This is a genomic window from Vibrio sp. MM46 (genome assembly GCF_027587135.1).
GTDB lineage: Bacteria > Pseudomonadota > Gammaproteobacteria > Enterobacterales > Vibrionaceae > Vibrio > Vibrio harveyi.
The window spans coordinates 173,015-230,685 of record NZ_JAPPTO010000006.1 but is presented as its reverse complement, the minus strand read 5'-3'; the positions used below and the strand labels follow the sequence as shown (position 1 = coordinate 230,685).

Genomic DNA, 57,671 nt, shown 5'->3' with positions numbered 1-57,671 from the left:
TTTGGACTTTCTGGTGGCCAGCAGCAGCGTTTGGTGATTGCACGCGCCGTTGCGATTGAGCCAGAAGTACTATTATTGGATGAACCGACATCGGCGTTGGATCCAATCTCAACTTTAACTATTGAAGAGCTTATCAACGAGCTCAAGACTCAATATACTGTGGTTATCGTTACCCATAACATGCAGCAAGCGGCGCGCGTCAGTGACCACACTGCGTTCATTCATATGGGTAAGTTGATTGAATACTCGGATGCGGATTCGATCTTCACCTCTCCAATGAAGAAACAAACCGAAGATTACATTACCGGTCGTTACGGTTAAGCCGCGACCTTTCAAGGATTAAAAGGAAAGCCATGCACTTTGGACGTCACATCTCAGGACAATTTAACGTAGAGCTAGAATCGATTCGTACCCATGTACTCACCATGGGAGGCTTGGTAGAACAGCAGTTGTCGTATGCTATTCAAGCCTTGCACAAGGAAGACATCGAACTGGCGCGTAAAGTTGTGCGTGATGATCACAAAGTTAATGCGATGGAAGTGTCGATTGATGACGCTTGTACTCGCATCATTGCTAAGCGTCAGCCTACAGCAAAAGACTTACGCTTGATCATGGCTATCATTAAGACCATCACAGATCTTGAGCGCATTGGTGATGTTGCAACACGTATTGCCTATGTGGCGATTGAAAGCCCATCATCGAAAGAGCGCCAATTCCAAGTCTCGTTAGAGCCTTTATGTCGTCAAGCAATCCAAATGTTACACCAAGTGCTTGATGCGTTTGCTCGTATGGATGTAGAAGCCGCAGCAGAAGTACACAAGCTTGATGATAAGTTGGATGCGGAATACGAAGCGGTGATTCGTCAGTTGATGACTTACATGATGGAAGACCCGAAAAACATTCCACATATTCTGCAAGTGATGTGGTCGGCGCGAGCCATTGAACGCGTGGGTGACCGTTGCCAAAATATCTGTGAATACATTATCTACTTCGTGAAAGGAAAAGATGTACGCCATCTAGGTGATCAAAGCATCGATGACGTACTGAAGTAAGTCTTAAAGGCGCAAACCAAAGCCTAGAGAAAAGTTAATGGCAGTGTCTGTGTAGGTGTGTGTTTTATCGTTCATGAAAACGTCTAAATCCGCACCTGCTCGAACTGATAATATTGGGTTAACTTGATATACGTAAGCGCCACCAATACTCAATCCGTTCGCATCTCTTCGTTCATTGCGATACGTTCCATCGTACTGCGCTAATCCTAAGCTCGCTTGAAATCCCATCTGTGGTTGATGACCAAATAAGTGTTGAAAGCCAATACGGTAGGCGTCAATGGTTTCATCATAATTACCGCTCTTATAAGTAATCTGAGAGTAATCAAAATACAGCGCATCAAAGCCCGCAATATCGGTCGCCCCCAATTGGATACCTGCCCCTCGAAATGAGCCAATCTTAACTTCTGGAGAGACATAAATACCTGAAGCTTGGACACTAATAGGAGCGAGAATAAGGGCAGCGAGAAAGAATTTGCGTTTCATAGAGTTACCTAAATAAAAGCCTTCCTTGGCTATGAACTTATTGAGTGCAGTTTTTACTTAAAGCTAATTTGAACACCAACGCCGCCAGCAACGTCAGATGAAGAATATTTGCCTGATGATTCATAGTGGAATGTGCCCGACAGGCTTACTTGATCACTTAGACCGTACGCACCACCAATCGCTACTGCTTCTTTACTACCAGAAAAACCCACACCGGCACCGATTGCCAGTTCACCATTGGTTGCATAAGGGCGAGCGTTGGTGACTGCGTGTAGACTTGCGCGAATACCGTCCATTTGTTCTGCTTGTTGGTTTAAGCGGTAGTCGTATTCTGCGGCTAAGCCTTCTAAGTGGTTCAGACGGTCATCCGTCGGATTATTTTCAATAGGGTTTGATGGCAGTTGCGGTGTTGGACGCTCAGGGACTTCAGGAATACCGTTGTCTGGTTCAGGAAGCGTTGGGTGCTCTGGTGCTGCTTCGATTGGTGGTGTTGGTGATTGATCTGGATGTGGACGATCTGGCACTCCAGGAACACCGTTATCAACTTCTGGTAGAACAGGTTGCTCTGGCACACCTTGAATTGGGTTGGTTGGAATGCCTGGGTGTGGACGATCCGGGATAACAGCTGCAATTGAGCTGAAAGAAGCAAGAAGGGTGCAAGCAGCGGTAAGCTTTACAATTTTTTTAGTCATGTCTGAACTCTCAATAAGTAAACGAGGGACAGCATCCTTACTGTAAGCAATCGCTTTTTGTCATTTCCCTTAAAAGCAGGGCTATCTTATTGAGAAGTATGATTTATGACTAAATGGCTATCGTTATCTCAGTGATAATCAAATCTTATCACCCTGTGATTTTAGACCTTGTTGAATAAGCTCTGTTAACCATTTTACTAGTGGGTTATTCCGGTTTCTCACATGCATATGAGCGTGAATAGACTTCATTTGTGGTTGACCATCAATCGTGACATCAACGGCTCTTAATCCCGGAAATTGCTCTACCGGAAGTAAATTGGAGTGAGGTAAATACATGTCGGTGTGTTTGACGACATCAAGTATTGCAGAGACCATTTCTGAGCGAAAGCCAATGCTGTGTTCAATGCCCATTTCGGTAAGAAGCTCAGATGCGTAACTGAACTTGTCGTTCCAACCTGGGGAAATCAAAGAAGCAATTGGGTATCCGCCAAGATCATGTGGCTCAACATGAGTCTTGGTGATTGGGTGATCTTCACGGACAAAAATACGCCCTTTCAAATCCAGTAGCTTCGGCGTGTAGATCTCTTTATTGGTCAGAAGTAACTCGTAATTTACTCCCATCAGTGTTTCACCTTTCAAGATCTCATCAACCGTGCTGTTCGACCAACTAACTAATTCAAGTTGAGCATTAGGTGCTAACGCTCTCATTTGTTCGAAGAGGAAACCGGGCAAGCAAGTCATTGTGATTGGTGCCAGTGCAATTCGAATTTTGTTGTCCACTTCGGCAGGATCAAACTGATGAGAGCGATTAACTGCGGCAGCTAAACCATCGAGATGGGGGGTAATATCATTGGCAAGAGATTCGGCGAACGGTGTCGGTTCAAGACCAGTTTTGACCTTCACAAACAGCTCATCATCAAAGTGATTACGTAGCTTTTGTAATGCCTGACTGATCGCTGGCTGAGAGACAAACAAGCGCTGTGATGCTTTACGCATGTTTCGCTCTTGCATCAAAACCATAAAGGTCTTGAGCAGATTCAGGTCAAGGGTGTGAAACAGGTCTTTCGCCATGGTACATCTCTAATATTTATCAGGAACGAAGGTTTGATCGTCGATAGGCGCACGGACATAACCTTCTTTATTCAACTCTGGCAGTTCAATCACCGGATGTTCGAGCTCTTCGTATTCTACTTGGCTGAGCAAGTGGCTGATACAATTCAAACGTGCTTTCTTTTTATCATCAGAAGGGACTACCCACCAAGGACAGTTTTTCGTATCTGTGTAGGCAAACATCTTATCTTTTGCCTCTGAATATTCTGCCCAGCGATTGCGTGATTCCAAATCCATTGGGCTGAACTTCCAGCGTTTAATCGGGGTGTTGATGCGTTCTAGAAAGCGCTTTTCTTGCTCTTCATCGGAGACCGAAAACCAGTACTTAATTAAGATGATGCCAGAGCGCTGAAGCATGCGTTCAAACTCCGGGCAAGAACGGAGAAACTCTTCATATTGATCTGGGGTACAAAAGCCCATGACTTTCTCTACGCCGGCACGGTTGTACCAACTGCGGTCAAACAGTACGATTTCTCCAGCAGCAGGCAGGTGTGCCACATAACGCTGGAAGTACCATTGTGTTTTTTCTTTCTCTGTTGGGGCGGGAAGGGCTGCGATACGGCAGACACGGGGGTTGAGTTTTTCAGTGATGCGTTTGATGGTGCCACCTTTGCCAGCGGCGTCACGTCCTTCAAAAAGTACCACGACTTTAAGCCCTTTGTGTTTGACCCACTCTTGGAGCTTAACCAACTCAATTTGCAGTTGTTCTAGTGCTTCTTCGTATTCCTTTTTCTTCAGTTTCGCCATGTTTCCTCCCGTCCTTAGTTATCAATATGTTAGCACTCAATAACCAAAGACGGGATTTGAAAGCTCTTAATTGAGAGCTGTTACCATGTTCGCGATAGCATCGGTGTTGGTGACTAGAATCGAAAAATCATCTATATCGGCAGCGCCCATTTTGCTTTGCTCGGCAATAAAGGTCATGTGACTTGGGCGAGTTGTCTTGCCAGATAAATGCACTTCAGTGACTTTGGCTTGTTCAACGATCTGACCAACATTGTCCGCATTCACACCGGCGCCCGCCATGATCGCAATGCGTCCTTGTGCTTGTTCAACTAAGGTTTTAAGCACATCGATACCTTGCGGTGCCGAAGGCGCAAGACCGGAGGTTAAAATACGTTCACAACCTAAGCTGATCACTTCTTCTAACGCTTTTTCAGCGTCGCGACACTGGTCAAAGGCACGATGGAAGGTCACGCCTAAGCCAAGCGCTTGAGCAAATTCACACAGCGCAGTTGCGTACGGCATATGAATGTTGCCGTCTTGAGTGAGCACGCCGAGTACGACACCATTCAAGCCTGCTTGTTTAGCGGCTTCAATATCCCAACGCATCATTTCGATTTCTTCCTCACTGTAGAAGAAGTCGCCTTGGCGAGGGCGAATCATCGCGTAAACCGGAATAGTAGAGCGTTTAGCGGCTTGCTGCATAAAGCCATAGCTTGGGGTTAAGCCACCCAAAGCAAGTGAAGAGCAGAGTTCGATGCGGGTTGCACCACCGGCAATCGCGTTGTGGAGAGATTCAATGTTATCAATACAGACTTCAAGTTGAGTGTTCACTAGGTTGTCCTGAATTATTGTAATTACAGCAAATACTAGCAGGACGAAAGGGGAGAATCTGTACTGAGACGGAGGGAAATAGAGGTAAACTTTTTGCGTAATGCTTGCCTCTTTTGCTTTTCAAAAATGCAGATAAAAAGAAAGCCCAGAGTGAATTCTGGGCTTTTTTATGACTTTACTTAGACTGATTGGCGTTTGCGGTTTTTCCGCTATAGCTTTTTGCTTTATATATACATCCAACCAACACGCCCGTTGAGCTTGGGCTATGTAGTCTATTACTTGCTTAGGTCGTCTGCGTGCTCAGATAGGAACGCTGCAACACCTTTTGGAGATGCGTCCATACCTGCTTTACCTTCTTCCCATTGTGCAGGACATACTTCGCCGTGCTTCTGGTGGAAGTTTAGTGCATCAACCATGCGTAGCATTTCGTCGATGTTACGACCTAGTGGTAGATCGTTAACTACTTGGTGACGTACAAGACCTTCTTCGTCGATTAGGAAAGAACCACGGAAAGCAACGCCTGCTTCTGGGTGCTCTACATCGTACGCTTTACAGATTTCGTGTTTAACGTCAGCAACTAGAGGGTATTTAACTTGACCGATACCGCCATCTTCGATAGCAGTGTTACGCCATGCGTTGTGAGAGAACTGAGAATCGATAGAAACACCGATTACTTCAACACCTTTAGCTTGGAAATCAGCTAGACGGTTGTCGAATGCGATTAGCTCAGATGGGCAAACGAAAGTGAAATCTAGTGGGTAGAAGAATACTACTGCTTTCTTACCTTTAGTGAATTCTGCAAAGTTGAAGTTTTCAACGATTTCGCCGTTACCTAGAACAGCTGCTGCAGTAAAGTCAGGGGCTTGACGACCTACTAGTACCATTTTTTTGCTCCTAAAAAATTTGGTTTGATCCAAACCTACATTCAGTTATTTAGGTTTGGTCCTTGTTTGTGCGAGACAAACTATAGTACAGATTGTAGTATTGAAAAAAGCGAAATAAATAGATTGAGTTCATCGAAAAAAGCGATAATAACGAAACTATTATCTCGATCACTGGAACAGCAATAGATACAAATAGAATTATGAATAAATGGCCTAGCTTGAAGCAGTTACACTATTTGGTCACTCTGCATGAAACTCGACATTTTAGTGATGCTGCTGAGCGTTGTTTTGTCAGTCAATCTACCTTAAGTAAAGGCATCCAAAACCTTGAAGAGTTGATTGGTTGCCCGCTTTATGAAAAGAAAGATAAAAAAAGCCCATTAGTTTTCACCCAAGCTGGTGAGATGGTGGTGCAACATGGTCGAGAACTGCTCGCTAAAGGGCAAGATCTTGTTGAACTGGGGCGTCTATGCCAAGGCGATGATATGGAAGGGCAGCTTAAAGTAGGCTGTATTCCGACCATTGCTCCGTTCTTATTGTGCGACCTTGTTCAGGAGGTGAACTACCGCTTCCCTCAATTAAACCTTCTATTAAGAGAAGACACGACGACTAACTTGCTGCAAGCACTTCGCCACGGTGAGTTGGACGTGTTGATTCTGGCTCTGCCTGTAGAGATAGAAGGAATGGAAAGCCGAGTAGTGGGACAAGACCCGTTCCGCATGGTGATCAGTGCCAATCAAGCGGATTCCGTTCCTGTGCCGATCCGTTATGCAGACTTGCCAGATGAATCCGTCTTCTTATTAGAGAAAGAGCACTGTCTTACAGAGCACGCGGTTTCAGCATGTAAGTTGACGGACAAAGAGAAGATCAACCCATTCACCGCAACCAGTCTTCATACATTGGTGCAAATGGTAGCGAATGGTCTGGGCACCACGTTTATTCCGCAAATGGCGATTGATCATGGTTTGCTACATAACCAGAACTTAGTGGTGATCGACCCTCCTGGTCAGCAAGCGTATCGCGATATTGGTTTGGTTTGGCGTCCGAGTTCGTCACGATCAAACACTTTCAATCAATTGGCAGAAGTCGTCTCTGAACTGCTTTAGCTATTAGTATTAGCCTGCTACTCCCGATCTAATATCAAAAAGCGCACTAGAAATAGTGCGCTTTTTAGCATTTTATTCTGTGCGTGAACTTTGACTTGTAAAATTTTACAGATGAACTTTCATGAAGCTTTCATAAAATAGTGAAATTTCACAATGTTAATTTTACACAACTGCCTGTGTAACGCGTTTAAGTCGCGTTTAATTTCCTCTTCCTAGCCCTTGTGAATACAAGGATTTTTCTCCTGCCTCACTATTCATACGCTTGTTTTAATTCAAAAATAACCTGTAAATTTAATGTAATTTAATTACGTAATAACTTACAAATTAAACTAAAAAATCAAACACTTGTTTGATACCGAATAAAACTTTGAATTTAACGTTTTGTTTACTTGAGGGGTTTCGCTTAAATCTTTGTTGGGTTAGCTTAATTAAAGGATTGTAAGACTTATGTCTAGATTGAAAAAGCAATTCAGGTTGCGCAATGTATAGACACAATGAAGCGAAGTGAACACCAAATCGAAGGATGTAATTTGTTGTTCATAACTTACAAATGTAGCTTTAGGCTGACTGCCCAAGATGGATAAAGCACGTTAAGGATGAATGATTATGCTTGCTCAGACAGAACAAAAAACACAACAACTAAAGCAAACCCAAGGCATGCTTGAGGTGAATGGAGTCGTTGCTCCTGAACATCAAGCAATTTTCCCTGTTGAAGCCCAAACCTTTTTATCTCTACTGTGTGAAAAATTTGCCGGACGTGTTGAACAGTTGCTGGAAGCACGAGAAGAGAAGCAAGCACGCATCGACGCTGGTGAACTGCCAGACTTTCTACCAGAGACACAAGACATTCGTGAAGGAAGTTGGAAGATCCTTGGAATCCCGCAAGATCTGCAAGATCGCCGAGTGGAGATTACAGGACCGACTGATCGCAAGATGGTGATTAACGCACTGAATGCGAATGTAAAAGTGTTCATGGCAGACTTCGAAGATTCGATGTCCCCTGCGTGGAGTAAAGTTCTGGATGGTCAAATCAACCTGCGCGACGCTGTTAATGGCACTATCAGCTACACCAACCCTGGCAATGGCAAACACTATCAGCTGGCAGAAGACCCAGCGGTGTTGATCTGCCGTGTTCGCGGACTGCATTTAAAAGAAAAACACGTAACGTGGCACGGTCAGATCATTCCAGGTGCGCTATTCGATTTCGCTCTGTACTTCTACAACAACTATAAAGCGCTACTGAAAAAGGGAAGCGGTCCTTACTTCTACATCCCGAAACTGCAATCGCATCATGAAGCGAAGTGGTGGAGCGAAGTGTTCCATTTCACCGAAGAGTATTTCGGTTTGGATACAGGTACCATCAAAGCGACAGTGCTGATTGAAACCTTACCAGCCGTATTCGAAATGGATGAGATTCTGTTCTCTCTGAAAGAGCACATCGTTGGGTTGAACTGCGGTCGCTGGGATTACATCTTTAGCTACATCAAAACACTGAAAAACCACCCAGATCGCGTACTTCCGGATCGCCAAGTAGTGACGATGGACAAGCCATTCCTCAACGCTTACTCAAGATTGTTGGTGCGTACCTGTCATAAACGTGGCGCATTTGCGATGGGCGGCATGGCAGCCTTTATTCCGGCTAAAGACCCACAAGAAAACCAAAAAGTGCTGGATAAGATCCACAACGATAAATCGCTAGAAGCTAACAACGGTCATGACGGTACTTGGGTTGCTCACCCGGGGTTGGCAGACACCGCAATGGAAGTGTTCAGTGCCACACTGGGGCAGCGCACCAACCAATTGGACGTGAGCCGCTCAGAAGACGCACCAATCACCGCCTCAGAGCTGCTTGAACCGTGTGAGGGTGAGCGCTCAGAAGAAGGTATGCGCCACAACATCCGCGTTGCGTTGCAATACATCGAAGCTTGGATCTCTGGCAACGGTTGTGTGCCGATTTACGGACTGATGGAAGACGCAGCAACGGCAGAAATCTCACGCGCCTCTATCTGGCAATGGATTCAACACGGCAAGTCGCTCGATAACGGATTGAAGGTCACTAAAGAGCTGTTCGAACTCTACCTGAAAGAAGAGATTGAAGTCGTGAAGCAAGAAATTGGCGAGCAGCGTTACCAAGCAGGTCGATTTGAAGAAGCGGCAGACTTGATGGCAAGGCTCACCACAAGCGATGAACTGACCAACTTTTTAACCATTCCAGGTTATGACTACTTGGATTAACCCAAAGATTTAGAACACTCAATTTATTTAACTGATACATGTTTATTTAACCAATATGTGAAGGATTCGAGGCAGATAAGGATGTACTGCCTGAGAACGGAAAACTCAACGCACATGCACAAGTGCACATTATAAGAGGGATAGACCAATGACTAACTTAACTCGCCGCCAACAAATTGAAGCTCTGGAAAAAGATTGGGCAACCAACCCACGCTGGAAAAACGTAAAGCGTACTTACACAGCAGAAGAAGTGGTAGAACTGCGTGGCTCTATGGTGCCTGCGAACACAATCGCACAACGTGGTGCTGACAAACTTTGGTCACTGGTCAACGGTAGTTCAAAGAAAGGTTACGTAAACTGTCTTGGTGCACTGACGGGTGGTCAAGCTGTACAGCAAGCAAAAGCGGGTATTGAAGCGATTTACCTGTCGGGTTGGCAGGTAGCGGCAGATAACAACACCGCTTCGACGATGTACCCAGACCAATCTCTGTACCCAGTAGACTCTGTGCCGTCGGTAGTAAAACGCATCAATAACTCATTCCGTCGCGCAGACCAAATTCAGTGGTCAGCAGGTAAGTCACCAGAAGACGAAGGCGGTATTGATTACTTCCTACCAATCGTAGCGGATGCAGAAGCAGGCTTTGGTGGTGTATTGAACGCTTACGAGCTAATGAAATCGATGATCGACGCAGGGGCGGCAGGTGTTCACTTTGAAGACCAACTGGCATCCGTGAAGAAGTGTGGTCACATGGGCGGTAAAGTACTGGTTCCAACTCAAGAAGCAGTGCAAAAACTGGTAGCAGCTCGTCTTGCTGCGGACGTTGCTGGCACGACAACACTAGTAATCGCACGTACCGATGCAAACGCAGCAGACCTACTAACGTCTGATTGTGACCCATACGATAAAGACTTCATCGAAGGCGAGCGTACTCAAGAAGGTTTCTACCGTGTGCGTGCAGGTATCGACCAAGCTATCTCGCGTGGTCTGGCTTATGCGCCATATGCGGATCTTATTTGGTGTGAGACAGCAACGCCATGTCTAGAAGAAGCACGCAAGTTTGCAGAAGCGATTCATGCAGAGTACCCAGACCAATTGCTGGCATACAACTGTTCGCCTTCATTCAACTGGGAGAAGAACCTAGACGCAGAAACCATTGCTAAGTTCCAACAAGAGCTGGCTAACATGGGCTACAAATACCAGTTCATTACGCTAGCAGGTATCCACAACATGTGGTTCAACATGTTCGAACTGGCACACGCTTACGCTCAAGGCGAAGGTATGCGTCATTATGTTGAGAAGGTTCAACGTCCTGAGTTTGAAGCGGCAGAAAAAGGTTACACGTTTGTAGCGCACCAACAAGAAGTTGGTACGGGCTACTTCGATAGAATGACCAATACAATCCAAGGTGGTAACTCATCAGTGACAGCACTGACAGGTTCTACTGAAGAAGACCAATTTTAATCATCATAGAGTCCACTATTACTACGTTAGTAATGACATCTTTGAGCGGCGATTGAGCCGCTCTTTTTTTGTCTACGATTCGAGAAACACGTAGTGGCGTATTAATCCGCTTCGATTTCTTCTGGCTCGGTTTCTTCTTGCAGCTCTAACAAGTTAATTGCAATAGTCACAAAATCTGTATCGGTTATGATGCCGACCAAGTGACCTTTATTGACCACTGGCAAACAGCCGACTTTATGCTTTTGCATATAGATTGCGCTTTCCTTTAAACCTGCCCTTGGTTCGGCAGTCATGATGTTGGTGTGCATCATTTGGTAAAGCGGAGTATCGAGGGTAAAAGATTGTTCTGCCTCATCTGGGTGCAAGCAGGATTCTTGTGCGGCAAGAATATCGCGTTGAGTCACCAAGCCTTTTAAGTGTTTATTGGCATCAACAACCGGAATATGTCGAATATCAAGCGCGTCCATCATACTTTTTGCATCACGTAATGTGTGCTCACGCAGCAAGGTATGAGGGTTGCGAGTCATCATGTCTTCAACCTTGATCATAGAGACCTCCAGCGGCATTGTCCTTCTCTTAAATATAGAGAATATTTTGCTGTATATCTGGGAGCTAACTCGTTTTTCACTAATAAAATAATACGATTAGATGGAGATCAATCAGAGGTGAAAATGGACTGGTGTTTTCCATAAATCCAGCTACTCATTTAGGGCGATGTTAGGATGTAAGCGCTATCATAAATAACCAAAGCTAAGGCGTTGAAACCTTAGCTTTGGTTACTCTTAACGTTGCTTGAAATGCACACAGATAAGACCATACGCTTTCGCATCGACACAGCGACCAATGTAGTGTTTACCAGGTACGTTCACAGCGCAGTGGCGAGGGACTTGTTTTAAGGCACAAGCTTGTTGCTGAGCTCGAAACAAATTTGTTCTCTCATCGCCAAAACTGCTGGCAGAAAACAACAATATTGAAGCACTCAAAGTGGCTAGAAAGGTCTTCATACTTACCTCAATTTATCATCAAAGAGCGTATCGCTCACTCTCAATATAGTCGCCCTTATCTCTATTGATAAGTTTGTTTTTAATTGGTAGTTGCAGGGTGGAAACTCAATGCGAGTCAGTTTGCACTTTTGACTGATAAGGTGTGTAGACCGCAGTTAATCCAATGAATTGAATCGCACATTTTTACTTGCTTGATTTTCCAAGATAAGCCTGTGGAAGAAGATACGCTCAGGCTTACCAGATTGAAGATAACAACCTAAATGAAACGAACAACGTGTAACAAACTCATTGCGCTGACAGTAGCGGCATTCAGCATGCAATCTGCTCAGGCAATAGTGCTAGGAGATGAGCAAACCGACCCGGTAGATCGCGTGACTTTACGAGCAAGTAACATGGCAGAGTTCCCGTTGTGTGGCGGCACTATGCTGACTGAACGATGGGTGTTGACTGCGGCACACTGTGTGGTGATGGGGCAGGGAACCAACGAAGCGAGCTACTATGTGACTCCGCCGGGGGAACTGTCGGTGAATGCCAACGTTTATGAACTTAACTCTGCGGGGCTGGATAACTTCTATCCTGTGTCTCACGTTGTGGTTCACCCCGACTACACGCGGATTTCAAAGGCTGAGATTGACAGCAATGGCAATGTGAAACCTATCCAAACGGGTTTAGATTCAGACATCGCGTTATTGTATCTCACACGCCCAGTAGCAAATGCACGCTTTGCTGACTTAGCGAATAAAACTGATATGGAGAATATCGAAGCGCGTCTGGCAGCGGATTGGAACGATAACGACCTGACCAATCAACGTGTCGAAAACGTGCAAGTATTTGGGTGGGGAACCACTCAGCCGGATGCATCTGAACCTTCCAATACGCTCAAAACTACCATCAGTACATTTTTACCTATCAATAAATGTTATGAGCGTTTAGAAATTGGCAGCAGTTTTCCGGGGATCATTGATTCCAGAGAGAACCAAACCAAAATCTGTACACTACCAACGAAAAACCGAGTGTTAGAACCGGATAGCCACACTCAGTATGGCAACTCCGCGTGTAAAGGTGATAGTGGTGGTCCGCTGGTGGATGTGGCGACGGGCAAACAGATTGGAATTGTTAGTGGTGCGCCTCTTATTCTGCCTACGTGTGGCTCTTTGACGATCCCAAGCTTCTACACCAAAGTGAGCCAATATTACGATTGGGTGCAGTCTTACATCACCGCCGGTGGCCCACCGAGCAGTTACATCATTGAGCCGAATTTCATCAAAGAAGCGAATAGTGGAAGTGGTGGTGGGGAAGAGGAGTGCCACGATGGCATTGCGACCAACAATTGTGATTTCAGAGGTTCTGAGGACGACGGTGGTAGCCTAGGCGCTTGGCTATTCGGCTTATTGGTTCCACTGGTGTGGGCGCGCCGACGCAAAAGTTAAACGATCAACGACTGATAAACATTTTAAAAAGCAGCGAACTTCGCTGCTTTTTTTATGCGCGTCTGTTTTGCGTCTTTCACGTTTTATTACACTCTTGGTGAAAGCTTTTACAGTCAATCTAGGGGGATTTGCTTGCTATTGCAGCATGTAAACATATACTAGTCTGCTGCGAAAAACTCGTCGCAATTTTATCGTCGTCTTTGACGTGATTTGACCAATAGATAAGACAAGTAACATGCAAGTATCAGATTTCCATTTCGACCTTCCAGATGAACTCATCGCTCGCTACCCTCAACCAGAGCGTACCGCTAGCCGACTGCTGCAAATGGACGGCAATACTGGTGAACTTATTGATGGCACGTTTACCGATGTGCTGGAGCAGGTTCAAGCCGGTGACCTAGTGGTTTTCAACAATACTCGCGTTATTCCTGCGCGTTTGTTTGGTCGTAAAGAATCAGGCGGTAAGCTAGAAGTGTTAGTGGAGCGCATGCTCGACGAGAAAAGCATTCTGGCACACGTTCGTTGTTCGAAATCGCCAAAACCAGATACAACGATCTTTGTTGGTGAAAACGATGAATACTCAGCACAAATGGTTGCTCGTCATGATGCACTGTTTGAACTGAAATTTAATTCTGATAACACGGTACTAGAGATTCTGGAAGAAATTGGTCACATGCCACTTCCTCCATACATCGACCGTCCAGATGAAGACGCGGATAAAGAGCGTTACCAAACGGTTTACAACCAAAAGCCTGGTGCGGTTGCTGCACCAACGGCGGGTCTTCATTTTGATGATGTTCTGCTTGAAAAAATCAAAGCGAAAGGCGCTGAGTTTGCATACGTTACTTTGCATGTGGGAGCGGGTACGTTCCAGCCAGTTAAAGTGGATGACATTAATGATCACCACATGCACGCAGAATACGTTGAAGTACCACAAGACGTAGTGGATGCGATTAACGCAACTAAGGCGCGCGGTGGTCGCATCATCGCTGTAGGTACAACGTCTGTTCGCTCACTAGAAAGTGCAGCGCAAGACGCGCTCAAGAAAGGCACAGAACTGGTTCCATTCTTTGGCGATACTGAAATCTTTATCTACCCTGGTTACGAGTACCAGTTGGTGGATTGCTTGATCACCAATTTCCACCTACCTGAATCAACCCTGATCATGTTGGTAAGTGCGTTTGCAGGTTACGAGAACACCATGAATGCTTACAAGCACGCGGTGGAAAACAAATACCGTTTCTTCTCGTACGGTGATTCAATGTTTATTAAAAAGAAGACTGCATAATGTTTTGACCCTTTTCTAGCCCTCCTCTCAAAAAAGGGGGAGGCTAGGAGGGGGAGAAAGTTAACGATTTACGAGTGCTAGCAGTAAGCTAGGAAATAAAGTGGAATCTCTGCTTTGTCTCTCGCACGGATAAGCGACCGCTCCTTAAAATAGGGTTTACCACCCTGGATACATAGTCAGACTGTTTCTCTGACACCCGGAGGCATCGTGAAATTAAAATTCGATCTTAAGAAGAAAAACGGCAATGCACGTCGTGGTCAATTGACCTTCGAACGTGGCACTGTTCAAACTCCTGCGTTCATGCCAGTAGGTACTTACGGTACCGTTAAAGGCATGACACCAGAAGAAGTGAAAGGTACTGGTGCAGAAATCCTGCTAGGTAACACTTTCCACCTATGGCTACGTCCTGGTCAAGAAGTGATGAAAATGCACGGTGACCTGCACGATTTCATGAACTGGCACGGTCCTATTCTTACCGATTCAGGCGGTTTCCAAGTATTCAGTCTAGGAAAAATGCGTAAGATCACTGAGAAAGGTGTTCACTTCCGTAGCCCTGTAAACGGTGACAAGATTTTCATGGACGCGGAAAAGTCGATGGAAATCCAAAAAGACCTAGGTTCTGACATCGTAATGATCTTCGACGAGTGTACGCCATACCCGGCGACACACAACGAAGCGAAAAAATCGATGGAAATGTCACTACGCTGGGCACAGCGCTCACGTGATCACTTCAACAAACTAGAAAACCCGAACAACCTATTTGGTATCGTTCAAGGTGGTGTTTACGAAGATCTACGTGATGTGTCTATCAAAGGTCTGACAGAAATCGGCTTTGATGGTTACGCAGTTGGTGGTCTTGCAGTAGGCGAACCGAAAGAAGACATGCACCGTATTCTTGAACACACATGTCCACAACTTCCAGAAGATAAGCCTCGTTACCTAATGGGTGTAGGTAAACCGGAAGATTTGGTTGAAGGTGTTCGTCGTGGTATCGACATGTTTGACTGTGTAATGCCAACGCGTAACGCGCGTAACGGTCACCTATTTGTGACTGGTGGTGTGATCAAGATCCGTAATGCGAAACATAAAACGGATACAACTCCGCTAGATCCGCATTGTGACTGTTACACTTGTCAGCACTACAGCAAATCGTACCTTCACCACCTAGAGCGTTGTAACGAAATCCTAGGTGCTCGTCTGAACACTATCCACAACCTACGCTACTACCAGCGTCTGATGGAAAGCATTCGTAAGGCGATTGATGAAGATCGTTTCGATGAGTTTGTTACTGAGTTCTATGAGCGTCGTGGTCGTGAAGTGCCACCGCTTGCAAAAGAGCAGTAATTGACAGATTAAAAGAATTAAAGCCTTTGGCATGTTGCCAGAGGCTTTTGCTAATAAAGTAGGCTAACGTACGTTATTTTTGAGAAGGTGATCTCTATTACTTAATCTCAAACTTGAATCTAAATTACGAAAGCCCAACTTGTTGGATTATCAATAAAATATAATGAGGATGTTTTAATGTTTATTTCTCAAGCTCACGCAGCAGCAGAAGGCGCACCAGCAGGCGGCGGTTTTGAAATGCTAATCATGCTAGGCATGTTCGCGGTGATCTTCTACTTCATGATCTACCGTCCGCAATCTAAGCGTGTTAAAGAACACAAGAACCTAATGTCTTCTATGGGCAAAGGTGATGAAGTTCTAACAAGCGGCGGTCTAGTGGGTAAAATCACTAAGATTGCTGAAGACAACGATTTCATTTCAATTGAGCTAAATGCAAACAATGAAGTTGTAATCAAGAAAGACTTCGTAACTGCAGTGCTACCAAAAGGTACGCTGAAGTCTCTATAAAACAGCTAAAGGATCCTCGCTGTGCTAAACCGTTATCCATTATGGAAGTACTTGATGGTATTTTTTGCCATCATCACCGCTGCGTTGTACGCACTTCCAAATATCTACGGTGAAGATCCGGCTATTCAAGTTACAGGGGCGCGTGGCGCCTCTGTAGATATGTCAACGCTGGATGCTGTCACCAAAGCTCTTGATAAAGAGCATCTCTCTCATAAATCCATTGCTCTCGAGAATGGATCAATCCTTGTTCGTTTCAATGACACTGACACTCAAATCAGTGCCCGCGATATCATCAGCGAAGCGCTTGGCAAAGATAAAATTGTTGCACTAAACCTTGCTCCATCTACGCCAGATTGGCTAGAAGCAATCGGTGCGTCGCCACTTAAGCTAGGTCTTGACCTGCGCGGTGGTGTTCACTTCCTAATGGAAGTTGACATGGACGCGGCGATGGAGAAGTTGGTTGGTCAACAAGAAGAAGCTTTCCGTAGCGAACTTCGTGAAGCTAAGATCCGTTACCGTGCAATCCGTCCTTCTGGTACAGAAGGTGTGGAAGTACTGCTACGTAATGAGGAGCAGCTAGCGGAAGCGAAAGCAACGCTAGAAAAGAATCACCCAGACATGAACTTTGTCGACTCTGATTCTAATGGTCGTTACGCGTTGATTGCCACCTTTACCGAGCAACGTTTACAAGAGATACGTAACTACGCAGTTGAACAAAACATCACGATTCTTCGTAACCGTGTTAACGAACTGGGTGTTGCTGAACCATTGGTTCAACGTCAAGGTGCTAGCCGCATCGTAGTTGAGCTACCAGGTGTTCAAGACACAGCTCGTGCGAAGGAAATTCTAGGTGCTACAGCAACACTAGAGTTCCGCGAAGTTGACGATAAAGCTGACCTATCAGCGGCGGCAAATGGTCGCGCGCCAGCAGGTAGCGAAATCAAGATGGACCGTGATGGTCGCCCAGTTGTGCTTAAGAAGCGCGTTATTCTTGGTGGTCAAAGCATCACGGATGCAAGTTCAAGTGTTGATGAATACGGTCGCCCACAAGTTAACATCTCGCTAGACAGCGAAGGTGGCAACAAAATGTCCGCGTTCTCTAAGAAGAACATCGGTAAGCTAATGGCTACCGTGTTTGCAGAATACAAAGACAGTGGTCGTCGTACGCCTGAAGGCAAAGTTATCCTTGATAAGCATGAAGAAGTTATCAACCAAGCAACGATTCAATCGGCTCTTGGTCGTAACTTCCGTATCACGGGTATCGACTCTGCAGCAGAAGCGCACAACCTAGCACTTCTACTTCGTGCTGGTGCACTAATCGCACCGATCTCTATCGTTGAAGAACGTACCATTGGTCCATCAATGGGTCAGCAAAACATCGATATGGGTATCCAAGCATGTATCTGGGGTATGGTTGCGGTAATGCTGTTTACGCTGCTTTACTACCGTGGCTTCGGTCTGATTGCTAACATTGCGTTGATGGCAAACTTGGTTCTTATCATTGGTGTCATGTCGATGATTCCAGGCGCTACCATGACGTTGCCAGGTATTGCCGGTATCGTCTTAACCGTCGGTATGGCGGTCGATGCGAACGTGCTGATATTCGAGCGTATCCGTGAAGAGCTTCGAGATGGACGCAGTCCTCAGCAAGCGATCCACCAAGGTTACGCAAACGCATTCAGTACCATTGCCGATGCGAACATCACAACGCTTATCACTGCAATCATTCTATTTGCAGTGGGTACAGGCGCAGTGAAGGGCTTCGCGGTAACACTATCTATCGGTATCTTAACTTCAATGTTCACCGCTATTGTGGGTACACGTTGTATCGTGAACCTGATTTACGGTGGCAAACGCGTTGATAAATTGTCGATCTAAGGCTGGGAATTAATATGTTTCAAATTCTAAAAGCAGAAAACACGATCGGCTTTATGCGTTGGTCGAAAGTCGCGTTCGTATTCTCCATCTTTATGATCGCTGCTTCTATCTTCACGCTATCAACCAAATGGTTGAACTGGGGTCTAGACTTTACTGGTGGTACGCTAATCGAGGTAGGTTTTGAACAACCTGCAAACCTTGAAGAAATTCGCGCAGCACTAGATTCAAAAGGCTTCGGCGATGCGACAGTTCAAAACTTCGGTAGTGCTCGTGAAGTGATGGTTCGTCTTCGTCCACGTGACGACGTTTCAGGTGAAACGCTAGGCAACCAAATCATTGGTGCGATCAAAGAAGGTACTGGCGAAAGCGTAGAAATGCGTCGTATTGAATTCGTAGGTCCAAACGTTGGTGATGAGCTAACAGAAGCGGGCGGTCTGGCGATCCTTGTATCGCTAATCTGTATCCTGATCTACGTATCGATGCGATTTGAATGGCGTCTAGCGGCTGGTGCGGTAATGGCACTGGCACACGATATCATCATCACGCTGGGTGTATTCTCATTCCTACAAATCGAAGTTGACCTTACCATCGTAGCGGCGCTACTAACGGTAGTCGGTTACTCGCTCAATGATACCATTGTTGTATTCGACCGGATTCGTGAAAACTTCCGTAAGATGCGTAAGGGTGAACCTTCGGACATCATGGACGCTTCAATTACTCAAACATTGAGCCGTACTTTGATTACGTCTGGTACGACGTTGTTCGTGGTAATTGCACTGTTCATGCAAGGTGGTGCGATGATTCACGGCTTTGCAACAGCGCTATTACTAGGTATCACTGTTGGTACTTACTCTTCTATCTACGTAGCATCAGCGCTAGCGCTAAAACTGGGCATTCAGAAAGAGCACTTGATGCCACCTCAAGTAGAAAAAGAAGGTGCAGAGTTCGACGAGATGCCATAAGGCAGATTGAGAACCGAAAACAAAAACCGCTGAGCAGTCAGCGGTTTTTTTATGCTTGATAGATTTGATTGTTTCACTTTTCTTTGAAGTATTTCCAGCTTGAATTGTAGTTTTTTGATTGAGTTGAATATCGGAAGTATGTTCAACAATTTCGGGGGGAAATAATGTCAAGGCAAGCTGAAATAAAAGTACAGTTACTGAAGTTTGTAGAGATTTCTTACAAACACTATAAAGGCGTTACCACCAAGCTAGTTACTGGGCAGGTAAATGTCCGAGAGCTTTTAGAGCAGTGCGAGTGGGGGCTTTGTAAGTACAGATTTAAGCCGAGTAAAATTGATCAAGCGCTCCGTGAAGCTGGGGTTTAGTTGATTATGCTAAATAGAATTCTACCTATTCCGGTTTTACTCAGTGTTTCAGGGCCCTGCATAGCAAGCCCACTCCACGATACTTACCTTGATATACGCAATAATTTATACAAGATGCAGTATATCGAGGTGGTAGAAGCTATGGCAGGACCAAACCTATCGATTGAAGAGCTAAATAGTATTAAATCTCACCCAATAAAATTTGGTCATCAATTTCCATTTTTATCATCCATCCCATCAAGTTTGGTTACGGAGCTGTCTTACTTTGAAGCATACAGTGAGGATGGAGGCGTTGGGTGTCTTTCCGTTAACGGATTTGGAGATGTATACCAGCCAGTCACGGTTTCGTTGCAGTTTCTAATGAAGGAACAAGTATGGAAGGTTAAGCACGTAAAAATAGACCACTTACCTGACTACGACCGTTTCTATAAACAGGCAGATTGTTCGATATAAAAAAGCCCCGCTCAATGAGCGGGGCTATTCAAAAGTCATCAGCGTGACGGGCTTAGTATGACTTCAGAATCTTACTTAAGGATCGCGCTGTTGCCGTTTTCGCGAACGTGCTTAAGGATAGATTTCACGCCACGAGCACTAGAAGCAACAATGTTACCAGACTTCATGTAGTCAGTACCGCCAGCGAAGTCAGTTAGGATTGCGCCAGCTTCACGAGCGATAAGCTCACCTGCAGCCATCTGCCAAGGTTTTAGACCTAGCTCAAAGTAACCATCTACACGACCAGCTGCCACATAACATAGGTCAAGAGCAGAACAACCGCTACGACGGAAGTCAGCACACTCAGTGAATAGAGAACCTACGATCTTGATGTAAGACTCAGAGTGTTGCTTCTGTTTGAATGGGAAACCAGTCGCAAGAACAGTACCGTGTAGGTCTTTAAGTTGAGTAACACGGATACGAGCGTTGTTTAGCTGAGCGCCAGCACCGCGTTGTGCAGTGAATAGCTCGTTTTGCATTGGATCGTATACACAAGCCACTTCAGTTTTACCTTTGAAGCGAACCGCGATAGATACTGCGAAAGTTGGGTAACCTTTTACAAAGTTATTAGTGCCATCCATTGGGTCGATGATCCATTGTACGTCTTTATCTTTACCTTCGATAAGACCAGCTTCTTCAGCAACGATGCAGTGCTCTGGGTAAGAGTGCTTGATAGTATCGATGATGATAGCTTCTGCTTCTTTGTCTACATTAGTAACAAAGTCATTAGTGCCTTTTAGCGTAGATTCAATTTTATCTGTGTTTTCTAATGATTTAGCAATGTGATTGCCTGCCTTTCGCGCAGCGCGAATAGCAATGTTTAGCATTGGATGCATACGAATTTCCCAACGGATGTTAAAGAACAATTTAAAGCGGCGGCGAGTATACCAGAGTCAAACGAAAAGGGAAGTGGTTATTTTTTGTGCGCAAAGCAAAACGAGTTGTGATAGCTATGTCGATAGAGAAGAAAACAATTGATGAGAATGCGAATAGAAGCCCGCTTCACTCTAGGGTGTATTAGAAAATTATGATAATATCCCTCGGTTTTAATTCAGGTAGCAAACACAGATGTTGGATCAAGTAAAAATCGTACTCGTCGGAACTTCTCATTCAGGCAACATTGGCTCGGCAGCTCGAGCAATGAAAGTCATGGGTTTAAGCCAACTAGTATTGGTTGATCCGCAATGTGAAGTCGATGATCAAACCCTTGCGCTTGCTGCTGGTGCTGGTGATATTGCTCAAAATGCCACTGTAGTAAGTACGCTTGAAGAAGCCATTGAAGATTGTGGTCTTGTTGTGGGTTCAAGTGCTCGCTCACGTACACTTGAATGGCCAATGCTTGAGCCACGTGAGTGTGGAGAAAAGTTTGCAGTTGAAGGGCAAAAGCACCCAGTCGCATTGGTCTTTGGTCGAGAAAGAACCGGTCTAACGAATGATGAACTGCAAAAGTGTCACTATCATGTTTGCATTCCTGCTAACCCTGAATACAGTTCGCTTAACTTAGCGATGGCCGTCCAAACGTTGAGCTATGAAGTTCGCGTTGCACACCTCAACCTAGAGCAAAGCCAATACGCCCCAAGTGGGCCTGAAGAGTATCCACGTCATAAAGAGCTAGAAATGTTCTTTGAGCACCTTGAAAAGGTGATGGTTGATACCCAATTTATCAACAAAGAACAGCCGGGTCAGGTGATGAACAAGCTGCGTCGTTTGTACTCACGTGCACGACCAGAGGCGCAAGAGTTGAATATTCTGCGCGGTGTTTTGACGGCGATCGAAAAGAAACTCTGAACAAATAATAACCACTTTAGGTGTAAGGATGAATACCTGACTAAAATAGTCAAATAAATACTTGACCGTTTTAGTCGGGTATGGAAAAATCCTAATCATTACAAACCATGTGGATACGGTGTGGTATGAAACTTACATCTAAAGGAAGATATGCGGTGACAGCCATGCTGGATGTGGCACTGCATTCGCAACAAAACCCAGTACCTCTTGCAGATATCTCAGAGCGTCAAGGGATCTCGCTCTCATACTTAGAGCAGCTTTTTTCAAAATTGCGTAAAGCAGGCCTTGTAGCCAGCGTTCGTGGTCCTGGTGGTGGTTACCGACTTGGAGCAGACGCGCACAGCATTGCCATTGGCACTGTGATTGCCGCGGTTGATGAGTCAGTAGACGCAACCAAATGCCAAGGCAAAGGCGATTGCCAGGGTGGCACTCGTTGCTTAACTCACACCCTATGGCGTGACCTGAGCTCTCGTATTAGTGACTTCTTGAATAACATTACGCTCGGTGAGCTAATGACAGACAATGAAGTTTTAGAAATTTCTGATCGTCAGGACATTGATCTGGCGGTAACTCATGGGCTTTCAAACAAAAATACAACCGCCGCGCCCATCGGTGTAAACGTCCGCTCTTAGCGGTCAGCATTTTACATTGGAGTAGAGAATGAAACTGCCGATTTATCTTGATTATTCCGCTACATGTCCAGTAGATCCTCGTGTTGCTGAAAAAATGGTTCAGTACATGACAATGGATGGCACATTTGGCAACCCAGCTTCGCGTTCGCACCGTTACGGCTGGCAGGCAGAAGAAGCTGTAGATACTGCTCGTGAGCAAATTGCTGACCTTCTAAATGCAGATCCTCGCGAAATCGTATTCACATCTGGTGCGACAGAGTCTGACAACCTTGCTATCAAAGGTGCAGCACATTTTTACTCTAAGAAGGGTAAACACGTAATCACTTGTAAAACAGAGCATAAAGCGGTTCTTGACCCATGTCGTCAACTAGAACGCGAAGGCTTTGAAGTGACTTACCTAGAGCCAGAATCAAACGGTCTGATCGATCTAAACAAACTTCAAGCAGCAATGCGAGAAGACACTGTTTTGGTATCAATCATGCACGTTAACAACGAGATTGGTGTAATCCAAGACATCGCTGCAATCGGCGAACTATGTCGTGAACGTAAGATTGTGTTCCACGTGGATGCGGCACAGTCTGCGGGCAAACTGCCAATCGATGTTCAAGAATTGAAAGTTGACCTAATTTCACTGTCTGCGCACAAAGTATACGGTCCTAAAGGCATTGGCGCACTTTACGTACGTCGTAAGCCTCGTATCCGTCTGGAAGCGCAAATGCACGGTGGTGGTCATGAGCGTGGTTTCCGTTCGGGTACACTTCCAACTCACCAAATCGTGGGTATGGGTGAAGCGTTCCGTGTAGCGAAGGAAGACATGCAAAAAGATTACGATCACGCGCTAGCACTCCGTAACCGTCTTCTAGATGGCGTTAAAGATCTAGAAGCAGTAACGGTGAACGGTGATCTTGAACAGCGTGTTCCACACAACCTAAACGTGAGCTTTGCATTCGTAGAAGGTGAATCTCTACTGATGTCACTGAAAGACCTAGCAGTATCTTCTGGTAGTGCTTGTACATCAGCGAGCCTAGAGCCATCTTACGTTCTTCGTGCACTTGGTCTAGACGACGAATTGGCGCACAGCTCAGTACGTTTCTCATTTGGTCGTTTCACGACTGAAGCAGAAATTGATTACGCAATTGAACAAATCCGCGTTGCAGTGACTAAGCTACGCGACATGTCTCCTCTATGGGATATGTACAAGGAAGGGGTTGATCTGAGCACTGTTGAATGGGCTCACCATTAATCTCACGGACTGAATAGAGGATTCGAGGTAATTTATCATGGCATACAGCGAAAAAGTAATTGATCACTACGAGAACCCACGTAACGTTGGTTCGTTCGATAAAGAAGACCCATCAGTAGGCAGCGGCATGGTTGGCGCACCAGCTTGTGGTGACGTAATGAAGCTTCAAATCAAAGTGACGCCAGAAGGCATCATTGAAGACGCGAAATTCAAAACATACGGTTGTGGTAGTGCAATCGCTTCAAGCTCACTAGTAACTGAGTGGGTAAAAGGCAAGTCTATCGACGAAGCGGCATCTATCAAAAACTCTGAGATTGCAGAAGAGCTAGAGCTTCCACCAGTGAAAGTTCACTGCTCAATCCTTGCGGAAGACGCAATCAAAGCAGCGGTTGCTGACTACAAGAAAAAACACCAGGAATAATTATTCCGTATATAATGGGAGCCCTTGAAATGCTCCCATTCCAAAACGTAATTTAGACAGACTAAGGTGCAGTATGGCCATCACAATGACAGAATCAGCGGCAAGTCGCGTAAAAGCATTCCTAGATAACCGAGGTAAAGGTATCGGTTTGCGTCTTGGAGTGAAGACGACAGGCTGTTCCGGCATGGCTTACGTTCTTGAGTTTGTTGATGATCTAAACGAAGAAGATGAAGTTTTTGAACTGTCGGATGTAAGGATCATCATTGATAAGAAAAGCCTAGTATACCTAGACGGTACTGAGCTGGATTACGTTAAGGAAGGGTTGAATGAAGGTTTTGAATTCAACAACCCTAACGCGAAAAGTGAATGTGGTTGTGGTGAAAGCTTCAACGTCTAATTGACTGTCCTTCTGGGCAAGCGAGTCCAGAAGGCTTTACTAGGACCCGATCTTAATGAATCACTTTGAATTATTTGGGCTACCAAGTCAGTTTCAGCTGGATGGTAGCCTTCTTTCTTCTCAGTTCCGAGAACTACAAAAACGCTTCCACCCAGACAACTTTGCGACTGCCTCAGAGCGTGATCGCTTGATGGCTGTTCAAAAAGCAGCGCAAATCAACGATGCGTATCAAATACTTAAGCATCCAATCTCTCGCGCTGAATACATATTGGCAGAAAACGGCACAGAAATTCGTGGTGAGCAACAAACCATGCAAGACCCGATGTTCCTAATGGAACAAATGGAACTGCGTGAAGAACTGGAAGACATTGCTGACAGCTCTGATCCTGAATCAGCGCTTTTTGACTTCGATTCTAAGGTCAGCAAAATGTACAAACAGCATTTGGCGAGTGTAGAACAAGAACTTGACCAAGGTCTTTGGGCGGAAGCTGCAGACCGAGTTCGTAAACTCAAATTCATTGCCAAGCTAAAGAACGAAATTGAACTGGTTGAAGACAAGCTCCTCGGCTAGTTAGCGCGACAAGGACCCATCATGGCATTACTTCAAATCGCAGAACCGGGCCAAAGCTCGGCACCTCATGAGCACAAGTTAGCAGCGGGTATCGACTTAGGTACTACCAACTCTTTGGTTGCGTCTGTTCGCAGCGGTGACGCAAACACACTGACAGACGATCAAGGTCGTAGCATTTTGCCTTCTGTGGTGAACTACGCACAGGACTCGGCTTTAGTTGGTTACGAGGCAAAAGCAAAAGCAGAGCAAGAACCAGAAAACACCATTATTTCGGTAAAACGTCTGATTGGTCGTTCACTAAAAGACATTCAAGCTCGCTACCCATCTTTGCCTTACCAATTTAAAGAAAGCGACAACGGTCTGCCTATTTTGCAAACTGCACAAGGTGACAAGAACCCGATTGAAGTGTCTGCCGATATTCTTAAAGCACTAGGAAAACGTGCAGAAGATACACTCGGCGGCGAGTTAGCTGGCGTGGTTATTACTGTTCCTGCTTACTTTGATGATGCTCAACGTGCTGGTACAAAAGATGCGGCGAAATTGGCGGGGCTTCATGTGCTACGTCTGCTTAACGAGCCGACAGCTGCAGCGATCGCTTACGGCCTAGACTCTGGTCAAGAGGGCGTGATTGCGGTTTACGATCTAGGTGGCGGTACGTTCGATATCTCCATCCTACGTTTGTCAAAAGGCGTATTTGAAGTATTAGCAACAGGTGGTGATTCTGCGCTAGGCGGTGATGATTTTGACCACCTATTAGCGGATTACCTAATGGAGCAAGCTGGTCTAGAAGCGCCGCTTTCTGCTGAGAAAAACCGTGCACTACTGAACATTGCAACAGCAACTAAGATTGCTTTCTCTGAGCAAGACAGTGTTGATGTTGATGTATTTGGTTGGAAAGGTTCTGTGACTCGCGAGCAGTTCGAAGATCTGATTCGTCCGCTAGTGAAGAAAACCCTGATGTCTTGCCGTCGTGCATTGAAAGATGCGGATGTGGATGCGGAAGACGTACTTGAAGCGGTTATGGTTGGCGGTTCAACTCGCACATTGCTTGTTCGTGAAATGGTAGGCGAATTCTTCGGTCGTACACCACTGACAAGCATTAACCCAGATGAAGTTGTTGCAATCGGCGCGGGTATTCAAGCAGATATCCTAGCGGGTAACAAACCTGACTCTGAGATGCTGCTTCTGGACGTTATTCCTTTATCTCTTGGTATTGAAACCATGGGCGGCTTGGTTGAGAAAATCATTCCACGTAACACCACTATTCCTGTGGCTCGTGCGCAAGAGTTTACGACGTTCAAAGATGGTCAAACGGCAATGAGCGTGCACACCGTACAAGGTGAACGAGAAATGGTGGATGACTGTCGTTCACTGGCTCGTTTCTCATTAAAAGGCATTCCACCGATGGCGGCTGGTGCTGCACACATTCGCGTGACGTACCAAGTGGACGCTGATGGTCTGTTGTCTGTCACTGCGATGGAAAAGAGCACGGGTGTTCAGGCTGAAATCCAAGTGAAACCTTCTTACGGTTTAAGCGATGACGAAGTCGCAAACATGCTGCGTGACTCGATGACTTACGCGAAAGAAGACATGCAAGCTCGTGCACTGGCTGAGCAGCGCGTAGAAGCGGATCGTGTGATTGAAGGTTTGATTGCTGCGATGCAAGCTGATGGTGATGAACTACTATCAGACCAAGAGAAACAAGACCTATTAAAAGTGATTGAAGCGCTGATTGAACTGCGCAACGGCGAAGATGCGGACGCTATCGAGCAAGGCATCAAAGACACCGACAAAGCAAGCCAAGATTTTGCGTCGCGCCGTATGGATAAATCGATTCGAGCTGCACTGTCAGGTCAGTCAGTTAATGATATATAAGAGATAAGTAGTTATGCCTAAGATTATTGTATTACCACACGAAGATTTGTGCCCAGAGGGTGCAGTGTTGGAAGCAAACACTGGTGACACCGTTCTAGACGTAGCGCTAAAAAATGGCATTGGTATCGAACACGCATGTGAAAAGTCATGTGCATGTACTACCTGCCACGTGATCATTCGTGAAGGTTTTGATTCGCTAGAAGAGAGTGAAGAGCTAGAAGATGACATGCTAGATAAAGCATGGGGCCTTGAGCCTGAATCTCGCCTTGGTTGCCAAGCAAAAGTAGCGGATGAAGATTTGGTTGTTGAAATTCCAAAATACACGCTAAACCACGCGTCGGAAGATCACTAATACTATCTCCCCAACATAGGGGCGAAGCAAAAGGAAGATGAGCAATGAAATGGACAGATTCTCGCGATATCGCGATTGAGCTTTGTGACAAGTTTCCCGACTTAGATCCTAAAACCGTACGTTTTACCGATCTTCACCAATGGATCATGGAGTTGGATGAGTTTGACGATGAGCCAAACCATTGTAATGAAAAGATTCTAGAAGCGGTTATCTTGTGCTGGATGGACGAAGCAGATTAATGCTCAATTCGGCGGTAAAACGCAGCAGAGTTAACAATTCTCACTAAAAAAAGCGGACCTTTAGGTCCGTTTTTTTATCAAGTTGACATTTTTACCCTACATAATGCTAACATCCGTTAGTTATTAAAAAAGAAGAGGCGTAGGCAACGCCGTTATAAGACAAGGAGAAACCATGTCTACACAGATGTCTGTATTTCTTAGCCAAGAACCAGCGGCACCACATTGGGGCGACAAAGCACTGCTTTCTTTCGCTGAGAATGGAGCAACCATTCACCTAGGTGAAGGTCACGATCTTGGTGCGATTCAACGTGCAGCGCGTCAACTCGATGGCCAAGGAATTCGTTCAGTTTTACTTGCTGGTGATAACTGGGATTTGGAGAGCGTTTGGGCATTCCACCAAGGTTACCGCAACCCGAAAAAACACGGCACACTAGAATGGGGTGAGCTTTCTGAGCAAGATCAAGCAGAGCTTCACGCTCGCATCACTTCTACGGATTTTACTCGCGATATCATCAACAAAACTGCAGAAGAAGTGGCGCCACGTCAATTGGCAACCATGGCAGCTGAATTCATCAAATCTATCGCGCCGCAAGGTACAGTAACGGCTCGTATCGTTAAAGATAAAGATCTGCTTTCAGAAGGTTGGGAAGGTATTTATGCCGTAGGTCGTGGCTCTGAGCGCACATCGGCAATGCTGCAACTTGATTACAACCCAACAGGCGATGAAAACGCACCAGTCTTTGCATGTCTAGTAGGTAAAGGCATCACCTTTGATTCAGGTGGTTACAGCTTGAAGCCATCAAACTTCATGACAGCTATGAAAGCGGATATGGGCGGTTCAGGTACGATAACTGGCGGTCTTGGTCTTGCTATTCTTCGTGGTCTTAATAAGCGTGTAAAGCTTATCCTTTGTTGTGCGGAGAACATGGTCTCTGGTCGCGCACTTAAACTTGGCGACATCATCACTTACAAAAATGGTAAGACCGTTGAGATCATGAATACCGACGCAGAAGGTCGTTTGGTTCTTGCTGATGGTCTTATTTACGCAAGTGAGCAAAACCCTGAACTGATCATTGACTGTGCGACCCTAACGGGCGCAGCGAAGAATGCACTAGGGAACGATTACCATGCATTAATGAGCTTTGATGATGAGCTTTCTCATCAAGCGCTAACGGCGGCAAACCAAGAGAAAGAAGGTCTGTGGCCACTGCCTCTTGCTGATTTTCACCGTGGCATGCTGCCGTCAAACTTTGCTGACCTATCTAACATCAGTTCTGGCGATTACTCACCTGGCGCAAGTACAGCGGCAGCATTCTTGTCTTACTTCGTTGAGGATTACAAGAAAGGTTGGTTGCACTTTGACTGTGCAGGCACGTACCGTAAGTCAGCGTCTGATAAGTGGGCTGCAGGCGCAACAGGCATGGGTGTTCGCACACTCGCTCGTTTCTTGAACGAACAAGCGGCAAAATAAGACTTTTACCAGTGCAGACACCCCGTCTGTACTGGTATAACTAAGAGAGACGCAAGTCACTCATATAAAACTATTATTACAAGTACAAAAAGGAAACTTTATGGCTCTAGAAAGAACGTTTTCAATTGTTAAGCCCGACGCTGTAGAACGCAACCTGATTGGTGAAATCTACCACCGTATCGAAAAGGCGGGTCTACGTATCGTTGCTGCAAAAATGGTTCATCTGACAGAAGAACAGGCGAGCGGTTTTTACGCAGAACATGAAGGCAAACCTTTTTTCCCTGCACTGAAAGAGTTCATGACATCTGGTCCTATCATGGTTCAGGTTCTTGAAGGTGAAGATGCAATCGCACGCTACCGTGAGCTAATGGGCAAAACAAACCCAGAAGAAGCAGCATGTGGCACTATCCGTGCCGATTACGCACTAAGCATGCGCCATAACTCTGTTCATGGTTCGGATAGCCCTGAGTCAGCAGCTCGTGAAATCGAGTACTTCTTCCCAGAGTCAGAGATTTGCCCTCGCTAATCTTGTTCTAATTTGCTTCCTAAGCCTCGGATCTTTCCGGGGCTTTTTCTTATCTGTTACTTAGAAAGAATGAATGATAATAATTGTCTAAAATTTAATCATTAATATTTTAATGCCTTAGCGAAGTCGGGGTCTTACAGCCCTTGTTGTAGCTGCATAAAGGCTGTACAATTCGCGCCCTTATTCTTGTTTCAGTCATTGAGAGGCAACATGACCACTGAAAAAATCAATCTACTCGACTTTGATCGCAAGGGCATGCGTCAATTTTTCGCGGAAGAGCTAGGCGAAAAAGCGTTCCGTGCTGATCAGGTTATGAAGTGGATCTACCATTTCGGTGTTGATGACTTCGATAACATGACGAACATCAACAAGAAACTACGTGAAAAACTGCAGTACAAGTGTGAAATCAAAGCACCAACGGTAGCAGAGGCTCAACATTCTTCAGACGGCACAATTAAGTGGGCGATGAAGGTGGGTGACCAAGACGTAGAAACGGTCTACATCCCAGAAGATGACCGCGCAACATTATGTGTGTCTTCTCAGGTTGGTTGTGCGCTGGAGTGTAAGTTCTGTTCAACCGCTCAACAAGGTTTCAACCGTAACCTAAAAGTATCTGAAATCATTGGTCAGGTATGGCGTGCTGCACGTGAAATCGGCTTACAGAAAGAAACGGGTCGCCGTCCAATCACTAACGTAGTGATGATGGGGATGGGTGAGCCACTTCTTAACATGAAGAACCTTATCCCTGCGCTTGAAATCATGCTTGATGATCTTGGTTTCGGTCTTTCTAAGCGTCGAGTTACCGTATCAACGTCAGGTGTTGTTTCTGGTCTTGATCAGATGACCGGTAAAATTGATGTAGCATTGGCGATTTCTCTTCATGCACCAAACGACAAGCTACGTAGTGAAATCATGCCGATCAACGACCGTTGGGATATCCAAGATTTTCTCGCGTCTGTTCGCCGTTACATCGCGTCTTCAAATGCTAACCGCGGTAAAGTTACGGTAGAGTACGTGCTGCTTGATCATGTTAATGATGACATGGACCACGCACGTGAGTTGGCAGAGCTAATGAAAGATACGCCATGCAAGATCAACCTGATTCCATTTAACCCGTACCCAGGTTCACCTTACAAGAAACCAAGTAACTCACGTATTGACCGTTTCCAAAAAACATTGATGCAATATGACCACACTGTAACGGTTCGTAAAACACGTGGCGATGATATTGATGCTGCGTGTGGTCAGTTAGTCGGTGATGTTATTGACCGTACGAAACGTACCGCAGCTTTAAAAGCAGCACGTGGTGCTGAAACTATCGATGTAAAAGCGGTTTAAGACGCCAAGAATAAAGAAATAGCCAGAGCCTTATGCTCTGGCTATTTTGTTTATTACAAGTGGATTGTCATTTGATGCTGACAGACTGAACGGTGCTAATTTTACTTTGCTGTGTCAATTTTTGGACAAAAGCTTGAGCTATCTGTTAATTTGAGAGCAAAGAGTTTTTGTCTTCGTTAAACATTCGCTTATCATGGTGAGTGAAATATAACTACGACATTGACTATTCTCAGTATTTTTTCCAATACGCTTTGCTGAACCATTGCAAGACGAGCATTCTTACTCTGACTACTGAGAATTTCTAAAAGATTATTTTTGGTTAACGCGTTTAGGCTAGCTATCTTTAAGTGAGGCTTAATTAGAACAAAAACGAAAATAAATAACTGCGTTAGCCACCAAACAGATTAAATACCGCCATTATGACAGAACACGAAAAGACTAATGAAGTGCCGCTTTCTATGGAAGCAGGCACAATACTAAAAAACAAACGCGAATCTCTAGGCATGACTCAGAAGCACGTTGCTGATCGCCTTAGACTTCGCGTTTCTGTTATTGAAGACATTGAAAACAATCGATTTGAAGAACAACAGGTCACGACATTCACGCGTGGCTATTTGCGTTCGTATGCAAAGCTCGTTGGTCTTGATGAAAAGATTGTTTTGGCAGCTTTAGAGCAAACATCTGAAGTTCATGTGAAGCCGCAAGAAACAGAGATGCAAAGCTTCTCTCGTAAAACCAAGCACGAGAAACACAACAGCCGAATTATGTTGCTGACTTGGGCCATCGCGATCGTGATTACCGGTATCTCCGCGGCATGGTGGTGGCAAAACCAACAAGAGAATAGCCTTGCACAGTTGAGTTCTGAAACGGCAGAAACAGAACATGTTGCCAATGATGCTGATATCGATCAGATGAGCGCAGATGAGCTAATCGCAAGCACTCCAGCTGAAATTGCTCCTGTATCTGCTGCGCCAGCGGTTGTTTCTGAAGCTGATACGACAATGAGCGCGACTGATGAGGGGATGGCTGAGTCAACAGTAACTCCGACAGCTGAAGCTGTTGAGGAAACCGCTCAAGAGCCTGTTGCGGTTATCGAAGATGCTCAAGCGGCAGAAGAGCCAGTAACTCCAGTTATTCCAGAAGGCATGACGTTACTGACTATGAAATTTAAAGCTGATTGCTGGATTCAAGTTAAAGACGCAAACGGCAAAACACTGGTAAGTGGTACTCGTAAACCGGGTCAAGATGTAGAACTTGCCGGAAAAGCACCGTTTAAAGTGATATTAGGCGCACCTGAAGGCGTAACAATGACATTTGCAAGTGAACCTGTCGACCTTTCTGGGTATACTTCAGGCAAAGTAGCTAGATTCACTTTACCGTTATAAATATTATGCAACACGAATCTCCAATTATTCGTCGTAAATCGACGCGTATTTATGTGGGTGATGTGCCAATTGGTGATGGTGCACCAATTGCTGTACAGTCAATGACAAACACTCGCACGACTGATGTGGAAGCCACAGTCGCACAAATCCGAGCATTAGAAAAAGTGGGTGCAGACATTGTACGTGTTTCTGTTCCTACCATGGATGCGGCGGAAGCCTTTAAGCTTATCAAACAGCAAGTGTCAGTGCCGCTCGTTGCGGACATTCACTTCGACTACCGTATTGCACTGAAAGTGGCAGAGTACGGTGTTGACTGTTTGCGCATTAACCCAGGTAACATTGGCAACGAAGAGCGTATTCGTTCGGTTGTTGATTGTGCCCGTGACAAAAACATCCCAATCCGTATTGGCGTCAACGGTGGCTCTTTAGAAAAAGATCTGCAGATGAAATACGGTGAGCCAACGCCAGAAGCATTGGTGGAATCGGCGATGCGTCATGTGGATCATCTAGACCGCCTTAACTTTGACCAGTTCAAAGTTAGTGTGAAAGCGTCGGATGTATTCCTAGCGGTGGATTCATACCGCCTATTGGCAAAGCAGATTGACCAGCCACTACACCTCGGTATCACCGAAGCTGGTGGTGCAAGAGCTGGTGCTGTGAAGTCATCGGTTGGTCTTGGTATGCTTTTAGCTGAAGGCATCGGTGATACGCTACGTATCTCGTTGGCGGCAGATCCGGTAGAAGAGATCAAAGTTGGCTTTGATATTCTTAAGTCTCTGCGTATTCGCTCACGTGGTATCAACTTTATTGCCTGTCCAAGCTGCTCACGTCAGGAATTCGACGTGATTAACACAGTAAACGCATTGGAAGAGCGCCTAGAAGACATCATCACACCTATGGATGTGTCTATCATCGGCTGTGTCGTAAACGGCCCAGGTGAAGCTGAGGTTTCACACCTAGGTCTGGCAGGCAGCAACAAGAAGAGCGCATTCTACGAAGACGGAAAACGTCAGAAAGAGCGTTTTGACAACGATGATCTAGTGAATCAGCTAGAAGCGAAAATCCGTGCGAAAGCATCTGTATTAGATCAAGCTAACCGCATCGATATCAAACAAGAAGATTAATCTCATAGCTTGAGCACATTAAGTGTGCTCGGGTTACTAAGCGACGGTAATAATTGTGGCAAAGAAAATCCAAGCAATCCGAGGCATGAACGATTGCCTTCCAACTCAGTCTCCGCTGTGGCAAAAACTTGAAAACGCAGTAAAAAGTACTGTGAGCGCATACGGCTATAACGAAGTGCGCATGCCAATCGTTGAAGAAACAAACCTATTCAGCCGTGCGGTTGGTGAAGAGACTGATGTCGTTTCAAAAGAAATGTACACTTTTGATGATCGTAACGGAGACAGCCTAACACTTCGCCCTGAAGGTACGGCGGGTTGTGTGCGTGCATGTATTCAAAACAGTCTGATCAACCGTGACGAACAACGTCTGTGGTACATGGGACCTATGTTCCGCCATGAGCGTCCGCAGAAAGGTCGTTACCGTCAATTCCACCAGTGTGGTGTTGAGGTGTTCGGTCTAAATGGTCCAGACGTTGATGCTGAGCTTATCATGATGACTGCACGTCTGTGGCGTGAGCTGGGTATCAATGAGCATGTTCGTCTTGAGCTTAACTCTATCGGTTCTCAAGAAGATCGCGCAGACTACCGCACGGCACTGGTTGCATTCCTTGAGCAACATATCGATGTGCTAGACGAAGATTGTAAGCGTCGCATGCACACGAACCCACTGCGAGTTCTGGATACGAAGAACCCTGATGTTCAGGCTATTTTAGGTGATGCACCTCGCCTTTCTGAGTACTTAGGTGAAGAATCTAAAGCACACTTCGCAGGTCTATGTGAACTTTTAGACGCTGCAGGTATCGAATACACAGTTAACGAGCGTCTAGTTCGTGGTCTGGATTACTACAACCGCACGGTATTTGAATGGATCACTGAGAGCCTAGGTGCTCAAGGTACAGTATGTGGCGGTGGTCGTTACGATGGTCTTGTAGAACAATTGGGTGGCAGTGCAACACCAGCCGTTGGCTTTGCTATGGGTCTAGAGCGCCTTGTACTGATGCTAGAAACGCTAGAGCTAACGGACGTTCGTCGCAGTGTAGATGTTTACGTTGTGACAGCAGGCGAAGGCACAATGATGGTTGGTATGAAGCTAGCAGAACAGCTTCGTGAAGCTATTCCAGGCGTTCGTGTGATGAGTCACTTCGGTGGTGGTAACTTCAAGAAACAGTTTAAGCGCGCAGATAAAGTCGGTGCTGTAGTAGCATTGGTTCTGGGCGAAAACGAAGTTGCAGAAAACACCGTAGTACTAAAAGACTTGGTGGGTGGTGAGCAAGAGACTTACAACCAAACAGAAGTTGCTGAGAAGATCGCAGCACTGATTTAAGTCTTTTAATAAGCTAAAGATTAAAATCCTAATTCGTAATAGTAAGGCTCCCAAGATAGGAGCCTTTCGACGAAATAGGAACAATGGCAGCCTCGCTGTCATTTACATGTTTTAAGAGGACAGGAAGTGGAACTTTACGATACTGAAGAACAACAAGTTGAAGCCATTAAAGACTGGTGGAAGGAAAACGGCAAAGCCGTCATCATCGGTGCGGTTGTTGGTTTAGGTGGTCTATTTGGCTGGCGTTACTACCAGGATTCTGTGATTCAGGCGAGTGAAGCAGCTTCTCAAAGCTACACAACAGTAATGAACGCCCTGCAAACCAAAGGTGCAGACGCACAAGCAGATATTCAAGCGTTCATCGACTCAAATAAAGTTAAAGAATACTCAGTACTTGCTGCGCTTCAGCTAGCAAAAGTACAAGTAGATGCCAAAGATCTTTCAGCTGCACTTGAGCAACTTAAGTGGGCTCAAAGCAACACTAAAGATGCCGCGCTAACTCCACTTATCAGCTACCGTATTGCGCGTATTGAAGCAGAAATGGGCAACTTTGACGCTGCAAATGCAGAACTAGGCAAAGTAACTGACGCTGCATGGACGGGTCGTATTGCAGAACTTCGTGGTGATATCGCTCTTCGTCAAGGTGACAAAGAGGCAGCATACACGGCATACACTGAAGCTCAACAAGCTGCAGATGCTAGCCCTGCACTACAAATGAAATTGGACGACCTGGCGAAATAAGGACCGCATTGGATGAAAAGAGTCTTTAAGAAAGCCTTGTTAGGGGCATTAACAGTGGGAATTCTGGCTGGTTGTGCTGGCGAGGAAGATACCATTGTCATGGCTCCATTACCTCAGGTAGACAGTCAGTTTACGCCAAGTGCGGAATGGTCAACGTCGATTGGTGATGGCGTAGGTCATTATTTCTCGAAGCTGTCTCCTGTTGTTGCTAACGACACATTGTTTGTTGCAAGTCGTGATGGTCTAGTCAAAGCATTAGATCCAGAAAACGGTAAGCTCAAATGGCAAACTGATCTAGAAGAAGATGTGATTGCACGCCTTTCTGGTGGTATCACAGCTGCGTATGAACACCTTTACATTGGTTCTGAAAATGGTGAAGTGATTGCACTTGACCAAGAAACCGGTGACATCATCTGGCGTATCGAAGTAGGTGGTGAGGTGTTAGCGAAACCCGTCGCTGACTCTGGTTTGATCATTGTAAATACTAGCCGAGGCACTTTGATTGCTTTGGATGAAAGTACTGGTGAGCAACGCTGGGCGCTGAGCACAGAAGTTCCAAACCTAACGCTGCGTGGGGATAGCACGCCAACGGCTATTGGTGGTGGCGTATTCTGGGGGACAGCAAACGGTCGACTAGCTGCGGCAATTGTTGAACGTGGTCAATTGATCTGGCAACAACCAGTAGGTACTCCAAAAGGTGCAACGGAAATCGATCGTCTTGTAGACGTTGATTCTTCACCGATTGTACTGGGCGGCACTCTTTTCACTGTTGGTTACAACGGTCAACTTATTGCAATCGACTTACGTTCTGCAAATCCAATTTGGAAGCGTAACTACTCGTCAGCAACTGATATTGCTACAGACGGTAGCCGTATCTTCGTGATCACAGAAAAAGATCACGTAGTTGCAGTAGATGCACGCAGCGGTACAGAGCTTTGGGAAAACAGCAAGTTGGAATACCGCCAGCTTACTGCTCCAGTGATTGTTGATAACTATCTAGTGGTAGGCGACACATTAGGTTACCTACACTGGATGGATCGTTCGACTGGCGAATTCGTTGCACAACAATATGTCGATGACAGTGGTTTTGCTGTTGGTCCGACACTATTGTCTGATGGTTACGTGATTACAACTCGCAACGGCGATGTAAAGAAACTAACCATCAACGAATAATATCGTGATATAATTCACATTCGGCTCCTGGCTGGTAACAGTTAGGAGCCGTTTTGTTGTTTGAAATTTTTATTTATTAACCGTTATTCCTGACGTGGTTATAGGTAAAAAGCTGGTTTGATTTGGCATCAAGCAAGTCGTTACCTATAACTACAGAAGAAAGATTATTGTAGAGGTTGTTATGGTACCTGTTGTTGCTCTTGTGGGGCGTCCGAACGTAGGTAAATCTACACTATTTAACCGATTGACACGTACGCGTGATGCGTTGGTTGCGGACTTCCCTGGCCTAACGCGAGACCGTAAATATGGCCAAGCTCGCCTTGGCGAAGAACATGAATTCATCGTTATTGATACCGGCGGTATTGATGGCACGGAAGAAGGTGTAGAAACAAAGATGGCGGAACAATCGTTAGCAGCGATTGATGAAGCTGACGTAGTGCTATTCCTTGTTGACGGTCGTGCTGGATTAACACCATCTGATGAAGCGATTGCCGCGCATCTGCGTAAAATCGAAAAACCAGCAATGCTGGTAGTAAACAAGATCGATGGTATTGATGCTGATGCTGCTTGTGCCGATTTCTGGCAACTTGGTGTTGATGACATGTACCAAATCGCTGCGGCACACGGTCGTGGTGTGACAGCATTGTTGGAACGAGCGTTAGCGCCATTTTTCGATGATCTTCTAGCAAGCGAATCTGAAGAAGGTGAGATTGAAGATCTGACTGAATTCGAAGATGAAGAGCTAGCGATTGAAGATTACACCGAAGAAGATGCTGAAGCGGAGTTCAAACGTTTGCAAGACCAGCCAATCAAATTGGCAATCATTGGTCGTCCTAACGTTGGTAAATCAACACTAACAAACCGTATTCTTGGTGAAGAGCGCGTCGTGGTATACGACATGCCAGGCACCACTCGTGACTCTATCTATATCCCAATGGAACGTGATGGTCGTGAATACGTGTTGATCGATACTGCAGGCGTACGTCGTCGTGGTCGTATCAACGAAACAGTAGAGAAGTTCTCTGTTGTTAAAACACTGAAAGCCGTAGAAGACGCAAACGTGGTTCTATTGGTTATCGACGCGCGCGAAAACATTTCTGATCAAGACTTGAGTCTACTTGGCTTTGCATTGAACGCAGGTCGTTCAATCGTACTAGCCGTGAACAAGTGGGATGGTCTAGATAACGAAGTGAAAGAGAACGTGAAGAAAGAACTCGACCGCCGTTTAGGTTTCGTTGATTTTGCACGTATTCACTTTATCTCTGCGCTTCACGGTACAGGCGTTGGTCACTTGTTCGAATCGATTCAAGAAGCGTACAAGTCAGCAACGACACGTGTTGGTACTTCTGTTCTAACTCGTATCATGAAGATGGCAACAGACGATCACCAACCGCCAATGGTTCGTGGTCGCCGTATCAAACTGAAATATGCGCACGCGGGTGGTTACAACCCACCAATCGTAGTTATTCACGGTAATATGGTTCGCGATCTACCAGATTCGTACAAGCGTTACTTGATGAACTACTTCCGCAAGTCTCTGGAAATCATGGGTACACCAATCCGTATTAACTTCCAGAACAGCGATAACCCGTACGAGAACCGTACAAACAAGCTGACTCTTTCTCAAGAGCGTAAGCGCAAACGTATGATGTCTGCAGTGAAGAACCGCAACAAGTAATCGCCTAAGATTTTATGAATACCCAAGTTTCGACTTGGGTATTTTTTTATAAGCAGATTTTTGCTCGAACCAATGCATTAGAAGTATGACTAACATGACGATCACAGCTACCAAAACTCGCTTCTGTCATCAAACTTGGCAACTGGAAGCACCAGTACAACTTTCTCACTCAACTGAAGAAGTCACTTACGTTGTTACTGAGGAGACCCCTTTTCATCCTGTCAGCCACATTTGGCCAGATCATCCCGCTGACAAAGGCACATTAACTATTAAGGGCATGAGCTTTGAAGTGCTCGATTGCCAAGTTGGTGCGGTAGAACTTGCGAGTGGAAAGTTGTTCGTCGGTACTGAAATTCCGGTAAAACGTGATACGGAAGGGTGGGTGTTTGTTGTGGTACATGTGTTGCCACGTACAGAAGCTGTTGCCGTTGGTGATGCTGCATTACTAGAAGTAGATAAGGAATACCAACTGTCACTGAGTCGTGGTCATAGTGCTGGGCACATCGCATACCTTGCGCTCAACAAGGTACTTGCACAAAACTATTGGCGAAAAGATGCAGATCGTAAAGACCCACATGGTAATTATGACTTCAACAGTTATGCCCAAGAGACCAGCTTTGTTACCTCAGATAAATGTTTGGATACCTATCGTTTAGGTAAAACACTCCGTAAAAGGGGGTTAAACAGTGCAGATATGCTGTCTGACCTAAAAAGCATCGAACAACAGGTGAATGTTCTGTTGAGAGATTGGCTAAAAAGGGACGTTGCGATCACCATCGATTGCCATGGTGAACACCTTACCGATTCACGTTACTGGCAGTGTGATTTAGGCGAAGGTGAAATCGCTGTCATCCCTTGTGGGGGAACGCATGCGAGCCATTTGAATGACTTTGGTTCCATCCAAGTAACACTGGTGGAGATAGACTCACAAACCATCGAAATGCACACCGATGTAATTCGCTAATTTAGCTTTTTGATCTTTTTATTATATTCTGTTTGTGTGTTTATTTGTTCGGAAGTATGGTTTTAAGTTCTGTTTTAAATTGAGATGCAGAATATGTAACTTATGCTTTCGGTGTGTGGTTATATAAATATTCTTTTAAGGGGTGATCGCTGATCAAAAGGGTAATATCCGATGATCAGCATGCGATCTTTTATAGTGCCGCGTTCGCATAATGTGAGTTAGTTACCTGTGTCATATTAATAGATTTATTATATTTCAGGTTAATAAACATAATAACGATATGATTACGCCATTATGGATAAAGATAGACTGTTAGATGCTCACCGAGCAGTCAATCGTCTTTTAGGTAAGCTTGCTCTGGGAATGGAACGCGATAGCCTCAACAATGAGGTTATTAAGTTAAGTGAACACCTATTCGGTAAGAGGCAAGCTTCCATACTTCGATTGCACCCCGATACCAATACATTGCACTTGGAATTTGCTCCGCATTTACCTGATTTCTACAACCAAGCTATTGAAGGAGTCCCCATTGGACCAAAGGTCGGGTCTTGTGGTGCTGCTGCATTCTTAAAACAAACTGTGGTTGTTAGCGATATCGATCATCATGTTAACTGGGCACCTTTTCTTAAACTCACTCAACAAGCCCAACTTCATGCGTGCTGGTCAGTGCCGATTATTGCATCGGATGGTCATGTTCTGGGTACATTTGCTATTTACAGTAACGTCCCTTCCAAACCTCACCCTTATGAACTTGAAGTGCTCGAAATGCTAGCTGCCTTGTATGCCGTTGCGCTAGAGAAATACCGTTTAGAAGAACAGCTTCATTTTCATGCCAGTCGAGATCCTCTCACGCACTGCTTTAACCGTCGTGCTTTGTTGTCAGAAGTTGACCGGAAAATAAACGGTAAATGTGGTCGTAATGCCTTAGTTGCCTGTTTCTTCGTTGATATTGATGAGTTTAAGTATATTAATGACCGATTTGGTCATGAGACTGGTGATCAAGTTTTAGTACTAGTAGCTGAACATTTAAAACAAGCTTTTCGCTCTTGCTCGGTGATCGGACGTTACGGTGGTGATGAATTTGTCGGTTTTTGTTGTTTCCCAGATGAGCAGACCTACTTTCACTTTGTTTCTCGTTTAGCGGATGAGCTTAATCAGATTTACCAATTAGAAGAATATCAAGTCAAAGCCAGCATTGGCGCTTCTTGTAGTACAGCTAGTGAGCGTGCAGTGTTGCAGCAGCTTATTCAACAAGCTGATGTTGCTATGTATCAGAACAAGCGTGCTAAGCGAGCGTGATAAAGATCAAGGCGTTAAGCTGGCTTATGATTAGACTGTAAGTCAGTGAATTGAAGTTATTTAGAGGAAGTTATGCAACCAAATATTTGCCCAACTTGCGACGTAGAACTGGAATGGACTGGGCAATATCACTGTAATCAGTGCGACTCAGATTATAAGAAGGTAGGGTTTTGCCCAGATTGCGATGCGGAGTTAGAAAAACTACAGGCTTGTGGTGCGGCAAACTATTTCTGCAATAGTTGTAATGAACTCAAATCGAAATCACGTGTTCGATTTGAGTTTCAAAAAGTCAGTTAATTAACCGTTGAGCGAAGCTCACCATCAAATAAGCGGGTGACTAAAACGTCGCCCGTTTTTACATCCTTTGCTTGGGTAACAACCTGACCTTGCTCAGTCTGAGTAATTGAGTAGCCACGTTTTAGTGTTGCCAGTGGGCTTACCGTATCTAGCTTCTCTGCCGCGATTGCCAGTTGGTGACGCATGGTCAGTAACTTGCGATCCATTGCGTCCATTAGCTTTTGCTCAACGCGGTCAAGCTTTGATTTTTGCTCTGCCAAGCGTTTTACAGGTGAATTCAGTTGTAGACGATGATGTTTACGCTCAACCGCTTGTTGGCGTGTCGTGATAAATCGTTGCATTGCGCGTTGTAGGCGCATGTCCAACTCATCAAGTTGTTGCGTCTGACGCTGCAATTGATAGCTTGGGTGCTGGCGCTCTAAACGGTGCATCAGTTGAGCTGATTGCTGTTTTTGTTGCGCTAGGTAGTAACGCATTGCACTGGCTAGCTTATGTTGGCGAGTCACCAAAGCTTGATGTTTGTGGCTGTTATCGCGGCTTACCAATTCAGCCGCGGCTGATGGAGTCGGCGCTCGCATGTCCGCTACAAAGTCAGCAATTGTCACATCAACCTCATGACCAACTGCACTGATGATAGGAATTTGGCTTGCAGCAATAGTGCGAGCAAGGATTTCGTTGTTAAAGCACCAAAGGTCTTCTAACGAACCGCCACCACGACCAACAATCAATACATCACATTCGTCACGACTGTTTGCACGGCCGATTGCCTGAGCAATTTGAATCGCGGCTTCTTCACCTTGCACCATGGTTGGGTAAACCACCACGGGTAGGGAAGGATCACGACGTTTCAATACGTCTAAGATGTCGTACAGTGCTGCACCGGTTTTTGAGGTGATCACACCAACGCGTTTTGGGTGCTCAGGTAAAGGCTGCTTATTGGTTTGAGCAAACAAACCTTCTGCTGCCAATTTCATCTTAAGTGCTTCGAACTCTTGTTGCAGACGACCATCACCTTCAGGCTGCATGCTCTCAATGATCAATTGATAGTCACCACGAGGCTCGTACAGAGACAGACGTGCTTTAACTAATACTTGATTGCCGTTAGCAGGTTTGAAAGTGACGCGACGATTGTTACCACGGAACATGGCACATTTAACTTGAGCGCGAGAATCTTTAAGAGTGAGGTACCAGTGACCAGAGACGGGAGCTGAAAAGTTGGATATCTCTCCGACAAGCCAGACGATCCCCATTTCGTTTTCGAGCAGCAGACGCACTTCGGCATTGAGACGAGAAACAGTGAAGATGTTTTGATTGGTCTGGGAGAGCACAGCTAATTCCGTAGACGTGAGTATGGAAATTAGCGGCAATATAATACATATCAAGGGGGTAATTGCAAGAAAAAAATTAAAAAATTTGTGGTCAAGCGATTGCGTTAACCGTATAATCCCTCCGCAATATCTAATCCAAATGTAGCCAACAACCTAAAACTGGTTACCCTCATTATGCGAAACGATGAGATTGGATTGTCTTTTTACTCCTCTAATTGTGAGATATTGCAAATGCTAAGAATTGCCAAAGAAGCGCTGACATTCGATGACGTACTACTCGTGCCAGCTCACTCCACCGTTCTCCCAAACACAGCTGATCTTCGCACTCAGTTGACTAAGAACATCACCCTAAACATCCCAATGATTTCAGCGTCTATGGACACTGTTACAGAAGCTCGTCTAGCTATCGCGCTAGCGCAAGAGGGTGGCATTGGCTTTATCCACAAAAACATGTCTATTGAGCAGCAAGCTGCTGAAGTTCGTAAAGTTAAGAAGTTTGAAGCTGGTGTCGTTTCTGATCCAGTAACTGTTAGCCCTGAAGCGACTATCGCTGACGTGGTTGCACTGACTGAAAAACACGGCTTCGCTGGTTTCCCTGTAATCACAGAGAACAACGAGCTTGTAGGCATTATCACTGGTCGTGATGTGCGCTTTGTTACTGACCTTTCTAAGAAAGTGTCTTCAGTAATGACAGCAAAAGAAAACCTTGCAGCAGTAAAAGAAGGTGCAACACGTGAAGAAGTGCAAGAGAAGATGCACGAAGCACGCGTTGAGAAAGTATTGGTTGTGAACGATGAGTTCCAACTAACCGGTATGATCACTGCGAAAGACTTCCACAAAGCAGAACGTAAACCAAACGCATGTAAAGATGAGCGCGGTCGTCTACGTGTTGGCGCAGCCGTTGGTGCTGGCGCTGGTAACGAAGAGCGTGTTGCTGCTCTAGTTGAAGCGGGCGTTGACGTTCTACTTATCGACTCTTCACACGGTCACTCTGAAGGTGTACTAAACCGTATCCGCGAAACTCGCGCAGCTTACCCAGATCTAGACATCATCGGCGGTAACGTTGCGACAGGTGCTGGTGCTAAAGCACTTATCGAAGCGGGCGTTAGCGCTGTGAAAGTGGGTATCGGTCCTGGTTCAATCTGTACTACTCGTATCGTAACGGGCGTTGGTGTTCCTCAAGTAACAGCAATCGCAGACGCAGCAGAAGTGGCGAACTCATTCGGTATCCCAGTTATCGCTGACGGCGGTATCCGTTTCTCTGGTGACATCTGTAAAGCAATCGTAGCTGGCGCATCATGTGTGATGGTTGGTTCAATGTTCGCAGGTACAGAAGAAGCACCGGGTGAAGTGATTCTTTACAACGGTCGTTCTTACAAGTCTTACCGTGGTATGGGGTCTCTTGGTGCGATGTCTCAAGGTTCATCTGACCGTTACTTCCAGTCTGACAATGCAGCAGACAAGCTAGTACCAGAAGGTATCGAAGGTCGTATCGCATACAAAGGTCGTCTAAAAGAAATCGTACACCAGCAAATGGGTGGTCTACGTTCAAGCATGGGTCTTACGGGCTCTGCAACGATTGAAGATATGCGTACTAAAGCTGAATTTGTTCGTATCTCAGGTGCGGGCATGGCTGAATCACACGTACACGACGTTCAAATCACTAAGGAAGCTCCAAACTACCGTCGCGGTTAATTTTTACTGTTGTAAAAATAAAACCTATACACTCGACGTAAACGTTTGCTTTTTTCCTTGAAGCATTAATAAGAGGCGAGTACACTCGCCTCCGTTTTAATAACCTAGCTTATAAGACTGCTCAAAATGACTAAAAATATTCATGACCAACGTATTCTGATCTTGGACTTCGGTTCTCAGTACACTCAGCTAGTAGCGCGCCGTGTACGTGAAATCGGTGTTTACTGTGAACTGTGGAGCTGGGACGTTGAAGAAGCGGATATTCGTGAATTCAATCCAGACGGTATTATCCTCTCTGGTGGTCCGGAAAGCGTAACGGAAGATAACTCTCCACGCGCTCCTCAATATGTATTTGACTCTGGTGTGCCAGTATTAGGTGTATGTTACGGCATGCAAACTATGGCTGAGCAGCTAGGTGGTAAAGTAGCGGGTTCTACAGAACGTGAATTTGGCTACGCACAAGTTAAAGTTTCTGGTGAATCTGCACTATTTAAAGATCTTGAGCTAACTCAAGACGTGTGGATGAGCCACGGTGACAAAGTAGTAGAAATTCCTGCTGACTTCGTGAAAGTTGGTGAGACAGACACATGTCCGTACGCTGCGATGGCGAACGAAGAGAAGAAGTACTACGGCGTTCAGTTCCACCCAGAAGTAACGCACACGAAAGGCGGTCTACAAATGCTAGAGAACTTTGTTCTTGGCGTATGTGGCTGTGAGCGTCTATGGACTTCTGAATCTATCATCGAAGACGCGGTTGCTCGTATTAAAGAGCAAGTGGGTGACGACGAAGTTATCCTAGGTCTATCTGGTGGTGTTGATTCATCGGTAGTAGCGATGCTAGTTCACCGTGCAATCGGCGACAAGCTAACGTGTGTATTCGTAGATAACGGTCTTCTTCGTCTAAACGAAGGTCAACAAGTAATGGATATGTTCGGCGACCAATTTGGTTTGAACATCATCAAAGTTGACGCTGAAGAACGTTTCCTTAAAGCACTTGAAGGCAAATCGGATCCAGAAGAGAAGCGTAAGACAATCGGTCACGTATTCGTAGACGTATTTGATGAAGAGTCTAAGAAGCTGAAAAACGCGAAATGGCTAGCTCAAGGTACGATTTACCCAGACGTTATCGAATCTGCTGCATCTAAGACTGGTAAAGCGCACGTGATCAAATCACATCACAACGTGGGCGGTCTTCCAGATGACATGGAAATGGGTCTTGTTGAGCCACTACGTGAGCTGTTTAAAGATGAAGTTCGTAAGATCGGTCTAGAGCTTGGTCTTCCGTACAACATGCTTTACCGCCACCCATTCCCGGGTCCTGGTCTAGGTGTTCGTGTTCTTGGTGAAATCAAGAAAGAGTACTGTGACTTGCTACGTCGTGCAGACGCTATCTTCATTGAAGAGCTACACGCTGCAGACCTATACAACAAAGTATCTCAAGCGTTCACGGTATTCTTACCAGTTCGCTCTGTAGGTGTAATGGGTGATGGTCGTAAGTACGATTGGGTTGTATCTCTACGTGCGGTAGAAACTATCGACTTTATGACTGCGCATTGGGCACACCTACCATACGACTTCCTAGGTAAGGTTTCTAACCGTATCATCAACGAAGTTGACGGTATTTCTCGCGTGGTTTACGACATTTCTGGTAAGCCACCAGCGACAATCGAATGGGAATAATATTCCCTTCATATTTGAAGTAGCAACGTTGTTGATTTGTCCATTTCACCCTAATCACATAGTAAACCTATGCTCATAGGGCTGAAATGGCTTGTCGCCTAGTTGCAACTCCAACTATTTTGGGAATTAGTTGGAGTACTTGACGTAAAGATTAAAATAGTAAAACCAGCCTTCGGGCTGGTTTTTTTATGCCTGAAAAGTGTGAACGCAGGTCTCAACTTTTTTATTAGAAAATATATACATGTAACACTGTTGAATGTATATTCATTTTTAGTGTTTAAATATTAAAATTGGTATTGCTATGGAACAGGCAGACGTTACCTCCCTCATCCCCATCATTATTACGTTAGTCCTTGCGCTAACTACAAGAAACGTTGTTGTCGGTCTTTTTGCCGGTGTTGTTAGCGGTGTGGCTATGTTAGAAGGCACATTCGTTGACAAAGGTCCGCTCGATTCGTTTAGCGCACTGATGAAAAGTTACCTGTTGCCGCAACTGACTGACAGTTACAATGCGGGCGTCATCCTTCTTTTGGTTTTCATTGGTGGTTTTGTTGCCTTGATGGAGAAATCTGGCGGTGGCGTGGCGTTCGCTAAAAAGGTCACTCAGTGGGTTGCAAGCAAATGCCAAGCGCAGCTTTCTGCTTGGTTTGGCGGCGTTGTTATTTTCTTTTCAGACCTTGGTACACCGTTAATTGTTGGTCCTGTCTTTCGTCCTCTTTTTGATAAACTGAAAGTCTCTCGCCAGAAGCTAGCCTTTATCATCGATTCAACTTCATCCCCAGTGGCGATCCTCATCCCTTTCATCGGTTGGGGCGTTTATATCATGAGCCTGATTCAAAAAGAGTTTGCTGCACTGGATGTGGGTATCAGTGATTGGGATGCCTTTATTGGTGCGATTCCTTACCAGTTTTATGCCTTTTTAGCGATCGCGATTGTGCCGATTGTTTCTTTCTTCAAACTGGATTTTGGACCAATGGCGAAAGCTGAGCAGCTTGCAGAGCAGGGTTCTGATTTTGGAAAAGTGCAAGATTCATTGAATGTGTTTGAGCATAAAAATGCAAAAACAAGTTTTGTTTGGGCACCGCTTCTCGTCATGCTTGTGGTGCTTTGTTCAATATTGGTTCCTCATGGTTTTCCATTTCAGAAAGTAGCAGGCTCAACTTTCCGTGCAGCACTGTCGTCGGCGTATTTCTTTGCTGCAATTACTTTGATTAGTTTGATGGCGTTTTATGGCGTGAGAAAACTCTCTGATGGCATTCAGGTTTACCTAAAAGGGATGTCAAACATGATGTCCGTTGCGGTGATTTTGGTTCTTGCTTGGTCATTGAGTTCGGTTGGCAAGGAGCTTGGCGCAGCGGCGTACATTGCAGAACAAGCGCAGGCTGGTTTCCCTTATTGGTTATTGCCAGCGGTGGCATTTTTGTTAGCTGGTATTATTTCGTTCGCAACAGGATCGTCGTGGGGGACATTCGCTATTATGATGCCGTTGGTTATCCCAACTGCAGTTGCGATTGATGCACCATTGTTGGTGTGTATTGGTGCGGTTCTGTCTGGCGGTCTATTTGGTGATCACTGTTCGCCAATTTCTGAAACCACCATCTTGTCTTCGACTGGTGCTGGTTGCGAGCAGTACGAACACTTTAGAACTCAATTTCCTTATGCGGTGCTTAATGGTGCCATTGCCCTAGCAAGTTTTCTTGTCGCTGGGGTAATGGCTTCGCCTGTGATTGTACTGGTGGCGGTTGTGGTTCAGTTTGCTGTCTATTTATTGCTTTCTAAACAGAAATCTTCGCAGGCTTTAGAGTCGATAACAGCCAACCAATAACCAAGAATAAAAACGGGGGAAGGTTCTCCCGTTTTGTTTTGAGTCAAGGTAACAGTTTTTGTGATACCCGCTGTGTAACAGTATTTATTTATAAACTTTGCGTCGCAGAATGAATGGGCTTTACTCGGCGTTTTTTCTACATGATCCACTATGTGTCTAGTTATTCCTTGTATATTGTATTGATAAATACGGAGATTAGACATGTTTGCACTCAAACATCTGCCTCTTGCATTAAGCTGTGTGCTCGCGGCACAAGCTCATGCCAGTATGAATATCCAACCTGATCCTCAAAACCCGAATGGCTACGTGATCGCTCGTGGTGACATTCAAGCGGTTGAGCAAAGCAAAACATCTGACCCAATGTATGCCATCTGGGCACAGGCGTTAGAGACTCGTCCGAACAGCGTTGTAGAAGCTATCGTACCGGGCGCAGCAGGTAACCCAGAAAACGTTAAACGTGTTGAACGTGTATTCCCCGAAAGTGAGTGGGACTTCCTAACGCAAATGGCTGCGCCTGAATACACTTATACTCGTTTCTTACGTGCGATAGGTAAGTTCCCTGCATTCTGTGGTGAGTACACCGATGGTCGAGACTCTGACGCAATCTGTAAGAAATCCATCGTGACAGCATTTGCGCATTTTGCTCAAGAAACTGGTGGTCACATTGCGGTTGATAACGTATCAGACAACCCACTTGCATTAGAAGAGTGGCAGCAGGCACTCGTGCATGTACGCGAAATGGGATGGTCTGAAGGTCAAGAGGGTTACACCACAGGCTGTGGTCAGAACGATTGGCAAAATAAGCGCTGGCCATGCGAACCTGGTCAAGGGTATTTTGGGCGTGGTGCCAAACAGCTTTCTTACCACTTTAACTATGGCGCATTCTCTGAAGTGATGTTTGATGGCGATGCATCGGTGCTGCTGAAGAATCCGGGTTTAGTCGCTGACTCTTGGTTGAACTTGGCTTCTGCAATTTGGTTCTTCTTAACCCCTCAAGCGCCAAAACCAGCGATGTTACACGTAATTGATCGTACATGGGTGCCATCGCAACGTGAGATCGATGCGGGCATTGGTTACGGTTTTGGTACCACTATCAACGTCATCAATGGCGGTATTGAATGTGGCGAGCAAAACAAAGACAAAGGTCAGCCTGTTAACCGTATTCGTTACTGGGAAGGTTTAGCAGCGCATTATCAAATTCCTATCGAAGCTGATGAAACCAATACTTGTTGGCAACAAACGCCGTACGGTAGCTTAAACCTTAACGGTGCGACTGATGTGCTTTACACCAACTGGGATGGTAACTGGAAGTACTACTCAGATCGCCCTGGGGGTCATTCATTTGAGTGTGAATTGGTTGGCTTCCAAACCGCATATTCGGCTCTGGTAGCAGGAGATTACGAGAAATGTGTTACCAACTTCTACCAATCTCACGCGGGTTGGCCTGAAGTACGCATTGTCGACAAACTAGACCCAGTCGATCCGGTTGACCCACCTGTAGGTGGTGTTGCTGCATGGGATGCTGGCAAGGTTTATAACACAGGCGACCAAGTCTCTTACAAGGGGGCGGTATATGAAGCTAAGTGGTGGTCACAAGGCAATGAGCCGACCAAAGGTGACCCTTGGAAGCTCGCTTCGGGCACGCCAACCGAGCCACCAACGACTGAACCTCCTGTGACAGAGCCACCAGTAACTGAGCCTCCAGTAACCGAACCACCGGTGACGGAGCCTCCTGTTTCAGGGGACTTTATCGCATGGGAACCAGGTGTCACTCAAGTAGCCAATGGTGACAAAGTGACTTATCAAGGTAAGTGTTTTATTGCGAAAAACGGTCCGGGTGTATGGGAAACGCCAACCCAGAGTAACTGGTTCTGGGATGAGATCTCTTGCCAGTGATTGAACAATAAATAGTCTAAGTATCTATAAAGACTCTGCTTTTTAGTAGGGTCTTTTTTTATTCATTTGATTGCCTATTTGTGCAATCTAAGTTTCCAATAACGTCTTTTCTCTTTTGTTTTTTAGTCCATTAAAATTCGCGCGCAATTTTTATCAACATTTTTGAAAACAGGTACGCTTACATGTCTACTAAACTGGCTAACCCAGCGCCGCTAGGCCTAATGGGTTTCGGTATGACCACGATTCTGCTTAACATCCACAACGCAGGATTCTTCCCAATTGACTCAATGATCCTAGCAATGGGTATCTTCTACGGTGGTCTTAGCCAAGTTCTTGTTGGCATGATGTGCTTCAAACGTGGTGATACTTTCGGTACGACTGCATTTACGTCTTACGGTCTGTTCTGGCTAACACTGGTTGGCCTAATCGTAATGCCTTACATGGGTCTTCCTGCAAGCCCAGCACACTTTATGGGTTGGTACCTACTGCTATGGGGTATCTTCACTGGCTTCATGTTTATTGGTTCTCTATGCTACCCAGTAGCGAAGCAAGTCGTATTTGGTTCTCTTACTATCCTGTTCTTCCTACTAGCTGCACGTGACTTTACTGGTAGTGAGCTGATCGGCACTATCGCAGGCTTTGAAGGTATCTTCTGTGGTGCAAGCGCAATCTACTTCGCAATGGCTCAAGTACTAAACAACGAGTACGGTCGCACGGTTCTTCCAATCGGCGAAAAGCAAAAGCCTCAAGTTGCAACGCAAGAAATCGCAGCATAATCGCTTCGAATTGAATGCAAAAGAAAAGGGTTAGCCACTGGCTAACCCTTTTTTAATGTCCTTTTCGGACCACTGCTTTTTCTTATATACCCGCCAACCTGCTGGGGGAGGAGGTTAATGAGGCATTAGGTAGATGGTTGTTCTACTGTTTCTGCCGTGTCACTATCCGCTGTAGGCGCCTTGCCTGTTTTACGTTTGTACTTTTCTTCCCAGTAGTCAGCACCTTTGATACCAAGCGCAACAGGGTTGAATGTGTACTCTGTAACCCCACGTTTTTGCTGCTCTTCATAATCAGCTAGAGCTTTTAGTGCTGGCTTAGACATGAAGAAGATGATCAGAATGCCGACAATATTTAGCCATGCCATTAGACCTACGCCTACGTCACCCATTGCCCACGCAAGGTTAGCTGTTTTAACCGTACCGTAGAATACCGCTGAGATCAGAATGACCTTCAAGATAAACATCAGACCGTTTACTTTTACTGTGCGACGGATGTAAGCGATGTTGGTTTCTGCGATGTAGTAGTACGCCAAAATCGTTGTAAAGGCGAAGAAAAACAGAGCAATCGCGATGAATGGTTTACCCACACCCGGAAGGGCACTTTCAATCGCCATTTGCGTAAATACAGGACCATTTGCACCGATATCTGCTGGAAGGTTCTGTACTAAGAACGCACCTTCGACTGCACCGTGTACGTTGTACGCACCCGTGATAAGAATCATAAATGCGGTTGCTGAACACACTAGCAGAGTATCGATGTAGATAGAGAATGATTGAACCAGACCTTGCTGTGCTGGGTGATCAACACTTGCTGCTGCAGCAGCGTGAGGACCAGTACCTTGACCTGCTTCGTTAGAGTAAACACCACGTTTTACACCCCAACCAATCGCAGCACCAATACCCGCCATCGGTGTGAATGCATCACCAATGATCATGCCAACAATACGTGGAATTTCACCGATGTTAAGTAGGATGATAACGAATGCTGTGATGATGTACGCCAGAGCCATGAACGGAACTACGATTTGAGTGAAGTTCGCGATTCGTTTCACACCACCAAAGATAATGAAAGCAAGAATGACACAGACAACCGTACCAGTGAAAATTTTAGCGAAACTGAAGGTACCAATAGCGGTTTCAATCATGTCACCTGAGCCAAATGCTGCTTCTACTGCGTTACCAATACTGTTCGATTGAACGCCAGGAAGCAGAACACCACATGCAAAGATGGTTGCGATAGCGAAGATCCAAGCGTACCACTTTTGACCCATTGCTTTTTCGATGTAATAAGCTGGACCACCGCGGAATTCACCTTCGTCTTCTTCTTTATAAATCTGTGCGAGTGTTGATTCTGCGTATGCGGTTGCTGCGCCAAAGAAGGCGACAACCCACATCCAGAAAACAGCACCTGGACCACCGAAACCGATAGCGGCTGCAACACCTGCAATGTTACCTGTACCTACACGGCCAGATAGTGAAACGGCCAAAGCCTGAAATGATGAAATCCCCTTGGTTGAACTCTTACCAGAAAGTAGCAAGCGCCACATTTCAAAGAAGTGACGAATCTGCACAAAGCGCGTCATGATCGAGTAGAACAAACCAGCGCCAAGGCACAAATAAATCAGTACCGGACTCCAGATAATTCCATTCAGAAAATCAACTAATGACTGCATGAGTATTTTCCCTGTTTGTTATGGTTGTGGTTGTTTTTCGTACAACACATTACCCTTTTTGTAATGTAATTGTTAACCTTTTTGACTAAAAATCCTTTGTAGCGTGATGATGAACACAGAATGGTTAAATATTGTTAAAAATTGGTTCTTGTTATGTTTGTGTGTGGTTTTTATTGGAAATGACAATGAATTGATTGAATATGCAGCACATTGCCATGAAAATGTGCTGCGAGATATGGAAGTCATATCTTCTGAATGCTATTTAACATGTGGAATAATGTTCTATTTGAAATGGTTTGCAGGTGTTTAGGCGTAACGGCTTAGGCTCAATTCTGAGTGATTTGTTACTTTGCTTTCTGCACCGATCATAATGTCGGCAAGGAGTTGTCCTGACCCACAAGCCATGGTCCAACCGAGCGTTCCATGTCCTGTATTCGTGAATAAATTGTCGTAAGGGGTCGCACCAATGATGGGGGTACCATCGGGCGTCATGGGGCGAAAGCCTGTCCAAAATTCGGCTTGAGTGAAATCGGCACTTTGCGGAAATAAATCTCGAATCACCATTTCAATCGTATTCTTGCGCTTTTGCGGTAATGAAGGATCAAAGCCCGCAAGTTCAGCGGTCCCTGCGACCCGGATGCGATCGTCAAAGCGTGTCATTGCCACTTTATAGGTCTCATCCATGACGGTAGATCGCGGTGCAAATTGTTCACATTCAATCGGAACCGTCAGTGAATACCCTTTGACGGGATAGATCGGAATATCAATCTCAAGCTGCTTGAGTAACGCCGTTGAGTAACTGCCCGAAGCAAGTACAAACTGGTCTGCTTTAAATAAACCATGATCCGTTTGGACACCCATGACCTTTTTGCCTACGGTAACCCAATTACTTACCTCTGTATTGAATTCAAACCTGACACCATAAGCTTTCGCCAGCTTAGTTAACTGCTGACAAAACTGGAAACAATCTCCGGTTTCATCATCGGGTAGGTACAACCCACCGACCAGTTTTTCTTTTACTAACGCTAACCCAGGCTCTTGTTTGATGCAGTGCTCGACGTTCATTAGCTGAAAACGTGTACCGCTTTGTTCTAATAACTTAAGGTCTTTTTCTATGGTGTCTAACTGCTGTTGAGATCGAAATACTTGTAACGTCCCGAGTTGGCGACCTTGGTATTCAATCGCATGATCACGTCTTAGCTGCTCTAAACAAGTGCGGCTGTGATTGGCGATGGATAGCATTCGTGCTTTGTTGATCTGATAGCGAGATAAGGTGCAATTAGACACCATTTTCGTAGCCCAGCGGATAAGCTCTGGGCTGAGAGACGGTTTTATTTTGAGTGGGGCATGCTCTTCGGTTAGCCATTTCACGGCTTTGAGTGGAATGCCTGGGGCTGCCCATGGTGAAGAGTAGCCGTAAGAGATTTGTCCTGCATTGGCGAAGCTGGTTTCCATCGCACTGCTTGGTTGGCGATCGATCACGGTGACCTGATAACCTGCTTGAGCTAGATACCAAGCTGAGGTCAAACCGATAACACCACTACCTAATACGATGACTTCCATTGATGTGCTCCACACATTTTCGATGTTGCGCAGTTTGTCTTCTTTACCTTTTGTTAACAATCGATATAAATTACATCCAGCGTTTAGAAAAACTATAGGCTCAGGATGAAAAGTAGTGTCGTAAGTGGATTGTGGTTATTTAACCAAGTAGCGGAACACAACAGTTTTACCAGTGCAGCAAAGGCATTGCACTTGACGACAGGCGCAATTAGCCAGCAAATTATCCAGTTGGAAGAGCAACTAGGCTTTACTTTGTTTGAACGCCATTCGCGAGGAATTAGGCTGACACCTAAAGGTTTGCAGTTATCTCAGACTTCGCAATTTCACTTCTCTGAACTTAGGAAAGCACTTGAAGAGCTACAGATTGAAAAGCCCCACAATGAAATTCGCCTCAAACTGACACCTTCTTTTGCATTTAAATGGCTGGTTCCTAGGCTTGAAAGCTTCCACCTAAATAACCCCGACCTGCAAGTACAGATTTTTGCAGAGGGAGCGCTTGTGAATAGTGAGCTGAAGGATTACGACGTTGCAATTGACTATGGTCCGCACCCGTATCGAGACAAAAACGCGAAGCGGATTCTTGATGAGCAACTTCTTCCAGTGATGAGTGTCAAATACCTTGAGGATCATGGGTGGCTAAAAACACCTAAAACGACACCAGAGCAATGGCGAGATGCGACGTTATTGCACGATGCTATGCCATGGGATAAAGCGCCGCGTGACTATGAGTGGCTCTATTGGGCATCAAGTATGGGGCTGGATTTTAAAACGGATTCTGGGCATTTCTTTAATCGAACGGATATGGCGATGTCCGCAGCTGAAGCCGGCGTTGGTATTGCGATGGCACGTATGGCGCTGGTGGAGGATGAACTTAAAAATAGTCGTTTGGTCTCACCATTTGAACCCGTTGATGCCAACGCGGGGTACTACTTGATCATTAACACGAAAAGCGAACCAACCCAACGATTTAAAAAGTGGCTTTTACAACAAGTTCAATTATCAATGTAGAGAGAGCCAATTGGCACGAGTGTTTAAGAAATAATAAAAATAAATTTCTTAATTACATGATACTTCGAATTGCTTTCCACAAATTGTCTTCCGTTTATTCACTCCTCTCACTCCGTCCTCTTTTTCCATATCATCCACGAATTAATCAATGGATGAGAAAGACTATGGCTAAAAAAAACTCTCTTATATTAGCCTTAGCTCTATTTTCGGTAGGAGCAAGCGCAATGTTTTGGCCGTTTAAAAAATACGATGTGGAAATGTCTCCAGAAGTTCGTGGTGTCATCACACTTGATGGCGTACCGCAAGCGGGGTTAACGGTTCATCGGGACTTATTCTACGAAGGTTACAAAGATGGAGAGAAAATCTCCGATGAGGCAATAACTGGCTTAAAAGGGGAGTTTTATTTTCCTAATTTTCAGGTTCGTTCGAGAGCGCCAGAAGATGTTCTCGGGCAAAACTTCGTTGTAGCTCAAGAAATATATATCTTAAAAGAAGGCAAGGAAGTTTATCTGTGGAACGCTACTAAGCATGCAAAGCCAATTCCTTTTGCATCTGAATTATTGTTGGCTCTTAACTGTGAACTAAATCAAGAGGAACTCAATTATGAGTTCAGAGAACCTCAAAGTGGAGAGCGAATATATCTACCTCTAGTCTCGGTTTGTCGTTGGGAAGGATTAAAAGGTTATACAAATGAACAGCTGATTAAAGAAACAAATGACTTACCGTCAGAGGATTAATATGAGTGTATTATCACCTACAATTGCATCAGATATTGCAACTTTTGCTTATCAAGCAAGATTAAAAAGAAAAAGTATTTCTCTACAAAAAAAACACAAAGGCCCACTTTAAGTTTGATATTAGCAACGTGATATCAGGAACTTCTGGAGGCTTTTTTTATCGCCCTACTTCAGGTTTCATCGTTGTAGGTAAAGGGGGTAGTGAAATTTATAAGAGAGATATCGTACTTTCTTTTCGAGGCACTAAAACACTTGCTGATGCATTGACTAATATGACGGCAAACCATAGAGGTACACATTCTGGAGAGCTAGTACACAATGGGTTTCAAGGAACCTTTAATTCTATGGTTCCTGAAATTAGAGCTTTCGTGAAAACCAGTAAGTCAGATAAATTACTAAATATTCACTGTGTGGGTCATAGCCTTGGTGGTGCTTTAGCCACTTTAGCCGCGAACTGGCTTAAATCTTTTCCTGAAGTTAATGCAAAAGTTCACCTTTATACATTTGGTGCTCCCAGAGTAGGTGGAAAAAGTTTCTCTATGAATGCAACTCAACGTCTAGATAGTATTTTTAGATGTGTTAATGGTGCTGACCCTGTACCTAAAGTTCCTGTGTGGCCTTTCTATCACACTCCTTACAATGGTTCGGAGTATTTATCGAGCAGACAACAGGGTCTAGATCATAAAGCTCATGATATGAAGCGTTATGCTCAATTGACGGAATTTCAGAGTTGGGAAAAATCTATTCCCAGAAGGTTGCCTATCCCTTTGAAAAGGTAGTCTTAAATTATAACAATCGGCTTGAAACCAGACCGAATGAGTTTTGGGCAGACAAAATCTCAGCTGCAATCCTGACATTGTTAATTGATGGGGGGTGTGCTTCTATAGTCTTTGCTGCGCAAAATATAGGCTCGGCGATTTCAACTATCTATGATGCTATTGCTCGTTCAATGGTTAAGATCTCAGAATTATCAAGTGAATTTGCAGAACGTGTAAAAGGCTTACTTGGTCATATGCTGGTATTTGCGGGCAAGGGAGCTCAGATCGCGATTAAGTTTACCTATTCATTTATCCGCTGGGTATTTGAATTGGTTTTAAACAAATTGAATCAGGCGGTTAAAGCTGCACTTAAAAGTACTTTTTAATCATCTATAAACCGCCTCAAGCGAGGCGATTTTTGTTTTACAATAAAACCTTTCTAAAACCTAGTTCCTCCCCTGTGACTTGAACTGCTTTTCTTTGTTGAAAAAATCGGCAATATAAAAGAATAACCATTCACTCAATAGTTCAGGGAAGATGCATGAAAGACGAAACACTCTCGATCCATTTTGGCTACGAAACCGACCCAACAACCAAATCAGTAGCGACACCGATTTACCAGACGGTAGCGTATGAGTTTGATAATGCGCAACATGGTGCGGATTTATTCAACCTTGAAGTTCCGGGCAATATTTACACTCGTATTATGAACCCAACCAATGACGTGTTGGAAAAACGCATGGCAGCGTTGGAAGGGGGGATTGCTGGTTTGGTTGTGAGTGCAGGTAGTGCGGCAATTAACTACGCTATTCTCACGCTCGCGCAAGCTGGCGATAACATCGTTTCTACTCCTCAATTATATGGTGGTACTTACACCTTGTTTGCGCATATGTTGCCAAACCAAGGTATTGAAGTGCGTTTTGCCAAGGACGATAAGCCTGAAAGTCTTGCTGAGCTTATCGATGAGAATACCAAAGCGGTTTACTGTGAAAGCATCGGTAATCCGGCAGGGAACATCATAGACCTAGAACGTGTTGCCGAACTGGCTCATGCGCAGGGCGTGCCTGTGATTGTAGACAATACGGTCGCAACTCCAGTGCTATGCAAGCCAATCGAATTTGGTGCCGACATCGTGGTTCATTCGCTCACTAAGTATGTTGGTGGGCATGGTACGACGCTGGGTGGCATCATCATTGATTCTGGGAAGTTCCCGTGGGCACAGCATAAAGATCGCTTCCCAGTATTTAATCAGCCTGAGCCTTCTTACCACGGCGTGGTTTACACCGAAGCATTTGGTGAGGCCGCTTTTATTGGTCGTGCTCGTACCGTTCCTTTGCGTAATACTGGTTCTGCTTTGTCACCAATGAATGCCTTTATGTTGATGCAGGGGCTGGAAACGCTGTCGCTGCGTATGGAGCGTCATACCGAAAATGCGCTGAAAGTCGCGGAATACTTAAGCCAGCACGAGAAAGTGAGTTGGGTAAGCTACGCGGGTTTACCTACTTCGGAATTCTATCCATTGGCAGAAAAATACATGCAAGGTAAACCATCAGCGATATTGTCGTTTGGCTTGAAAGATGGTTATGAAGCTGGTGTGCGCTTTTACGATGCATTGAAGATCTTTAAGCGTTTGGTGAACATTGGTGACGCAAAATCGCTTGCATGCCATCCGGCGTCGACTACGCATCGTCAATTGAGTGAAGCGGAGCAAAAGCAAGCGGGTGTATCCCCAGAGATGATTCGCTTGTCCGTTGGTATTGAACACATTGATGACATCTTGGTAGACCTTGAACAAGCCCTTAATGCTTAATTATTGAATTAAAAGTGAAAAGCAGCTCTTTGATAGGGCTGCTTTTTAAAGACACCGTCGATATTCAACTTTCATTTCAGCCCCCGTTTCTTTTTCAAATCCCATTTCGTTTTCTATTCCAAATTGTGACCGAGCAGCATGCCTTAATCCCATAAATTCATTATGGTTGAATGGATAAATGATAATAACTATCATTCTCAGTGTTTGTTTTTAAATAGGTGAATAGTCATGTC

General features: G+C 45.2%; 54 protein-coding genes and 1 pseudogene (2 of these 55 running past the window's edge). 43 read left to right on the top strand and 12 right to left on the bottom strand.

What is annotated here, in order from left to right:
• Positions 1-321: the end of a phosphate ABC transporter ATP-binding protein PstB gene (gene pstB, locus OH459_RS09400; protein WP_005424834.1), read on the top strand. 498 nt of this gene lie to the left of the window's left edge; only the last 321 of its 819 coding nucleotides appear in the window; its start codon lies off the left edge, out of view; it ends in the stop codon at positions 319-321.
• A 32-nt stretch (positions 322-353) separates the two neighbouring features.
• Positions 354-1,052, top strand: a complete 699-nt coding sequence (gene phoU, locus OH459_RS09395; protein WP_005440349.1) for a phosphate signaling complex protein PhoU — start codon at positions 354-356, stop codon at positions 1,050-1,052.
• Positions 1,053-1,055: 3 nt separating this feature from the next.
• Here the strand turns inward: phoU and OH459_RS09390 are convergent, their stop codons facing one another.
• The 6 genes from OH459_RS09390 to OH459_RS09365 form a co-directional block, all read right to left on the bottom strand.
• Entirely contained in the window at positions 1,056-1,535 is a 480-nt protein-coding gene (locus tag OH459_RS09390; protein ID WP_009697662.1) for a hypothetical protein, read from the bottom strand.
• A gap of 53 nt (positions 1,536-1,588) precedes the next feature.
• Positions 1,589-2,227 (bottom strand): YadA C-terminal domain-containing protein, encoded by a 639-nt coding sequence (locus tag OH459_RS09385; RefSeq protein WP_005445292.1) that lies wholly within the window; start codon positions 2,225-2,227, stop codon positions 1,589-1,591.
• 138 nt (positions 2,228-2,365) lie between these two features.
• The gene (locus OH459_RS09380; RefSeq protein WP_256902338.1) at positions 2,366-3,298 is read right to left on the bottom strand and encodes a LysR family transcriptional regulator; all 933 of its coding nucleotides are present in this window, start codon (positions 3,296-3,298) and stop codon (positions 2,366-2,368) included.
• A gap of 9 nt (positions 3,299-3,307) precedes the next feature.
• Complete coding sequence (ppk2, locus tag OH459_RS09375; protein WP_005445296.1) at positions 3,308-4,084, bottom strand: polyphosphate kinase 2; 777 nt, start codon at positions 4,082-4,084, stop codon at positions 3,308-3,310.
• A gap of 66 nt (positions 4,085-4,150) precedes the next feature.
• Positions 4,151-4,894 carry a copper homeostasis protein CutC gene (locus OH459_RS09370; RefSeq protein WP_269986455.1) on the bottom strand — a complete coding sequence of 248 codons (744 nt, stop codon included), beginning with the start codon at positions 4,892-4,894 and terminating at the stop codon, positions 4,151-4,153.
• Between the two features lie 275 nt (positions 4,895-5,169).
• Positions 5,170-5,778, bottom strand: a complete 609-nt coding sequence (locus OH459_RS09365; RefSeq protein WP_005445301.1) for a peroxiredoxin C — start codon at positions 5,776-5,778, stop codon at positions 5,170-5,172.
• Positions 5,779-5,978: 200 nt separating this feature from the next.
• Between OH459_RS09365 and OH459_RS09360 the strand changes: the two genes are divergently transcribed.
• The 3 genes from OH459_RS09360 to aceA all read left to right on the top strand — a co-directional run bounded on the left by OH459_RS09360 (position 5,979) and on the right by aceA (position 10,581).
• Positions 5,979-6,884 carry a hydrogen peroxide-inducible genes activator gene (locus OH459_RS09360; RefSeq protein ID WP_005440336.1) on the top strand — a complete coding sequence of 302 codons (906 nt, stop codon included), beginning with the start codon at positions 5,979-5,981 and terminating at the stop codon, positions 6,882-6,884.
• 606 nt (positions 6,885-7,490) lie between these two features.
• On the top strand, positions 7,491-9,119 hold the full coding sequence (gene aceB / locus OH459_RS09355) for a malate synthase A (protein ID WP_269986454.1): 1,629 nt from the start codon (positions 7,491-7,493) through the stop codon (positions 9,117-9,119).
• A gap of 148 nt (positions 9,120-9,267) precedes the next feature.
• A complete protein-coding gene (gene aceA, locus OH459_RS09350; RefSeq protein ID WP_005440333.1) occupies positions 9,268-10,581 on the top strand; it encodes an isocitrate lyase in 1,314 nt (437 codons plus the stop codon).
• 101 nt (positions 10,582-10,682) lie between these two features.
• Here the strand turns inward: aceA and OH459_RS09345 are convergent, their stop codons facing one another.
• Both OH459_RS09345 and OH459_RS09340 read right to left on the bottom strand, forming a co-directional pair.
• The gene (locus OH459_RS09345; RefSeq protein ID WP_009697664.1) at positions 10,683-11,129 is read right to left on the bottom strand and encodes a CBS domain-containing protein; all 447 of its coding nucleotides are present in this window, start codon (positions 11,127-11,129) and stop codon (positions 10,683-10,685) included.
• A 234-nt stretch (positions 11,130-11,363) separates the two neighbouring features.
• A complete protein-coding gene (locus OH459_RS09340; RefSeq protein ID WP_017818882.1) occupies positions 11,364-11,585 on the bottom strand; it encodes a hypothetical protein in 222 nt (73 codons plus the stop codon).
• Positions 11,586-11,845: 260 nt separating this feature from the next.
• On the opposite strand from OH459_RS09340, the gene OH459_RS09335 reads away from it, so the two are divergent.
• From OH459_RS09335 to OH459_RS09305, 7 genes are all read left to right on the top strand, one after another.
• Positions 11,846-13,015, top strand: coding sequence for a trypsin-like serine protease (locus OH459_RS09335; RefSeq protein WP_269986453.1), 1,170 nt, complete (start codon positions 11,846-11,848; stop codon positions 13,013-13,015).
• A gap of 235 nt (positions 13,016-13,250) precedes the next feature.
• The gene (gene queA / locus OH459_RS09330; RefSeq protein ID WP_269986452.1) at positions 13,251-14,303 is read left to right on the top strand and encodes a tRNA preQ1(34) S-adenosylmethionine ribosyltransferase-isomerase QueA; all 1,053 of its coding nucleotides are present in this window, start codon (positions 13,251-13,253) and stop codon (positions 14,301-14,303) included.
• A gap of 207 nt (positions 14,304-14,510) precedes the next feature.
• Positions 14,511-15,647, top strand: coding sequence for a tRNA guanosine(34) transglycosylase Tgt (tgt, locus tag OH459_RS09325; protein ID WP_009697666.1), 1,137 nt, complete (start codon positions 14,511-14,513; stop codon positions 15,645-15,647).
• 177 nt (positions 15,648-15,824) lie between these two features.
• Positions 15,825-16,154 carry a preprotein translocase subunit YajC gene (gene yajC / locus OH459_RS09320; protein ID WP_005424903.1) on the top strand — a complete coding sequence of 110 codons (330 nt, stop codon included), beginning with the start codon at positions 15,825-15,827 and terminating at the stop codon, positions 16,152-16,154.
• Between the two features lie 21 nt (positions 16,155-16,175).
• The gene (secD, locus tag OH459_RS09315) at positions 16,176-18,032 is read left to right on the top strand and encodes a protein translocase subunit SecD (RefSeq protein WP_005447728.1); all 1,857 of its coding nucleotides are present in this window, start codon (positions 16,176-16,178) and stop codon (positions 18,030-18,032) included.
• A gap of 14 nt (positions 18,033-18,046) precedes the next feature.
• Complete coding sequence (secF, locus tag OH459_RS09310) at positions 18,047-18,994, top strand: protein translocase subunit SecF (RefSeq protein WP_005447727.1); 948 nt, start codon at positions 18,047-18,049, stop codon at positions 18,992-18,994.
• A 506-nt stretch (positions 18,995-19,500) separates the two neighbouring features.
• Positions 19,501-19,812, top strand: a complete 312-nt coding sequence (locus OH459_RS09305; protein ID WP_026000146.1) for a hypothetical protein — start codon at positions 19,501-19,503, stop codon at positions 19,810-19,812.
• Positions 19,813-19,883: 71 nt separating this feature from the next.
• Here OH459_RS09305 and suhB read toward each other — a convergent pair whose 3' ends face one another.
• On the bottom strand, positions 19,884-20,687 hold the full coding sequence (suhB, locus tag OH459_RS09300) for an inositol-1-monophosphatase (protein WP_005447724.1): 804 nt from the start codon (positions 20,685-20,687) through the stop codon (positions 19,884-19,886).
• Between the two features lie 232 nt (positions 20,688-20,919).
• Here suhB and trmJ point away from each other — a divergent pair, with 232 nt between their 5' ends.
• The 21 genes from trmJ to OH459_RS09195 all read left to right on the top strand — a co-directional run bounded on the left by trmJ (position 20,920) and on the right by OH459_RS09195 (position 40,689).
• Complete coding sequence (gene trmJ / locus OH459_RS09295; protein WP_017188503.1) at positions 20,920-21,639, top strand: tRNA (cytosine(32)/uridine(32)-2'-O)-methyltransferase TrmJ; 720 nt, start codon at positions 20,920-20,922, stop codon at positions 21,637-21,639.
• A gap of 125 nt (positions 21,640-21,764) precedes the next feature.
• Positions 21,765-22,271: a Fe-S cluster assembly transcriptional regulator IscR gene (gene iscR / locus OH459_RS09290; protein WP_005381720.1), complete on the top strand. Its 507-nt coding sequence runs from the start codon at positions 21,765-21,767 to the stop codon at positions 22,269-22,271.
• 28 nt (positions 22,272-22,299) lie between these two features.
• Positions 22,300-23,514 (top strand): IscS subfamily cysteine desulfurase, encoded by a 1,215-nt coding sequence (locus tag OH459_RS09285; RefSeq protein WP_005447719.1) that lies wholly within the window; start codon positions 22,300-22,302, stop codon positions 23,512-23,514.
• Between the two features lie 37 nt (positions 23,515-23,551).
• Positions 23,552-23,935 carry a Fe-S cluster assembly scaffold IscU gene (gene iscU / locus OH459_RS09280; RefSeq protein ID WP_005424883.1) on the top strand — a complete coding sequence of 128 codons (384 nt, stop codon included), beginning with the start codon at positions 23,552-23,554 and terminating at the stop codon, positions 23,933-23,935.
• 73 nt (positions 23,936-24,008) lie between these two features.
• Entirely contained in the window at positions 24,009-24,332 is a 324-nt protein-coding gene (gene iscA / locus OH459_RS09275) for an iron-sulfur cluster assembly protein IscA (protein WP_269986447.1), read from the top strand.
• A 55-nt stretch (positions 24,333-24,387) separates the two neighbouring features.
• Positions 24,388-24,903 carry a co-chaperone HscB gene (gene hscB, locus OH459_RS09270; protein WP_005447715.1) on the top strand — a complete coding sequence of 172 codons (516 nt, stop codon included), beginning with the start codon at positions 24,388-24,390 and terminating at the stop codon, positions 24,901-24,903.
• Between the two features lie 21 nt (positions 24,904-24,924).
• Positions 24,925-26,778 carry a Fe-S protein assembly chaperone HscA gene (gene hscA / locus OH459_RS09265; protein ID WP_009702953.1) on the top strand — a complete coding sequence of 618 codons (1,854 nt, stop codon included), beginning with the start codon at positions 24,925-24,927 and terminating at the stop codon, positions 26,776-26,778.
• A 13-nt stretch (positions 26,779-26,791) separates the two neighbouring features.
• On the top strand, positions 26,792-27,130 hold the full coding sequence (gene fdx, locus OH459_RS09260) for an ISC system 2Fe-2S type ferredoxin (protein WP_005424889.1): 339 nt from the start codon (positions 26,792-26,794) through the stop codon (positions 27,128-27,130).
• 44 nt (positions 27,131-27,174) lie between these two features.
• Positions 27,175-27,369 carry a Fe-S cluster assembly protein IscX gene (iscX, locus tag OH459_RS09255; protein ID WP_005424887.1) on the top strand — a complete coding sequence of 65 codons (195 nt, stop codon included), beginning with the start codon at positions 27,175-27,177 and terminating at the stop codon, positions 27,367-27,369.
• Positions 27,370-27,541: 172 nt separating this feature from the next.
• Positions 27,542-28,840, top strand: coding sequence for an aminopeptidase PepB (gene pepB / locus OH459_RS09250; RefSeq protein ID WP_050940961.1), 1,299 nt, complete (start codon positions 27,542-27,544; stop codon positions 28,838-28,840).
• Positions 28,841-28,940: 100 nt separating this feature from the next.
• Positions 28,941-29,366 carry a nucleoside-diphosphate kinase gene (gene ndk / locus OH459_RS09245; protein ID WP_005440311.1) on the top strand — a complete coding sequence of 142 codons (426 nt, stop codon included), beginning with the start codon at positions 28,941-28,943 and terminating at the stop codon, positions 29,364-29,366.
• A 210-nt stretch (positions 29,367-29,576) separates the two neighbouring features.
• Positions 29,577-30,704 (top strand): bifunctional tRNA (adenosine(37)-C2)-methyltransferase TrmG/ribosomal RNA large subunit methyltransferase RlmN, encoded by a 1,128-nt coding sequence (locus OH459_RS09240; protein ID WP_005447708.1) that lies wholly within the window; start codon positions 29,577-29,579, stop codon positions 30,702-30,704.
• Between the two features lie 419 nt (positions 30,705-31,123).
• The gene (gene rodZ, locus OH459_RS09235) at positions 31,124-32,089 is read left to right on the top strand and encodes a cytoskeleton protein RodZ (RefSeq protein WP_017188502.1); all 966 of its coding nucleotides are present in this window, start codon (positions 31,124-31,126) and stop codon (positions 32,087-32,089) included.
• A 5-nt stretch (positions 32,090-32,094) separates the two neighbouring features.
• Complete coding sequence (gene ispG, locus OH459_RS09230) at positions 32,095-33,213, top strand: flavodoxin-dependent (E)-4-hydroxy-3-methylbut-2-enyl-diphosphate synthase (RefSeq protein ID WP_005424674.1); 1,119 nt, start codon at positions 32,095-32,097, stop codon at positions 33,211-33,213.
• Between the two features lie 55 nt (positions 33,214-33,268).
• Positions 33,269-34,537: a histidine--tRNA ligase gene (gene hisS, locus OH459_RS09225; protein ID WP_005447704.1), complete on the top strand. Its 1,269-nt coding sequence runs from the start codon at positions 33,269-33,271 to the stop codon at positions 34,535-34,537.
• Positions 34,538-34,663: 126 nt separating this feature from the next.
• The gene (locus OH459_RS09220; RefSeq protein ID WP_009697674.1) at positions 34,664-35,278 is read left to right on the top strand and encodes a YfgM family protein; all 615 of its coding nucleotides are present in this window, start codon (positions 34,664-34,666) and stop codon (positions 35,276-35,278) included.
• Between the two features lie 12 nt (positions 35,279-35,290).
• Positions 35,291-36,451: an outer membrane protein assembly factor BamB gene (bamB, locus tag OH459_RS09215; RefSeq protein WP_005447701.1), complete on the top strand. Its 1,161-nt coding sequence runs from the start codon at positions 35,291-35,293 to the stop codon at positions 36,449-36,451.
• Positions 36,452-36,632: 181 nt separating this feature from the next.
• On the top strand, positions 36,633-38,129 hold the full coding sequence (der, locus tag OH459_RS09210) for a ribosome biogenesis GTPase Der (protein ID WP_009697676.1): 1,497 nt from the start codon (positions 36,633-36,635) through the stop codon (positions 38,127-38,129).
• A gap of 94 nt (positions 38,130-38,223) precedes the next feature.
• Positions 38,224-39,093 carry a metal-dependent hydrolase gene (locus OH459_RS09205; RefSeq protein WP_047515020.1) on the top strand — a complete coding sequence of 290 codons (870 nt, stop codon included), beginning with the start codon at positions 38,224-38,226 and terminating at the stop codon, positions 39,091-39,093.
• Between the two features lie 294 nt (positions 39,094-39,387).
• Entirely contained in the window at positions 39,388-40,392 is a 1,005-nt protein-coding gene (locus tag OH459_RS09200) for a GGDEF domain-containing protein (RefSeq protein WP_005447698.1), read from the top strand.
• A gap of 72 nt (positions 40,393-40,464) precedes the next feature.
• Entirely contained in the window at positions 40,465-40,689 is a 225-nt protein-coding gene (locus tag OH459_RS09195; protein ID WP_005447696.1) for a zinc ribbon domain-containing protein, read from the top strand.
• Here OH459_RS09195 and xseA read toward each other — a convergent pair.
• Positions 40,686-42,017 (bottom strand): exodeoxyribonuclease VII large subunit, encoded by a 1,332-nt coding sequence (xseA, locus tag OH459_RS09190; protein WP_269986440.1) that lies wholly within the window; start codon positions 42,015-42,017, stop codon positions 40,686-40,688. The two genes, OH459_RS09195 and xseA, sit on opposite strands and share 4 nt — an antisense overlap.
• A gap of 231 nt (positions 42,018-42,248) precedes the next feature.
• Between xseA and guaB the strand changes: the two genes are divergently transcribed.
• The 5 genes from guaB (at position 42,249) to OH459_RS09165 (ending at position 49,889) form a co-directional block, all read left to right on the top strand.
• Positions 42,249-43,712: an IMP dehydrogenase gene (guaB, locus tag OH459_RS09185; RefSeq protein ID WP_005447694.1), complete on the top strand. Its 1,464-nt coding sequence runs from the start codon at positions 42,249-42,251 to the stop codon at positions 43,710-43,712.
• A 126-nt stretch (positions 43,713-43,838) separates the two neighbouring features.
• Positions 43,839-45,392: a glutamine-hydrolyzing GMP synthase gene (gene guaA / locus OH459_RS09180; protein WP_005447693.1), complete on the top strand. Its 1,554-nt coding sequence runs from the start codon at positions 43,839-43,841 to the stop codon at positions 45,390-45,392.
• Positions 45,393-45,693: 301 nt separating this feature from the next.
• Positions 45,694-47,217, top strand: coding sequence for a Na+/H+ antiporter NhaC family protein (locus OH459_RS09175; RefSeq protein WP_053053262.1), 1,524 nt, complete (start codon positions 45,694-45,696; stop codon positions 47,215-47,217).
• A gap of 201 nt (positions 47,218-47,418) precedes the next feature.
• Positions 47,419-49,113, top strand: coding sequence for a chitinase (locus OH459_RS09170; protein WP_269986437.1), 1,695 nt, complete (start codon positions 47,419-47,421; stop codon positions 49,111-49,113).
• 182 nt (positions 49,114-49,295) lie between these two features.
• Positions 49,296-49,889, top strand: a complete 594-nt coding sequence (locus OH459_RS09165; RefSeq protein WP_005447690.1) for an acetate uptake transporter — start codon at positions 49,296-49,298, stop codon at positions 49,887-49,889.
• A gap of 125 nt (positions 49,890-50,014) precedes the next feature.
• On the opposite strand, the gene OH459_RS09160 is transcribed toward OH459_RS09165, so the two are convergent.
• Both OH459_RS09160 and OH459_RS09155 read right to left on the bottom strand, forming a co-directional pair.
• Positions 50,015-51,562, bottom strand: coding sequence for an alanine/glycine:cation symporter family protein (locus OH459_RS09160; protein WP_005447683.1), 1,548 nt, complete (start codon positions 51,560-51,562; stop codon positions 50,015-50,017).
• A gap of 306 nt (positions 51,563-51,868) precedes the next feature.
• The gene (locus tag OH459_RS09155) at positions 51,869-53,125 is read right to left on the bottom strand and encodes a D-amino acid dehydrogenase (protein WP_269986433.1); all 1,257 of its coding nucleotides are present in this window, start codon (positions 53,123-53,125) and stop codon (positions 51,869-51,871) included.
• A 105-nt stretch (positions 53,126-53,230) separates the two neighbouring features.
• Between OH459_RS09155 and OH459_RS09150 the strand changes: the two genes are divergently transcribed.
• The 5 genes and pseudogenes from OH459_RS09150 to sufA all read left to right on the top strand — a co-directional run.
• On the top strand, positions 53,231-54,133 hold the full coding sequence (locus tag OH459_RS09150) for a LysR substrate-binding domain-containing protein (protein WP_114321970.1): 903 nt from the start codon (positions 53,231-53,233) through the stop codon (positions 54,131-54,133).
• 164 nt (positions 54,134-54,297) lie between these two features.
• Positions 54,298-54,870, top strand: coding sequence for a DUF6795 domain-containing protein (locus OH459_RS09145; protein ID WP_053053259.1), 573 nt, complete (start codon positions 54,298-54,300; stop codon positions 54,868-54,870).
• Between the two features lies 1 nt (position 54,871).
• Positions 54,872-56,014: pseudogene (locus OH459_RS09140) on the top strand (lipase family protein).
• A 155-nt stretch (positions 56,015-56,169) separates the two neighbouring features.
• The gene (locus OH459_RS09135; RefSeq protein WP_009697684.1) at positions 56,170-57,438 is read left to right on the top strand and encodes an O-acetylhomoserine aminocarboxypropyltransferase/cysteine synthase family protein; all 1,269 of its coding nucleotides are present in this window, start codon (positions 56,170-56,172) and stop codon (positions 57,436-57,438) included.
• Positions 57,439-57,666: 228 nt separating this feature from the next.
• A protein-coding gene (sufA, locus tag OH459_RS09130; protein ID WP_005447677.1) for a Fe-S cluster assembly scaffold SufA crosses the window boundary here: on the top strand, positions 57,667-57,671 show its beginning. 367 nt of this gene lie beyond the right edge of the window; the window shows 5 of its 372 coding nt (coding positions 1-5); its start codon is at positions 57,667-57,669; its stop codon lies beyond the right edge, outside the window.

Bases quoted from the DNA above. Each gene is read 5' to 3' on its own strand.
- phoU (WP_005440349.1), top strand. From the start codon at position 354: ATGCACTTTGGACGTCACATCTCAGGACAATTTAACGTAGAGCTAGAA.
- OH459_RS09390 (WP_009697662.1), bottom strand. From the start codon at position 1,535: ATGAAACGCAAATTCTTTCTCGCTGCCCTTATTCTCGCTCCTATTAGT.
- OH459_RS09385 (WP_005445292.1), bottom strand. From the start codon at position 2,227: ATGACTAAAAAAATTGTAAAGCTTACCGCTGCTTGCACCCTTCTTGCT.
- OH459_RS09380 (WP_256902338.1), bottom strand. From the start codon at position 3,298: ATGGCGAAAGACCTGTTTCACACCCTTGACCTGAATCTGCTCAAGACC.
- ppk2 (WP_005445296.1), bottom strand. From the start codon at position 4,084: ATGGCGAAACTGAAGAAAAAGGAATACGAAGAAGCACTAGAACAACTG.
- OH459_RS09365 (WP_005445301.1), bottom strand. From the start codon at position 5,778: ATGGTACTAGTAGGTCGTCAAGCCCCTGACTTTACTGCAGCAGCTGTT.
- OH459_RS09360 (WP_005440336.1), top strand. From the start codon at position 5,979: ATGAATAAATGGCCTAGCTTGAAGCAGTTACACTATTTGGTCACTCTG.
- aceB (WP_269986454.1), top strand. From the start codon at position 7,491: ATGCTTGCTCAGACAGAACAAAAAACACAACAACTAAAGCAAACCCAA.
- aceA (WP_005440333.1), top strand. From the start codon at position 9,268: ATGACTAACTTAACTCGCCGCCAACAAATTGAAGCTCTGGAAAAAGAT.
- OH459_RS09345 (WP_009697664.1), bottom strand. From the start codon at position 11,129: ATGATCAAGGTTGAAGACATGATGACTCGCAACCCTCATACCTTGCTG.
- OH459_RS09340 (WP_017818882.1), bottom strand. From the start codon at position 11,585: ATGAAGACCTTTCTAGCCACTTTGAGTGCTTCAATATTGTTGTTTTCT.
- OH459_RS09335 (WP_269986453.1), top strand. From the start codon at position 11,846: ATGAAACGAACAACGTGTAACAAACTCATTGCGCTGACAGTAGCGGCA.
- queA (WP_269986452.1), top strand. From the start codon at position 13,251: ATGCAAGTATCAGATTTCCATTTCGACCTTCCAGATGAACTCATCGCT.
- yajC (WP_005424903.1), top strand. From the start codon at position 15,825: ATGTTTATTTCTCAAGCTCACGCAGCAGCAGAAGGCGCACCAGCAGGC.
- secF (WP_005447727.1), top strand. From the start codon at position 18,047: ATGTTTCAAATTCTAAAAGCAGAAAACACGATCGGCTTTATGCGTTGG.
- OH459_RS09305 (WP_026000146.1), top strand. From the start codon at position 19,501: ATGGCAGGACCAAACCTATCGATTGAAGAGCTAAATAGTATTAAATCT.
- suhB (WP_005447724.1), bottom strand. From the start codon at position 20,687: ATGCATCCAATGCTAAACATTGCTATTCGCGCTGCGCGAAAGGCAGGC.
- trmJ (WP_017188503.1), top strand. From the start codon at position 20,920: ATGTTGGATCAAGTAAAAATCGTACTCGTCGGAACTTCTCATTCAGGC.
- iscR (WP_005381720.1), top strand. From the start codon at position 21,765: ATGAAACTTACATCTAAAGGAAGATATGCGGTGACAGCCATGCTGGAT.
- OH459_RS09285 (WP_005447719.1), top strand. From the start codon at position 22,300: ATGAAACTGCCGATTTATCTTGATTATTCCGCTACATGTCCAGTAGAT.
- iscU (WP_005424883.1), top strand. From the start codon at position 23,552: ATGGCATACAGCGAAAAAGTAATTGATCACTACGAGAACCCACGTAAC.
- iscA (WP_269986447.1), top strand. From the start codon at position 24,009: ATGGCCATCACAATGACAGAATCAGCGGCAAGTCGCGTAAAAGCATTC.
- hscB (WP_005447715.1), top strand. From the start codon at position 24,388: ATGAATCACTTTGAATTATTTGGGCTACCAAGTCAGTTTCAGCTGGAT.
- hscA (WP_009702953.1), top strand. From the start codon at position 24,925: ATGGCATTACTTCAAATCGCAGAACCGGGCCAAAGCTCGGCACCTCAT.
- fdx (WP_005424889.1), top strand. From the start codon at position 26,792: ATGCCTAAGATTATTGTATTACCACACGAAGATTTGTGCCCAGAGGGT.
- iscX (WP_005424887.1), top strand. From the start codon at position 27,175: ATGAAATGGACAGATTCTCGCGATATCGCGATTGAGCTTTGTGACAAG.
- pepB (WP_050940961.1), top strand. From the start codon at position 27,542: ATGTCTACACAGATGTCTGTATTTCTTAGCCAAGAACCAGCGGCACCA.
- ndk (WP_005440311.1), top strand. From the start codon at position 28,941: ATGGCTCTAGAAAGAACGTTTTCAATTGTTAAGCCCGACGCTGTAGAA.
- OH459_RS09240 (WP_005447708.1), top strand. From the start codon at position 29,577: ATGACCACTGAAAAAATCAATCTACTCGACTTTGATCGCAAGGGCATG.
- rodZ (WP_017188502.1), top strand. From the start codon at position 31,124: ATGACAGAACACGAAAAGACTAATGAAGTGCCGCTTTCTATGGAAGCA.
- ispG (WP_005424674.1), top strand. From the start codon at position 32,095: ATGCAACACGAATCTCCAATTATTCGTCGTAAATCGACGCGTATTTAT.
- bamB (WP_005447701.1), top strand. From the start codon at position 35,291: ATGAAAAGAGTCTTTAAGAAAGCCTTGTTAGGGGCATTAACAGTGGGA.
- der (WP_009697676.1), top strand. From the start codon at position 36,633: ATGGTACCTGTTGTTGCTCTTGTGGGGCGTCCGAACGTAGGTAAATCT.
- OH459_RS09205 (WP_047515020.1), top strand. From the start codon at position 38,224: ATGACGATCACAGCTACCAAAACTCGCTTCTGTCATCAAACTTGGCAA.
- OH459_RS09200 (WP_005447698.1), top strand. From the start codon at position 39,388: ATGGATAAAGATAGACTGTTAGATGCTCACCGAGCAGTCAATCGTCTT.
- OH459_RS09195 (WP_005447696.1), top strand. From the start codon at position 40,465: ATGCAACCAAATATTTGCCCAACTTGCGACGTAGAACTGGAATGGACT.
- guaB (WP_005447694.1), top strand. From the start codon at position 42,249: ATGCTAAGAATTGCCAAAGAAGCGCTGACATTCGATGACGTACTACTC.
- guaA (WP_005447693.1), top strand. From the start codon at position 43,839: ATGACTAAAAATATTCATGACCAACGTATTCTGATCTTGGACTTCGGT.
- OH459_RS09175 (WP_053053262.1), top strand. From the start codon at position 45,694: ATGGAACAGGCAGACGTTACCTCCCTCATCCCCATCATTATTACGTTA.
- OH459_RS09170 (WP_269986437.1), top strand. From the start codon at position 47,419: ATGTTTGCACTCAAACATCTGCCTCTTGCATTAAGCTGTGTGCTCGCG.
- OH459_RS09165 (WP_005447690.1), top strand. From the start codon at position 49,296: ATGTCTACTAAACTGGCTAACCCAGCGCCGCTAGGCCTAATGGGTTTC.
- OH459_RS09160 (WP_005447683.1), bottom strand. From the start codon at position 51,562: ATGCAGTCATTAGTTGATTTTCTGAATGGAATTATCTGGAGTCCGGTA.
- OH459_RS09155 (WP_269986433.1), bottom strand. From the start codon at position 53,125: ATGGAAGTCATCGTATTAGGTAGTGGTGTTATCGGTTTGACCTCAGCT.
- OH459_RS09150 (WP_114321970.1), top strand. From the start codon at position 53,231: ATGAAAAGTAGTGTCGTAAGTGGATTGTGGTTATTTAACCAAGTAGCG.
- OH459_RS09145 (WP_053053259.1), top strand. From the start codon at position 54,298: ATGGCTAAAAAAAACTCTCTTATATTAGCCTTAGCTCTATTTTCGGTA.
- OH459_RS09135 (WP_009697684.1), top strand. From the start codon at position 56,170: ATGAAAGACGAAACACTCTCGATCCATTTTGGCTACGAAACCGACCCA.